Annotated in this window: 54 protein-coding genes (1 of these 54 running past the window's edge); 20 read left to right on the forward strand and 34 right to left on the reverse strand. The window is 67.6% G+C overall.

All coding sequences use genetic code 11. The features are described from left to right. From ACLBYA_RS21030 to ACLBYA_RS21040, 3 genes are all read right to left on the reverse strand, one after another. Window positions 1-327, reverse strand: partial view of a 3-hydroxybutyryl-CoA dehydrogenase gene (locus ACLBYA_RS21030; protein ID WP_447711379.1) — the beginning only. Its footprint begins 528 nt before the window's first position; 327 of the gene's 855 nt are visible here — the first part of the coding sequence; it begins with the start codon at window positions 325-327; the stop codon falls past the left edge of the window. 120 nt (window positions 328-447) lie between these two features. Next, entirely contained in the window at window positions 448-1,734 is a 1,287-nt protein-coding gene (aceA, locus tag ACLBYA_RS21035) for an isocitrate lyase (RefSeq protein ID WP_447711380.1), read from the reverse strand. Between the two features lie 238 nt (window positions 1,735-1,972). Then, a complete protein-coding gene (locus ACLBYA_RS21040; RefSeq protein ID WP_447711381.1) occupies window positions 1,973-2,770 on the reverse strand; it encodes an acyl-ACP thioesterase domain-containing protein in 798 nt (265 codons plus the stop codon). Between the two features lie 63 nt (window positions 2,771-2,833). On the opposite strand from ACLBYA_RS21040, the gene ramB reads away from it, so the two are divergent. Next, entirely contained in the window at window positions 2,834-4,252 is a 1,419-nt protein-coding gene (gene ramB, locus ACLBYA_RS21045; RefSeq protein ID WP_447711382.1) for an acetate metabolism transcriptional regulator RamB, read from the forward strand. After that, entirely contained in the window at window positions 4,249-4,794 is a 546-nt protein-coding gene (locus tag ACLBYA_RS21050) for a carboxymuconolactone decarboxylase family protein (RefSeq protein ID WP_447711383.1), read from the forward strand. The genes ramB and ACLBYA_RS21050 overlap by 4 nt, the downstream gene beginning before the upstream one ends. Before the next feature lie 68 nt (window positions 4,795-4,862). Here ACLBYA_RS21050 and ACLBYA_RS21055 read toward each other — a convergent pair whose 3' ends face one another. Continuing rightward, entirely contained in the window at window positions 4,863-5,138 is a 276-nt protein-coding gene (locus ACLBYA_RS21055) for a hypothetical protein (protein ID WP_447711384.1), read from the reverse strand. Between the two features lie 10 nt (window positions 5,139-5,148). After that, complete coding sequence (gene lpdA / locus ACLBYA_RS21060; protein ID WP_447711385.1) at window positions 5,149-6,543, reverse strand: dihydrolipoyl dehydrogenase; 1,395 nt, start codon at window positions 6,541-6,543, stop codon at window positions 5,149-5,151. A gap of 158 nt (window positions 6,544-6,701) precedes the next feature. Here lpdA and ACLBYA_RS21065 point away from each other — a divergent pair, with 158 nt between their 5' ends. The 3 genes from ACLBYA_RS21065 to ACLBYA_RS21075 are packed head-to-tail and all read left to right on the forward strand — an operon-like array spanning window position 6,702 to window position 9,334. Beyond that, entirely contained in the window at window positions 6,702-7,577 is an 876-nt protein-coding gene (locus ACLBYA_RS21065; protein ID WP_447711386.1) for a cyclopropane mycolic acid synthase family methyltransferase, read from the forward strand. 21 nt (window positions 7,578-7,598) lie between these two features. Continuing rightward, window positions 7,599-8,471: a cyclopropane mycolic acid synthase family methyltransferase gene (locus ACLBYA_RS21070; protein ID WP_447711387.1), complete on the forward strand. Its 873-nt coding sequence runs from the start codon at window positions 7,599-7,601 to the stop codon at window positions 8,469-8,471. Continuing rightward, window positions 8,468-9,334 (forward strand): cyclopropane mycolic acid synthase family methyltransferase, encoded by an 867-nt coding sequence (locus ACLBYA_RS21075; RefSeq protein WP_447711388.1) that lies wholly within the window; start codon window positions 8,468-8,470, stop codon window positions 9,332-9,334. The genes ACLBYA_RS21070 and ACLBYA_RS21075 overlap by 4 nt, the downstream gene beginning before the upstream one ends. On the opposite strand, the gene ACLBYA_RS21080 is transcribed toward ACLBYA_RS21075, so the two are convergent. The 6 genes from ACLBYA_RS21080 to ACLBYA_RS21105 form a co-directional block, all read right to left on the reverse strand. Continuing rightward, on the reverse strand, window positions 9,312-9,920 hold the full coding sequence (locus ACLBYA_RS21080; protein WP_447711389.1) for an ABC transporter ATP-binding protein: 609 nt from the start codon (window positions 9,918-9,920) through the stop codon (window positions 9,312-9,314). The two genes, ACLBYA_RS21075 and ACLBYA_RS21080, sit on opposite strands and share 23 nt — an antisense overlap. Then, complete coding sequence (locus ACLBYA_RS21085; RefSeq protein ID WP_447711390.1) at window positions 9,917-10,651, reverse strand: ATP-binding cassette domain-containing protein; 735 nt, start codon at window positions 10,649-10,651, stop codon at window positions 9,917-9,919. Before ACLBYA_RS21085 ends, ACLBYA_RS21080 begins: the two co-directional genes overlap by 4 nt. Before the next feature lie 29 nt (window positions 10,652-10,680). After that, window positions 10,681-11,475 carry an ABC transporter permease gene (locus ACLBYA_RS21090; protein ID WP_447711391.1) on the reverse strand — a complete coding sequence of 265 codons (795 nt, stop codon included), beginning with the start codon at window positions 11,473-11,475 and terminating at the stop codon, window positions 10,681-10,683. Further along, a complete protein-coding gene (locus tag ACLBYA_RS21095) occupies window positions 11,476-12,372 on the reverse strand; it encodes an ABC transporter permease (protein WP_447711520.1) in 897 nt (298 codons plus the stop codon). Window positions 12,373-12,463: 91 nt separating this feature from the next. Next, a complete protein-coding gene (locus tag ACLBYA_RS21100; RefSeq protein WP_447711392.1) occupies window positions 12,464-14,032 on the reverse strand; it encodes an ABC transporter substrate-binding protein in 1,569 nt (522 codons plus the stop codon). 31 nt (window positions 14,033-14,063) lie between these two features. Beyond that, window positions 14,064-14,531 carry a DUF779 domain-containing protein gene (locus tag ACLBYA_RS21105; protein ID WP_447711393.1) on the reverse strand — a complete coding sequence of 156 codons (468 nt, stop codon included), beginning with the start codon at window positions 14,529-14,531 and terminating at the stop codon, window positions 14,064-14,066. Window positions 14,532-14,565: 34 nt separating this feature from the next. Between ACLBYA_RS21105 and ACLBYA_RS21110 the strand changes: the two genes are divergently transcribed. Genes ACLBYA_RS21110 through ACLBYA_RS21120 form a run of 3 tightly spaced genes read left to right on the forward strand, consistent with a single transcriptional unit; the run spans window position 14,566 to window position 18,247 of the window. Continuing rightward, window positions 14,566-16,548, forward strand: a complete 1,983-nt coding sequence (locus ACLBYA_RS21110; RefSeq protein WP_447711394.1) for a prolyl oligopeptidase family serine peptidase — start codon at window positions 14,566-14,568, stop codon at window positions 16,546-16,548. A 10-nt stretch (window positions 16,549-16,558) separates the two neighbouring features. Next, window positions 16,559-16,789: a hypothetical protein gene (locus tag ACLBYA_RS21115; RefSeq protein ID WP_447711395.1), complete on the forward strand. Its 231-nt coding sequence runs from the start codon at window positions 16,559-16,561 to the stop codon at window positions 16,787-16,789. A 27-nt stretch (window positions 16,790-16,816) separates the two neighbouring features. Then, window positions 16,817-18,247, forward strand: coding sequence for a WS/DGAT/MGAT family O-acyltransferase (locus tag ACLBYA_RS21120; protein WP_447711396.1), 1,431 nt, complete (start codon window positions 16,817-16,819; stop codon window positions 18,245-18,247). Here ACLBYA_RS21120 and ACLBYA_RS21125 read toward each other — a convergent pair. The 6 genes from ACLBYA_RS21125 to ACLBYA_RS21150 all read right to left on the reverse strand — a co-directional run bounded on the left by ACLBYA_RS21125 (window position 18,212) and on the right by ACLBYA_RS21150 (window position 23,914). After that, window positions 18,212-19,045, reverse strand: coding sequence for a hypothetical protein (locus ACLBYA_RS21125; RefSeq protein WP_447711397.1), 834 nt, complete (start codon window positions 19,043-19,045; stop codon window positions 18,212-18,214). The genes ACLBYA_RS21120 and ACLBYA_RS21125 overlap by 36 nt on opposite strands. Before the next feature lie 17 nt (window positions 19,046-19,062). After that, on the reverse strand, window positions 19,063-19,920 hold the full coding sequence (gene ppk2 / locus ACLBYA_RS21130) for a polyphosphate kinase 2 (protein ID WP_447711398.1): 858 nt from the start codon (window positions 19,918-19,920) through the stop codon (window positions 19,063-19,065). Between the two features lie 60 nt (window positions 19,921-19,980). Then, a complete protein-coding gene (locus ACLBYA_RS21135) occupies window positions 19,981-21,492 on the reverse strand; it encodes an aldehyde dehydrogenase family protein (RefSeq protein ID WP_447711399.1) in 1,512 nt (503 codons plus the stop codon). A 53-nt stretch (window positions 21,493-21,545) separates the two neighbouring features. Then, complete coding sequence (locus tag ACLBYA_RS21140) at window positions 21,546-22,058, reverse strand: mycothiol transferase (protein ID WP_447711400.1); 513 nt, start codon at window positions 22,056-22,058, stop codon at window positions 21,546-21,548. A 47-nt stretch (window positions 22,059-22,105) separates the two neighbouring features. Beyond that, window positions 22,106-23,398: a hypothetical protein gene (locus tag ACLBYA_RS21145; protein WP_447711401.1), complete on the reverse strand. Its 1,293-nt coding sequence runs from the start codon at window positions 23,396-23,398 to the stop codon at window positions 22,106-22,108. 135 nt (window positions 23,399-23,533) lie between these two features. Continuing rightward, window positions 23,534-23,914, reverse strand: coding sequence for a VOC family protein (locus ACLBYA_RS21150; RefSeq protein ID WP_447711402.1), 381 nt, complete (start codon window positions 23,912-23,914; stop codon window positions 23,534-23,536). Between the two features lie 22 nt (window positions 23,915-23,936). On the opposite strand from ACLBYA_RS21150, the gene ACLBYA_RS21155 reads away from it, so the two are divergent. The 3 genes from ACLBYA_RS21155 (at window position 23,937) to ACLBYA_RS21165 (ending at window position 26,863) form a co-directional block, all read left to right on the forward strand. Next, window positions 23,937-25,658: an N-acyl-D-amino-acid deacylase family protein gene (locus tag ACLBYA_RS21155; protein ID WP_447711403.1), complete on the forward strand. Its 1,722-nt coding sequence runs from the start codon at window positions 23,937-23,939 to the stop codon at window positions 25,656-25,658. 4 nt (window positions 25,659-25,662) lie between these two features. Further along, complete coding sequence (locus ACLBYA_RS21160; protein WP_447711404.1) at window positions 25,663-26,010, forward strand: pyridoxamine 5'-phosphate oxidase family protein; 348 nt, start codon at window positions 25,663-25,665, stop codon at window positions 26,008-26,010. 61 nt (window positions 26,011-26,071) lie between these two features. Further along, a complete protein-coding gene (locus tag ACLBYA_RS21165; RefSeq protein ID WP_447711405.1) occupies window positions 26,072-26,863 on the forward strand; it encodes an endonuclease domain-containing protein in 792 nt (263 codons plus the stop codon). Window positions 26,864-26,973: 110 nt separating this feature from the next. On the opposite strand, the gene groL is transcribed toward ACLBYA_RS21165, so the two are convergent. From groL to ACLBYA_RS21190, 5 genes are all read right to left on the reverse strand, one after another. Then, window positions 26,974-28,599 carry a chaperonin GroEL gene (gene groL, locus ACLBYA_RS21170; RefSeq protein WP_447711406.1) on the reverse strand — a complete coding sequence of 542 codons (1,626 nt, stop codon included), beginning with the start codon at window positions 28,597-28,599 and terminating at the stop codon, window positions 26,974-26,976. A 169-nt stretch (window positions 28,600-28,768) separates the two neighbouring features. Continuing rightward, the gene (locus ACLBYA_RS21175) at window positions 28,769-29,743 is read right to left on the reverse strand and encodes an ABC transporter substrate-binding protein (protein WP_447711407.1); all 975 of its coding nucleotides are present in this window, start codon (window positions 29,741-29,743) and stop codon (window positions 28,769-28,771) included. Between the two features lie 11 nt (window positions 29,744-29,754). Beyond that, entirely contained in the window at window positions 29,755-30,471 is a 717-nt protein-coding gene (locus ACLBYA_RS21180) for an ABC transporter ATP-binding protein (protein WP_447711408.1), read from the reverse strand. Then, on the reverse strand, window positions 30,468-31,280 hold the full coding sequence (locus tag ACLBYA_RS21185) for an ABC transporter permease (RefSeq protein WP_447711409.1): 813 nt from the start codon (window positions 31,278-31,280) through the stop codon (window positions 30,468-30,470). The genes ACLBYA_RS21180 and ACLBYA_RS21185 overlap by 4 nt, the downstream gene beginning before the upstream one ends. A gap of 55 nt (window positions 31,281-31,335) precedes the next feature. Further along, window positions 31,336-31,881, reverse strand: a complete 546-nt coding sequence (locus tag ACLBYA_RS21190) for a TetR/AcrR family transcriptional regulator (protein ID WP_447711410.1) — start codon at window positions 31,879-31,881, stop codon at window positions 31,336-31,338. Window positions 31,882-31,953: 72 nt separating this feature from the next. Here ACLBYA_RS21190 and ACLBYA_RS21195 point away from each other — a divergent pair, with 72 nt between their 5' ends. Both ACLBYA_RS21195 and ACLBYA_RS21200 read left to right on the forward strand, forming a co-directional pair. Further along, window positions 31,954-32,847 (forward strand): SDR family NAD(P)-dependent oxidoreductase, encoded by an 894-nt coding sequence (locus ACLBYA_RS21195; protein ID WP_447711411.1) that lies wholly within the window; start codon window positions 31,954-31,956, stop codon window positions 32,845-32,847. Between the two features lie 87 nt (window positions 32,848-32,934). Beyond that, window positions 32,935-34,647, forward strand: a complete 1,713-nt coding sequence (locus ACLBYA_RS21200; RefSeq protein ID WP_447711412.1) for a DEAD/DEAH box helicase — start codon at window positions 32,935-32,937, stop codon at window positions 34,645-34,647. On the opposite strand, the gene ACLBYA_RS21205 is transcribed toward ACLBYA_RS21200, so the two are convergent. Genes ACLBYA_RS21205 through ACLBYA_RS21215 form a run of 3 tightly spaced genes read right to left on the reverse strand, consistent with a single transcriptional unit; the run spans window position 34,644 to window position 37,312 of the window. Next, a complete protein-coding gene (locus ACLBYA_RS21205) occupies window positions 34,644-35,459 on the reverse strand; it encodes an HAD-IIA family hydrolase (RefSeq protein ID WP_447711413.1) in 816 nt (271 codons plus the stop codon). The genes ACLBYA_RS21200 and ACLBYA_RS21205 overlap by 4 nt on opposite strands. 9 nt (window positions 35,460-35,468) lie before the next feature. Next, window positions 35,469-36,785, reverse strand: coding sequence for a PH domain-containing protein (locus ACLBYA_RS21210; protein WP_447711414.1), 1,317 nt, complete (start codon window positions 36,783-36,785; stop codon window positions 35,469-35,471). A gap of 50 nt (window positions 36,786-36,835) precedes the next feature. Then, window positions 36,836-37,312 (reverse strand): PH domain-containing protein, encoded by a 477-nt coding sequence (locus ACLBYA_RS21215; RefSeq protein ID WP_447711415.1) that lies wholly within the window; start codon window positions 37,310-37,312, stop codon window positions 36,836-36,838. Window positions 37,313-37,338: 26 nt separating this feature from the next. On the opposite strand from ACLBYA_RS21215, the gene ACLBYA_RS21220 reads away from it, so the two are divergent. The 7 genes from ACLBYA_RS21220 to ACLBYA_RS21250 are packed head-to-tail and all read left to right on the forward strand — an operon-like array spanning window position 37,339 to window position 45,822. After that, window positions 37,339-38,259, forward strand: coding sequence for an SDR family NAD(P)-dependent oxidoreductase (locus ACLBYA_RS21220; RefSeq protein WP_447711416.1), 921 nt, complete (start codon window positions 37,339-37,341; stop codon window positions 38,257-38,259). Continuing rightward, window positions 38,259-39,455 carry a molybdopterin molybdotransferase MoeA gene (gene moeA / locus ACLBYA_RS21225; RefSeq protein WP_447711417.1) on the forward strand — a complete coding sequence of 399 codons (1,197 nt, stop codon included), beginning with the start codon at window positions 38,259-38,261 and terminating at the stop codon, window positions 39,453-39,455. Before ACLBYA_RS21220 ends, moeA begins: the two co-directional genes overlap by 1 nt. 14 nt (window positions 39,456-39,469) lie before the next feature. Further along, window positions 39,470-40,180 (forward strand): phosphatidylserine decarboxylase, encoded by a 711-nt coding sequence (locus ACLBYA_RS21230; RefSeq protein WP_447711418.1) that lies wholly within the window; start codon window positions 39,470-39,472, stop codon window positions 40,178-40,180. Continuing rightward, window positions 40,180-41,043 (forward strand): CDP-alcohol phosphatidyltransferase family protein, encoded by an 864-nt coding sequence (locus ACLBYA_RS21235; RefSeq protein ID WP_447711419.1) that lies wholly within the window; start codon window positions 40,180-40,182, stop codon window positions 41,041-41,043. The genes ACLBYA_RS21230 and ACLBYA_RS21235 overlap by 1 nt, the downstream gene beginning before the upstream one ends. 5 nt (window positions 41,044-41,048) lie before the next feature. Then, window positions 41,049-43,220 carry an AAA family ATPase gene (locus ACLBYA_RS21240; protein WP_447711521.1) on the forward strand — a complete coding sequence of 724 codons (2,172 nt, stop codon included), beginning with the start codon at window positions 41,049-41,051 and terminating at the stop codon, window positions 43,218-43,220. 45 nt (window positions 43,221-43,265) lie between these two features. Then, window positions 43,266-44,543 carry a phthiocerol/phthiodiolone dimycocerosyl transferase family protein gene (locus ACLBYA_RS21245; RefSeq protein ID WP_447711420.1) on the forward strand — a complete coding sequence of 426 codons (1,278 nt, stop codon included), beginning with the start codon at window positions 43,266-43,268 and terminating at the stop codon, window positions 44,541-44,543. A gap of 1 nt (window position 44,544) precedes the next feature. After that, window positions 44,545-45,822 carry a cytochrome P450 gene (locus ACLBYA_RS21250; protein ID WP_447711421.1) on the forward strand — a complete coding sequence of 426 codons (1,278 nt, stop codon included), beginning with the start codon at window positions 44,545-44,547 and terminating at the stop codon, window positions 45,820-45,822. On the opposite strand, the gene ACLBYA_RS21255 is transcribed toward ACLBYA_RS21250, so the two are convergent. From ACLBYA_RS21255 to ACLBYA_RS21295, 9 genes are read right to left on the reverse strand one after another with little or no spacing between them, the layout of a single operon-like run. Then, window positions 45,819-47,102: a glycosyltransferase gene (locus tag ACLBYA_RS21255; RefSeq protein ID WP_447711422.1), complete on the reverse strand. Its 1,284-nt coding sequence runs from the start codon at window positions 47,100-47,102 to the stop codon at window positions 45,819-45,821. The two genes, ACLBYA_RS21250 and ACLBYA_RS21255, sit on opposite strands and share 4 nt — an antisense overlap. 11 nt (window positions 47,103-47,113) lie before the next feature. Continuing rightward, window positions 47,114-47,953 carry a hypothetical protein gene (locus tag ACLBYA_RS21260; RefSeq protein WP_447711423.1) on the reverse strand — a complete coding sequence of 280 codons (840 nt, stop codon included), beginning with the start codon at window positions 47,951-47,953 and terminating at the stop codon, window positions 47,114-47,116. After that, window positions 47,950-48,852 carry an AfsA-related hotdog domain-containing protein gene (locus tag ACLBYA_RS21265; protein WP_447711424.1) on the reverse strand — a complete coding sequence of 301 codons (903 nt, stop codon included), beginning with the start codon at window positions 48,850-48,852 and terminating at the stop codon, window positions 47,950-47,952. The genes ACLBYA_RS21260 and ACLBYA_RS21265 overlap by 4 nt, the downstream gene beginning before the upstream one ends. Window positions 48,853-48,860: 8 nt before the next feature. Further along, window positions 48,861-49,661 (reverse strand): nucleoside-diphosphate kinase, encoded by an 801-nt coding sequence (locus tag ACLBYA_RS21270; protein ID WP_447711425.1) that lies wholly within the window; start codon window positions 49,659-49,661, stop codon window positions 48,861-48,863. Then, window positions 49,642-50,703 (reverse strand): SDR family oxidoreductase, encoded by a 1,062-nt coding sequence (locus ACLBYA_RS21275; protein ID WP_447711426.1) that lies wholly within the window; start codon window positions 50,701-50,703, stop codon window positions 49,642-49,644. Before ACLBYA_RS21275 ends, ACLBYA_RS21270 begins: the two co-directional genes overlap by 20 nt. After that, window positions 50,700-50,939: an acyl carrier protein gene (locus ACLBYA_RS21280; protein WP_447711427.1), complete on the reverse strand. Its 240-nt coding sequence runs from the start codon at window positions 50,937-50,939 to the stop codon at window positions 50,700-50,702. The genes ACLBYA_RS21275 and ACLBYA_RS21280 overlap by 4 nt, the downstream gene beginning before the upstream one ends. After that, window positions 50,936-52,270, reverse strand: a complete 1,335-nt coding sequence (locus ACLBYA_RS21285) for a hypothetical protein (RefSeq protein WP_447711428.1) — start codon at window positions 52,268-52,270, stop codon at window positions 50,936-50,938. Before ACLBYA_RS21285 ends, ACLBYA_RS21280 begins: the two co-directional genes overlap by 4 nt. Beyond that, window positions 52,231-54,039 (reverse strand): AMP-binding protein, encoded by a 1,809-nt coding sequence (locus tag ACLBYA_RS21290; RefSeq protein ID WP_447711429.1) that lies wholly within the window; start codon window positions 54,037-54,039, stop codon window positions 52,231-52,233. The genes ACLBYA_RS21285 and ACLBYA_RS21290 overlap by 40 nt, the downstream gene beginning before the upstream one ends. Further along, window positions 54,032-56,692, reverse strand: coding sequence for a phosphoenolpyruvate synthase (locus ACLBYA_RS21295; RefSeq protein WP_447711430.1), 2,661 nt, complete (start codon window positions 56,690-56,692; stop codon window positions 54,032-54,034). Before ACLBYA_RS21295 ends, ACLBYA_RS21290 begins: the two co-directional genes overlap by 8 nt. Between the last annotated feature and the right edge of the window lie 254 nt (window positions 56,693-56,946).

A 56,946-nucleotide genomic window follows, 5' to 3' on the forward strand; every position in this document is an offset into this window, starting at 1 on the left:
GCTGACGATCTCGTCGAGCTGGGCGAAGACCTTCGTCTTGACCGTGTCGTCCTCGACGATCGCCTCGATGACCAGCTGACGGTCGGCGAGGACGGTCATATCCGTGGTGTAGGACAGCCGGGCCAGCGTCGCGTCCCGGTCGGCGGCCTCCAACTTGCCCTTGGCCACCGCACGCTCCAGCGATGCCTCGATCCGCGATTTGCCCGCGGTCAGGAACTGCTCGGCCTGCTCGTACACCACGACCTGGGCGCCGGCCTTGGCACACACCTCGGCGATACCGCCGCCCATCTGCCCGGCGCCGATGACGCCCACCCGCTCAATGCTCACAGAATCTCCCTATACATGGCGTCAGGCCCCGCCCGCGAGACGCGGACGAGGCCTGACGTTATCAATACTGTTGGACGGCCGAATTAGTGACGCAACCCGTCGGGTTTCACTTCGCTTCGCTCAGTGAAACTGGCCCTCTTCGGTGGAACCGGCCAGCGCGGTGGTCGAGCTGGTCGGGTCGACGGTGGTGGCGATCCGGTCGAAGTAGCCGGCGCCGACCTCACGCTGATGCTTGGTGGCGGTGTAACCGCGCTCCTCGGCAGCGAACTCGCGCTCCTGCAGCTCGACGTAGGCGCTCATCTGGTTACGCGCGTAGCCATGCGCCAGATCGAACATCGAGTAGTTCAGGGCGTGGAAGCCGGCCAACGTGATGAACTGGAACTTGAAGCCCATCGCGCCGAGCTCGTTCTGGAACTTGGCGATGGTCGCGTCATCCAGGTGCTGCTTCCAGTTGAACGACGGCGAGCAGTTGTAGGCCAGCATCTGGTCCGGGAAGTCGGCCTTGACGGCCTCGGCGAACTTCTTGGCCAGCTCGAGGTCCGGGGTGCCGGTCTCCATCCAGATCAGGTCGGAGTACGGGGCGTAGGCCTTGGCGCGGGCGATGCAGGGCTCGACACCGTTGCGGACATGGTAGAAGCCCTCGTTGGTGCGCTCACCGGTGATGAACGGCTGATCGCGCTCGTCGACGTCGGAGGTGATCAGGGTGGCGGCCTCGGCATCGGTGCGGGCGATGACCAGGGTCGGGACGTCGGCGACGTCGGCCGCGAGACGGGCCGAGGTCAGGGTGCGGATGTGCTGCTGGGTCGGGATCAGCACCTTGCCACCGAGGTGGCCACACTTCTTCTCCGAGGCCAGCTGGTCCTCCCAGTGCGAACCGGCGACACCGGCGGCGATCATGGCCTTCTGCAGTTCGTAGACGTTCAGCGCGCCGCCGAAGCCGGCTTCGCCGTCGGCGACGATCGGGGCCAGCCAGTTCTCCACCGAGGTGTCACCCTCGACCTTGGCGATCTGGTCGGCGCGCAGCAGCGCGTTGTTGATGCGACGGATGACCTGCGGCACCGAGTTGGCCGGGTACAGGCTCTGGTCGGGGTAGGTGTGGCCGGACAGGTTGGCGTCACCGGCGACCTGCCACCCGGACAGGTAGATGGCCTTGAGGCCGGCGCGCACCTGCTGCACGGCCTGGTTGCCGGTCAGCGCACCGAGCGAGTTGACGTAGTCCATGTTGTGCAGCTGATCCCACAGCACCTCGGCGCCGCGGCGGGCCAGCGTGCTCTCCTCGACGACATGGCCCTGCAGCGCCACAACGTCCTCGGCGGTGTAGGTGCGCTCGATGCCCTTCCAGCGCGGGTTGGTGTTCCAGTCGTGCTGGATCTGTTCCGGGCTCTTCGGCGTGCCAACGGTGGACATGGCAACTCCCTCTCATCATTATTTTTGTTAACGCTGCAGCGACCTCACTGAGCTGATGAGTCGAGGATGCCCTATCCGATATCCGCAGGTCCACTCGTTTCTTCTGCCAATTTTCTCCAACCAACGCTGCCAATTTGCAAAGCTTGCGAAGGTTTTCTGAAGCTTTACCGGTTCAGAAGCTACTGGCCGGTAGGTGGTTTCCGCTGGTCAGTACGCCCGTACTGTTAAAGCTTCGCGATCACAGCGCGAAGATACTGGCGACCGCTTTGGTCTCGGCGCCGACCGAATATGTGAGCGTCGTAACAGTCCGGTCGGTGAGCTCGGTACCGAATTTGTCGGTCGATCCGGCCGGGTGGGTGTGCCGGATGATCTCCAGCTGATCGCCGAGTGCCACAGGAAGATCGTGTTCGATGGTGACCCGCAGCGGTTCCTTCAGCAGCTCGGGTCGACTGCCGAGGTAGTCCTCGACGACGCTCCAATACACCGAGTTGTTCATGTGGTCGAAGATGTCGATATCGCTGACCCGCACCGGGTAGGCGCGGATCTCGTCGGCATCCTCGCGGGCGCCGGATTTCAGGTAGGCCTTCCACCGCAGCCGGTCCACCTCGGTGGTGCGGCGCAGTCCGGACAGGAAGTCGTCCGAGATCCGGGCGGGCCCCTGGGTCTCCCGATTGATGTTGATCCAGAAGGCCTCGGATTCCATCAGCCCCGCCCGCCGGCCTTCAATGCGTACCCGCATCTCGCACCACCGGTTGGACGTGCCCGAACACCACCGCCGCAGCCGGAGCATGTCCTTGAACTCGATCGGCTCGATCAGATCGACCATGGTGCGGCGCACAATCCACAGCGGATGGGTTTCCTCGTAACCCATCTCGCGCAGCTGATCCGATCCGATGTCCTGGATGTGCCGGGTCGCGGCGTCGAACTTCAGCCGGCCCGCACGGTCGACATCGGCTACCCGCAGCGGCCACTGCGTATCGAAGACATCGGGGTGCGGATCGGGCACGGGCATCATGGTCTTGGCCAAGCCGGTCATGGCTCCAATATGGTCTGCGAATAATGCAAAGCCAACCTTTACAGGTCTGACTAGGCTGTTCTGGTGGCCAAGACCTTCGTCGGATCGCGGGTTCGCCAGCTCCGCCGGGAGCGGGGCTTCAGTCAGGCCGCGCTGGCCCAGATGCTCGACATCTCCCCCAGCTACCTGAACCAGATCGAGCACGACGTCCGGCCGCTGACCGTGGCGGTGCTGCTGCGCATCACCGAGGTGTTCGGGGTGGACGCCGGATTCTTCGCCTCCCAGGACGACACCCGACTGGTCGCCGAGCTGCGCGAGGTCACCCTGGACCGCGACCTCGACATCGATATCGACCCCGCCGAACTCGCCGACATCGTCAGCACCCACCCCGCGATCGCCCGGGCCATGGTCGGCCTGCACCAGCGCTATCGGCTGACCACCACCCGGCTGGCCGCGGCCACCGAGGGCCGCACCAGCACCGGCGCCGGATCGATCACCATGCCGCACGAGGAGGTCCGCGACTACTTCTATCAGCGGCAGAACTACCTGCACGAACTCGATACCGCCGCCGAGGACCTGACCATCCGGATGCGGATGCACCGCGCCGAACTCACCCGCGAACTGTCCGACCGGCTGACCCGGGTGCACGGGGTGCGCATCATCCGGCGCAACGATCTCGGTGAGGGCGTGCTGCACCGCTTCGACCCCGAGACCCGGACCATGGAACTCGGGGGCCACCTGTCCAGCGGGCAGTACGTGTTCAAGCTCGCCGCCGAACTCGGGCACCTCGAGTTCGGTGACCTGATCGCCAAGCTGGTCGACGACGGACACTTCACCAGCGACGAGTCCCGCACACTGGCCCGGCTCGGGTTGGCCAACTACTTCGCCGCGGCCATCGTGCTGCCGTACCGGCAGTTCCACGATGTCGCCGGCGACTTCCGCTACGACGTCGAGCGGCTGTCGGCGTTCTACGCGGTCTCCTACGAGACGATCGCGCACCGGCTGTCCACCCTGCAACGCCCCGACATGCGCGGCGTCCCGCTGTCCTTTGTCCGCGTCGACCGCGCCGGGAACATGTCAAAACGCCAGTCCGCGACCGGTTTTCATTTCTCCTCCAGCGGGGGCACCTGCCCGCTGTGGAACGTGTACGAGACCTTCGCCAACCCGGGCAAGATCCTGGTGCAGATCGCCCAGATGCCCGATGGCCGCAATTACATGTGGGTGGCGCGCACCGTGGAACGGCGGGCGGCGCGGTACGGTCAGCCGGGTAAGACGTTCGCGATCGGCCTGGGCTGTGAACTCCGCCATGCGCACCGGCTGGTCTACTCCGAAGGGCTGGATCTGACCGGTGACCCCAATGTCTCGGCCACCCCGATCGGCGCCGGCTGCCGGGTCTGCGAACGTGACAATTGCCCGCAACGTGCGTTCCCGGCCCTGGGCAAGGCACTCGACCTCGACGAACACCGCAGCACGGTGTCCCCGTATCTGGTGAAGCAGACATGACAGATTCCGAAGTACGTATCCCACCGGGCGGCCTCCGCGAGCTCGGCCCGCTGAACTGGGCCATCGCCAAGGTCGGCGCCAACCGGATCCGGGCGCCGAAGTTCCACCTGATGAACGTGCTCGGCCAGCACCGGCTGCTGTTCCTGGCCTGGCTGCCGTTCTCCGGTTACCTGCTGTATGCGGGCAAGCTGGACCGCAAGGACGCCGAACTGGTGATCCTGCGGGTCGGGCACCTGCGCAACTGCGAGTACGAGCTGCAGCAGCATCGGCGGCTGGCCCGCAGCCGCGGGCTCGGCGCGGACGTCCAGGCCGCCATCTTCGAAGGTCCCGACGCCGAGGGACTGGCCCCACATCAGCGGGTGCTCATCACGGCCACCGACGAGTTCGTCGTCACGCGGTCCATGTCGGCCGAGACCTGGACGGCGTTGTCCAAGCTCTACAACCGCGCGCAGATCATCGAATTCTGCACGCTCGCAGGGCAATACGATGCGCTGGCGGCCACCATGGAGACGCTGCGGATCCCGCTGGACTTTCCGGATTAGACGGCTCGGCCGTCGCCCCGACCCCCACCGGCTCATTGTGACAAATGCGCTACGCGGCGTCTCGATACTTACAGGTAAGTCACGCCGAGCACGGTCAGGGTCAGCAAGACCGGCGCCACCGGCACCGACCACAGGAACGCGGTCCACACCTGATCCTTGCGGCGGTAGGCCCGCCAGCCCAGCGCCGCGACCGCGGCCGCCAGCACAACGATGACACCGGAGACGATCAGCACCCAGAACGGCACGTCACTGGTGTTGATCGCCAGCGAGATGGCGATCAACCACAGGATGTGGCCGATCACCAGTCCGCCGATGGCGGCGACGATCACTGCCCGTGACGGCACGCGGCCCCCGTCAGAAGTTGATCATGTGGCCGGCCAGGCCGTGGATGGCTTCCTGCAGCGCCTCCGACAGGGTCGGGTGGGTGTGCACGTTGCGGGTCAGCTCGTTGACGGTCAGGTCCCACTTCTGTGCCAGCGTCAGCTCGGGCAGCAACTCGGAGACGTCAGGTCCGATCAGGTGCCCGCCGAGCAGCTCACCGTACTTGGTGTCGGCGATCAGCTTGACGAAGCCGGTCGGGTCGGCCAGACCATGCGCCTTACCGTTCGCGGTGAACGGGAACTTGGCGACCTTGATGTCATGTCCCTCGGCCTTGGCCTGCTCCTCGGTGAGGCCGAAGCTGGCCACCTGCGGCTGGCAGAACGTGGCGCGCGGCATCATCCGGTAGTCACCCAGGGTCAGCGTCTCGGCACCGCCGATGGTCTCGGCCGCGACCACGCCCTGGGCCTCGGCGACATGGGCGAGCTGCAGCTTGCTGGTGACGTCGCCGATGGCGTAGATGTGCGGCACATTGGTGCGCATGTGGTCATCGATATCGATGGCCTTGCGGTCGGTCAACGCCACCCCGGTGTTCTCCAGGCCGTAGCCCTCGATGTTCGGGGCGAAACCGATGGCCTGGAGCACCTTGTCGGCCTTGAGCTCCTCGGTCTTGCCGTCCTTGCTCACCACGACGGTGACCTCGGAACCGGCGTCGGTGATGGACTCGACCTTGGTGCCGGTCAGGATCTTCACACCCAGCTTCTTGTACTGCTTCTCGATCTCCTTGGAGACCTCGGCGTCCTCGTTGGGCAGCGCACGCGGCAGGAACTCGACGATGGTGACGTCCACGCCGTAGTTCTTCAGCACATAGGCGAACTCCATGCCGATGGCACCGGCGCCGGCGATGATGATCGAGGAGGGCAGCTCCTTGGTCATGATCTGCTTCTCGTAGGTGACCACGTTCTCGCTCAGCGAGGTACCCGGCACCAGACGCACCGAGGACCCGGTCGCGATGATCGCGTTGTCGAAGGTGACCTGCTCGGTGCCGCCGTCGTTCAGGTCGACCGTCAGCGAGTTGGCATCGGTGAACTTGCCGTACCCGTGGATCTCGGTGATCTTGTTCTTCTTCATCAGGAAGTGCACCCCGGCGACCCGGCCGTCGGCGACCTTGCGGCTGCGGTCGAAGGCGGCCCCGAAATCGAAGCTGGCCTCCCCGGAGATGCCGAAGGTCTTGGCTTCCTTGGTGAAAATGTGCGCAAGTTCGGCATTGCGCAGCAGCGCCTTGGACGGGATGCACCCGACGTTCAGGCAGACGCCGCCCCAGTACTTGGGTTCGACGATCGCGGTGTTGAGGCCGAGTTGGGCAGCACGGATGGCCGCCACATATCCGCCGGGGCCTGCTCCGAGTACGACGACGTCATAGTGGGTCACGGACACCACCTTATCTCCGGTTGTGCGCGCGTCGGATGGCGACCGGGATTGGCCGCCGAGCAATCTGGGTAGCCTCAATCGAGCAAAATCCCATCCGAGTCTTCGGCTGCCCCGAATACCTTTAGATGCGTCGCGCCGCGACCAGAGAGGCGAACCCTATGCCGAAGCACCTGACTCCTCATTTCGAGGACGTCCAGGCCCATTACGACCTGTCAGACGAGTTTTTCCGGTTGTTCCTGGACCCGTCGCAGACCTACAGCTGCGCCTATTTCGAGCGGGCTGACATGACATTGGAAGAAGCCCAACTGGCCAAGATCGACCTTTCGCTCGGCAAACTGGGCCTGCAACCAGGCATGACGCTGCTCGACATCGGTTGCGGTTGGGGCGCCACAATGCGTCGCGCCGTGGAGAAATACGACGTCAACGTCGTCGGCCTGACGCTGTCGAAAAACCAGGCCGAGCACGTGCAGGCCGGCTTCGATGCCATGGACTCCAACCGTGACCGCCGGGTCCTGCTGGAGGGCTGGGAGCAGTTCAACGAACCCGTCGACCGGATCGTGTCGATCGGCGCGTTCGAGCACTTCGGGTTCGACCGGTATCGCGACTTCTTCCGGATGACCTATGAGGCGCTGCCCGACCACGGCGTCATGCTGCTGCACAGCATCTGCAACTTCAGCCGCGAGACGGTCCGGGAGTTGGGCATCCCGCTGACCATGGACAGCGTCCGCTTCGCGAAGTTCATGATCGATGAGATCTTCCCGGGCGGGCGACTGCCGTCCAGCGAGATGGTGCAGGAGCACGCGACCGAGGGCGGTTTCACCCTGACCCGTGAGCATTCGCTGCAACCCCACTACGCCACGACCCTGGACCGCTGGGCCGCGACGCTCGGTCCGCGCCGCGACGAGGCCATCGCGATCCAGTCCGAAGAGGTCTACGACCGGTACATGAAGTACCTCACCGGCTGCGCCGATCTGTTCCGCAACGGCCAGATCGACGTCGTGCAGTTCACGCTGGAGAAGACCGCCAGAGGCTGAGCCCCGGCCAGGAAGGCACTCATGCCTGAGAATCTGACCCCACATTTCGAGGACGTCCAGGCCCATTACGACCTGTCCGACGAGTTTTTCCGACTCTTCCTCGACCCGTCGCAGACCTACAGCTGCGCGTATTTCGAACGCCCCGACATGACCCTGGAAGAAGCCCAACTGGCCAAGATCGATCTGGCGCTGGACAAACTGGGCCTGCAACCAGGTATGACGCTGCTCGACATCGGCTGCGGATGGGGCGCCACCATGCGCCGCGCCGTGGAGAAATACGACGTCAACGTCATCGGCCTGACCTTGTCGAGGAACCAGGCCGAACACGTGCAGGCCAGTTTCGACGCCATGGACTCCAACCGTGACCGCCGGGTCCTGCTGCAAGGCTGGGAACAGTTCAACGAACCCGTCGACCGGATCGTGTCCATCGGGGCCTTCGAGCACTTCGGGTTCGACCGTTACCCCGACTTCTTCCGGATGACCCACCAGGCGCTACCGGACGACGGCGTGATGCTGCTGCACACCATCTGTGCCTTCAACCCGGCCAAGGCGAAGGAAGAGGGCATTCCGGTCACCTTCGAACTGGCCCGGTTCGTGAAGTTCATCATCACCGAGATCTTCCCGGGCGGGCGACTGCCGTCGATCGAGATGGTCGAGGAGGTCTCGGCGGCAGGCGGTTTCGAGCTGACGCGCGAGCAGTCGCTGCAGCCGCACTACGCCATCACACTCGACCGCTGGGCGCAGGCCCTGCAGGAGCACCGCGACGAGGCCATCACGATCCAGTCCGAAGAGGTCTACGACCGCTACATGAAGTACCTCACCGGATGCGCCGAGACATTCCGCAAACGGCAGACCGACGTTGTGCAGTTCACCTTGGAGAAGAGCACCAAATGACGGACATGCAGCCGCATTTCGAGGACATCCAGGCCCATTACGATCTGTCCGACGACTTCTTCGGGCTGTTCCAGGATCCCAGCCGCACCTACAGCTCGGCCTACTTCGAGCCCGATGACCTGAGCCTGGAACAGGCGCAGGTGGCCAAGATCGACCTCAACCTGGACAAGCTGGGCCTGCGGCCGGGAATGACGTTGCTGGACATCGGCTGTGGGTGGGGCGCCACCGCCAAGCGCGCTGTCGAGCACTACGACGTCAACGTCATCGGGCTCACGCTGTCACGCAACCAGCAGGCCTACACCCAGAATCTCCTCGACGGACTGGACAGCGGCCGCACGTGTCAGGTGCTGCTCAAGGGCTGGGAGGAGTTCGACCAGCCGGTCGACGCGATCGTATCCATCGAGGCCTTCGAACATTTCGGGTTCGAACGTTACGACGCCTTCTTCGCCCAGTGTTTCGACCTGTTGCCCGCCGGCGGCAAGATGACCATCCAGAGCAGCACCGGGTACCGCCCCGAAGATCTGCGTGCCCGCGGTAAGAAGCTGTCCTTCGAGACGGCCCGCTTCATCAAGTTCATGATCACCGAGATTTTCCCCGGCGGCCGGATTCCGACCGCCGACATGATGATCGCCCATGGCGAGAAGGCCGGTTTTGTCGTGCCGGAATGCCTGTCACTGCGCCCGCATTACATCAGGACGCTGACCATGTGGGCCGATGCACTCGCCGCGCACCGGGATGAAGCCATCACAATCCAGTCCGAAGAGGTCTACGACCGGTACATGAAGTATCTGACCGGGTGCCGCGACTACTTCGCCGACGAGATGCTCGACGTCAACCTGGTCAGCTACCACAAGCCAGTGTGATCTTCGAATCGGAAAGCGCAGCAACCAGATCCGGATCATGGCTGACCAGCACCACGGTGGCACCATCGCCGGCGACCTGACGTAACAGTCCCACCACCGAGGCCGCCGCGATCGGGTCGAGCATCGCGGTCGGTTCGTCGCAGAGCACCGTGCGCGCCTGCTGCACCAGCAGCCGGCCCAGGCAGGCCCGTTGCAGTTGACCGTCGCTGACCTGGCCGGGATAGCGTTCCAGCAGAGCGGCATCCAGTCCCACGGCTTCGGCGATGGCCGGGACGTCGGGCTGCTCGCCGACGATGACCGCCGGCTCGGCGATGACGTCACCCAGTGTCCAGCGCGGATTGCACACCAGCCGTGGATGCTGCGCCAGTAGGGCGACAGAACCCTTGGGCGGCACAGGTTCTCCGGCGTAGCTCAGCTGCCCTTCGGTAGGCTTCTGCAGGCCGGCCAATACGCGCAGCAGGGTCGTCTTACCGCTGCCCGACGGCCCGGTCACCCCGGTGACCACACCGGCCGGTGCCTGCAGGTCGACGGCGTCGAGCACCGTGGCGCCGCCGAACCGGACGGTGATACCCGTGGCGGTGATCATGCCGGCACCGTCCGCAACAGCGCACGGGTATAGGGGTCGGTACTGGCCAGCGCCTCGGCCAGCGGGAGTTGCTGTGCGATGGCGCCTTTGGTCATCACCGCGATATCGGCGCACACCTGCGCCCGCAGCAGCGACCGCATGTCGTGGGTGATGACCAGGACGGCAGCCCCGGCATCCGCGGCCTCGCCGAGCAGCCGCCAGATCAGCGCGGCGTTATCCGGGTCCAGCGCCGAGGTGGGCTCGTCGGCCAGCAGCAGTTCCGGTCGGCCGGCCAACGCCGCGGCGATCGCCGCGCGCTGGGCCATCCCGCCGGACAGCTGATGCGGATAGCGGTCCAATGTGTCCGGGGTCAATGCGACGGCCTCGCACAGTTGGGCGGGTGTACGGTCGGCGCCCAATCGGGTGCACACCTCGGCGAGCTGGGATCCCAAGGTGCGCACCGGGGTGAACGACGTCGCGGCCGATTGCGGCACCATGCCGATACGGTGACCGCGCAGGGCACGCCACGCGGTCTCGTCACCGTGGTCGATCTCGCGGTCGCCGATCGTCAGCCGTCCGGTGACCCGCGAGCCGGGCGGCAGCAACCCACACAGCGCCGCGGCGACAAGCGATTTACCGCAACCGGATTCACCGACCAGTGCGGTGACCCGGCCGCCGGTGAGGAGCAGATCCACCCCGTCGAGCACCCGGTCGACGATGTCGACGGTGAACTCCTGCAACGATGCGCTCATCTGATCCCCCCTCGCTGCGCTCGCCCCGGTCACCACACGTGCCCCACCGGTGGCCGGTGCCGTTCCCGGGTCGCGTTGCCGGCCGCCGCAAATGCGAGCGCGGTCACGATCAGCGCGGCGGCCGGGAACACCAATGTCCACCACGCGCCGGTCAGCACATCCCCGCGTGCCTGGCTGAGCAACGTGCCCAGGCTGGCCTGATCCGGGGACAGCCCCACCCCGAGGAAGGACAGCGTCGATTCGTGCCAGACCGCGTGCGGCAGCAGCATCACCATCGCGACCAGCGCCTGCCCGGTGACCGCCGGCAACAGATGCCGCCGGGCGACGAACCAGCGTGAGGCACCGGCCAACCGGGAGGTCTGCACCCAGCCGGCATCGGTGACCGCGAGTAGTTCGGCCCGCACCACGCGGGCTACCGCCGGCCAGTGGGTCAGCGCGATCGAGGCGATGATGGCCAGCGGGGCGCCCCGCCACATGGCGGCGATGACGATGCCGACCACCAGATGCGGCAGTGCGTTGAACCCGTCGACCAGCCGCATCACGATAGCGTCGAACCAACCGCCGAGCAGTGCCGCGGTCACCCCGATGACCAGCCCCAGTGCGGTGGCGACCACCGCGCAGATCGCGGCGATCAACAGCGAGACCCGCAGCCCCTCGGCTGTCCGCACCAGCAGGTCGTAACCGGAATGGTCGGTGCCCGCCCAGTGCGCGGGGCCCGGCGGGCGAAGCGCCGCGGCAAAATCGGCGACCTGCTCGCCGGCCACCGCCGGTATGCCGAGGGCGGCAATGGCAATGAGCCCCAGCACGATCCACGGAGTCCGCATCTATGCCACCATCCTGATCCGCGGGTCGATCGCGACGGCCGCCGCATCGGAGAGCGCCGACCCGGCCAGTACCGCCAGCGCGGCACCCACCGTCAGCGCCGCCAGCAACGGGAAGTCCAGGGCGGCAGCCGATTCCACCAGCACCGCGGCCATTCCCGGCCAGCCGAAGACGGTTTCGACGATGGCCGCCCCGGCGATCAGCTCGGGTAGCCGGGTGCCCAGCAGCGCCAGCGTCGGCAGCACCGACACCGGCGCGATGTGCCCGCGCAGCAGCGCCAGACCGTGCACACCGCGGGCCCGGGCGCCGCGGACCGCATCGGATTCGGCGGCGTCGATCACTGCGGTGCGGGTGGTCAGCAGCAGCCACGGGATCATCGACACGGTCAGCGCGATCCACGGCAGGATCGCATGCCGCAGCACCCCGGCCACGGTGTAGTCGTCGCCCGGGGCCGCCGCACCCGAGGCGGGCAGCCAACGCAACCCGACGGCCACCACGACCACCAACCCGAGCGACACCACAAACGGGGGCACTGCGGCGAACGTCACCGAGAATCCGGTGCACAGCCGGTCGATCCAGCCGCCGCTGCGCATGCCCGCGACAAAGCCCAACACGATCGCCAGTAGCGCGGCCGTGATCAGCGCGCTACCGGACAGCACCAGGGTGAAGGGCATCCGCTCGGTGAGAACCGTGGTCACCGCTTGCGACTGCGTCGACGAGAACCCCAGATCGCCGCGGAACACCCCGCAGACCCACTGCCACCAGGCCTGCCACCACGGCATATCGGTGCCGTAGGCCGCGCGCATCGCGGCGCGTTGCGATTCGGTGGCGAACTGATAGCGCCCGCCCAGATACGCCGCCAGCGGATCGAAGGGTGAGCGCGAGGCCAGCCAGAACATCGCCGCCGAGATCGCGACGGTCAGCGGGACCGCGACCGCCAGCCGAATCCCCAACAGCCTCAGCACATGCACGTCATCTCTTCCAGTCGGCTCATTTCTTCCAAGAAGCTAGGTTCCACCACGGCCCCCAGCCGACGCCGTGCGAATGCGGTTCCAGGATCGGCGCGGACTGCTTCCAGCCCAGATCCCGGTAACCGTAGGCGTGGTCGAGGAACACCAGGAACACGTGCGACGGCTCGGCGAGGTAAGTGCTCTGGATCTGGCGGTACAGGTCGTCCTTCTGTGCACCCGTTGGGGCGGCGGCCGCCTGCTCCAGCAGTTCGTCGAGCCCGGGTGCGGTGAAGTTGCCCGGGTTCGAGTACGGCGAGGACTCCGGCACCCGGGTGTGCAGCGTGTCGTAGACCTGCTGGTCGATGCTGTACGGGGTGGAGCCGCCGCCGAGCACCACCGCGGCGTCGCCGAACCGGGTGTCGATCTCGTCCCAGCTGGTACCGCGCGGGCGGATATCGATGCCCAGGGGTTTCATCGCGGCGGCGTAGGCGACCGCGAGGTCACGCCGCAGGGTGTCCTGGGCGTTGTAGAGCAGTTCGAAACTGGCTGTGGCACCATCCTTCTCACGGATACCACCGGCGCCCGGCCGCCAACCGGCGTCATCGAGGAGCTGTTGGGCCCGAGCGGTGTCGAAGGCGAATTCGGCGTCGGGGTTGTAGGCAGAGCCGTAGACGGCGCCCACCGGTGTACTGGCCACCCGGCCGTACCCGACCAGGACGTCGCGCACCAACGCCTCGCGGTCGACACCGAGGTTCATCGCCAGTCGCGCCGCCGGGTCGGCGGTGAAGGCGTTGCCGGCGGGTAGCGCGATACCGCGCCAGTCGGCCGATTCCACCCCGACGGTCTCGATACCGTCACGCTTGATGGACTCGACCAACCGCGGTGGCAGGTTGGTGCCGTCGGCACTGCCGGACACCATGGCCTGGGCACGGGCATTGTCGTCCGGGGTGTAGCTGTAGACGACCCGTTTGAGCTGGGCGGCGTCGCCCCAGTAGTCGTCGCGGGCCACCATCACGGCCTGGTCGGGGCGCAGACTCTCCAGCCGGTAGGGGCCGGTGCCCACCGGTTCGGTGTTCACCGCCCAGTCGGCGGCGGGTTTGGCCTCGATCCTCTCCGAGGGCAGGATCCCGAGCAGCAGGTACGGCCGCGGGTCGGCGGCGGTGTTCAGTTCCACGGTCACCGCGTCGAGGCCGTCGGCGGACAGATTGACGATCGGCGCGATGGACGTGGAGATCTCCGAGGCGACGGCCGGGTCGCGCACCGCGTCGTAGGTGGCGACGATATCGGCGGAGTCCAGGGCGCTGCCATCTGAGAAGACCACCCCGGTGCGCAGCGGGATGCGCCAGCGTTTCGGGCCGGCGGGTTCGGGCTCGGCGTCGGCGAGGGCCGGGACGAGCTCGGGGATGGTGGTGTCGGTATCGGCGGCCGGGCGGTAGAGCCCGTCGTACAGCGGGGAGACGCCGGTCTCGGCGTAACCGTTGACCGGGTTGTAGCCGCCGAGCTCGTAGCCGTCGGACAGCACGATCTGATCGCTCGCGGTGTCCTGGGTCGGCGCGCTGCCACAACCCGCGAGCAGGGCAACCGACGCTGCGAGCACCAGATATTTCATGTGTCCATCTGAACACATGAAAGAGAAAAATTCAGCGTGAGGTCGGTACCGGGCAGGCCTCGGCGGCCTCGGCGACGATCCGGGTCTCGGTATCCGCCGGTCGCGTGCCGGCCTGATAGGCGGCGCCGGTGATCGGGGCGCCCAGTTCGGCATTCTCCGCATCGGTGAACACCTTGCCCCGGCTCAGGAATCGTTTACCCTCCGGCGACTCCAGGCTGAACCCGCTGCCCCGGCCGGGCACCACATCGATGATCAACTGGGTGTGCTTCCAGACATCGAACTGCGGGCCGGAGATCCACACCGGCACGCCGTCACCCACGTCGAGCACCCCCAACAGGATGTCGCGATCACCGACGATGAAATCGCCGTCGGGGTAACACATCGGCGAGGACCCGTCACAGCATCCGCCGGACTGGTGGAACATCAAGGCGCCGTGCTGATTCTGCAGTTTGCTCAGCAGCTCGGCGGCCGCGGCGGTGATCAGGGCTCGGCTGGTCATGTCCCCAGGCTACGCGCACGGTATGAATGTTTTCATGACTTCTGACCCGTACCTGTGGCTCGAAGACGTCACCGGCGACGACGCCCTGGACTGGGTGCGCAAGCACAACGACCCCACGCTGGCCGAACTGAGCGATGACGAGTTCGAGACCATGCGGGCCGAGGCGCTGGCCGTGCTCGACACCGATGCCCGCATCCCGTATGTGCGCCGCCGCGGCGAGTACCTCTACAACTTCTGGCGCGACGAGACGAACCCGCGCGGCCTGTGGCGGCGCACCACCCTGGACAGTTACCGGACCGACCGGCCGGACTGGGATGTCGTCATCGATGTCGACGCCCTCGCCGCCGCCGATGACACCAACTGGGTGTGGGCGGGTGCCGATGTCATCGAGCCCGATCATTCGCTGGCGCTGATCAGCCTGTCCCGGGGCGGGGCGGATGCCGTGGTGGTGCGCGAATTCGACATGCGTACACGCGAATTCGTCACCGGCGGCTTCGAGCTGCCGGAGGCCAAGACCCAGGTCAGCTGGGAGGACGAGAACACCCTGCTCGTCGGCACCGATTTCGGCGAAGGGTCGATGACCGACTCCGGCTATGCGCGCCTGGTCAAGCGCTGGCAGCGCGGCACCCCGCTGGCCGAGGCCGCGCTGGTCTACGAGGGCGAGCGGGCCGATGTCCTGGTCGCGGCGTCGGTGGACCGCACCCCCGGTTTCGAGCGCACCATGGTCAGCCGGGCCGTCGACTTCTTCAACGACGAGATCTACGAGCTGCGCGGCACCGACCTGCTCCGCATCGACGCACCCACCGACGCGAGCGTCTCGGTGCACCGCGACTGGCTGCTGATCGAACTGCGCACCGACTGGGACGAGTTCGCGGCCGGGTCGTTACTGGCCGCGAACTACACCGAATTTCTCTCCGGCACAAAGAATCTGTCCGTGGTGTTCGAACCGGATGCGCGCACCAGCCTGCACCAGTATTCGTGGACCAGGGACAAGCTGGTGGTGGTGACACTGGCCGACGTCGCCAGCCGGGTACAGATCCTGACCCCAGGGGCATGGACGGCGACCGAGGTGGCGGGGGTGCCCGCCAACACCAACACCGTGATCGCTGGCACCGATTCGCACGGTGACGAAATCTTCCTGGATTCAAGCGGTTTCACCACACCCTCGACGCTGCTACACGGCACGGCCGACGGTCCGCTGCACCCGATCAAGGCGGCACCGGGCTTCTTCGGCGCCGACGGCATCGAGGTGACCCAGCACTTCGCGACCTCGGCCGACGGCACCGCGATCCCCTACTTCGTGGTCGGCCGCCCCGGGGCGAGTGGCCCGACACTGCTCGGCGGATACGGCGGTTTCGAGGTGTCGCGCACCCCCGGCTACGACGGGGTGCTGGGCCGGTTGTGGCTGGCCAGCGGCGGCACCTATGTGTTGGCCAATATCCGCGGCGGCGGCGAATACGGTCCCGGTTGGCATACCCAGGCCATGCGCGAGGGCCGTCACCTTGTCGACGAGGATTTTGCCGCCGTGGCAAGCGATCTGGTGACCCGCGGCGTGACGACCGTGGACAAACTGGGGGCGCAGGGCGGCAGCAACGGCGGACTGCTGATGGGCATCATGCTGACCCGCTACCCGGACCGCTTCGGCGCGCTGGTGTGCAGTGTGCCACTGCTGGACATGAAGCGGTTCCACCTGCTGCTGGCCGGGGCGTCCTGGGTGGCGGAGTACGGCGACCCCGACGAACCCGCCGATTGGGAGTTCATCTCGAAATACTCGCCCTACCAGAATATCTCGGCCGACAAGAAGTACCCGCCGATCCTCATCACCACCTCCACCCGCGATGACCGGGTGCATCCCGGCCACGCCCGCAAGATGACCGCCGCCCTGGAACAGGCTGGGCATCCGGTGAGCTACTACGAGAACATCGAGGGCGGGCACGGCGGGGCCGCGGACAATTCGCAGGCCGCGTTCCGGTCGGCGCTGATCTACCGGTATCTGTGGCGCACACTCGACGGTTAGGTTGACGCCGATGTCCGGGTTCACGGTGTTCAAGCGCTATCTCCTCATCCAGGGGATGACCCTGGTGTGCGGCATCGTCGGGCCGATCTTCCTGTTCGTCTACTTCGCGACGCAGCCCGACGCGACCATCAAGTGGATGTACTGGGCCGGCCTGTTCATCACGGCCGCCGATGTGCTGATCGCGCTGGGCATCACCGCCCGGATGGCCCGGATCGAGCGTTGCGGCGATTCGCACAGTTGATCCGTCACCTGCGCGTACGCTCCCTCCGTGAGCCGATTGTCGAGCGTCGATGCAGCATTCTGGTTCGCCGAGACCGGCGGATGGCACATGCACATAGGGGCATGCGCGGTGTGCGACCCCACCGATGCACCGGAATTCAGCTTCGACCGTGTCCGCGACCTGGTCGCCCGCCGGCTGCCCGAGCTGCCTCAGTTACGTTGGCGGGTGACCGGTGCCCCGCTGGGGCTGGACCGGCCGTGGTTCGTCGAGGACGAGGATCTGGATATCGACTTCCATATCCGCCGCATCGCGGTACCGGCGCCCGGCGGCCGTAAGGAGTTCGACGAACTCGCCGGCCGGTTGATGTCCTACAAGCTCGATCGATCCAAACCCCTGTGGGAACTCTGGTGGATCGAAGGCCTCAAGAACGGCCGGGTCGCCATCATCACCAAGATGCACCATGCCGTCGTCGACGGCGTCTCCGGTGCCGGGCTCACCGAGATCCTCTTCGACGTCACCCCCGAACCACGGCCGCCTGCCGCCTACGTCGACCGGTCACTGGTCGGTATCGGGCTGCCGCGACCCGAGGTGCGGATGATCAACGCATTGATCAATCTGGGCGTCAAGACGCCCTACCGGGTTGCCCGGCTGATCGAGCAGACCGTGCGCCAGCAGATCGCCGTGCGCAACATCGACAACAAGCCGCCACGCTATTTCGATTCTCCGACGGTGCGTTTCAACGCACCGATCTCGCAGCACCGCAGGGTCGCCGGGGCACGGGTGCCACTGGACCGGGTGAAGGCGGTCAAAGAGGCGTTCGGTGTCAAGCTCAACGACGTTGTTCTCGCCCTGGTCTCGGGCGCCATGCGCGAGTACCTCGCCGAGCGCAACGAACTGCCGCAGAAGTCGCTGGTCTCCCAGGTACCGGTGTCCACCCGCGCCGATGCCGACAACGCGGTCGGCAATCAGGTGTCGACCATGACGGTCGTACTGGCCAGTGATATCGAAGACCCGGCACAACGCATCAAAGCCATCTACGGCTACACCCAGGGCGCCAAGGAGATGGCGAAAGCGCTGACCGCGAACCAGATCATGGGCTACACCGAGACCACGCCGCCCGGGCTGCTCGCATTGGCGTCCCGCGCGTACGCCGCCAGCGGGATCGGCAGCTCGATCGCGCCGATGAACGTCGTGATCAGCAATGTGCCCGGCCCGAGCTTCCCGCTGTACATGGCCGGCGCACGGGTCGAGAGCCTGATGCCACTGGGTCCGCTGCTGTTCGACGTGGCACTCAACGTCACATGCTTCAGTTATTGCGATTCAGTCGATTTCGGTTTCATCACCACACCGGAAGTGGCAGCCGACATCCACAAGATGGCCGATCTCATCGAGCCCGCTCTGGCGGATCTGGAGGTGGCCGCCGGCCTCGCCGAAGCCCCAACGTCAAGCCTGCTTGGATCCGCCCAGCCCGCTGAGTAGCGCCACGATCACCCCGATGATCACCACACCACCGCTGATGATCAGGGTGAGGTTCAGCCACATGTGCATACTGTCGATCGCGTGCTCGACCATCACGTCGGCGATCGTGCGGATGTTGCCGCTGGTCCGGTTCAACGCGTCCCCGACGTAGCGCCTGCCGATCTCGATGCCCGCCCAGCCGGCGGCACCGACCAGCAGACCCGAAACGCCCAGCGCGCCAAGCATCTTGCCGCGCTTGCGTGATGCCGCCAGGGTGAGCAAGGCGAAGACCCCTGCCAGCACCGCTACCCCGATGCTGGCCCACGGACCCCACACCGCCACCGGACGCAGCTGCCCCGGCCGCAGCCCGCCCGATTCGTTCGCGGTGATCGGCACCTGCAGGCTGGTGGGTACCTCGACACCGAAACCGTTCAGTGTCTCCCGGATCGAGCTGTCGGCCAGCATCGGCGACAGGTCCACCACCCACTGGCCCTGCGCGTCGTTGGTGAACAACCACCGGTGCACCACCCGGTTGGCCGCCGCGAACTGGCCGGGGAACACCTCGTTGGAGGTATAGGCGTCGGCGGCGGCCCCGATCAGGGTGGCCTGGTTCCCGGAGGTGCCGGTGGCGGCGGTGATCTGGTCGGTCAACTCGGCTGCCATCGGCTGCTGCAGCGCGCGGTCGCGGCCCGCCGAGGTGGCCAACTCGGCGTAGCCGTCGACGCTGACGACGTTCTGCTGGGCCCACAGGGCGGGAACCGTGACGGCCAACAGCGCGGTGGTCACCAGCCAGAGCAGGGCGGCGAGCAGAGAACGCATGCCGCCCCTCTTTCGTGTCAGTCCGATAGCGCGCGACCCACGATCAACGGATCGGGCTGGCCGATCACCTCGTGGTCCTTGTTGTCGTAGTTGAACTTACTCAGGACGTGGCGCATCGCGTTGATCCGGGCGCGTTTCTTGTCGTTGCTTTTCACGACGGTCCACGGCGCGATCTCGGTATCGGTCCAGCCGAACATGTCCTCTTTGGCGGCGGTGTAGTCGTCCCACTTGTCCAGCGACGCCAGGTCGGTGGGTGAGAGCTTCCACTGCCGGACCGGGTCGACCTGCCGGATGGTGAACCGGGTGCGCTGCTCGTTCTGGGTCACCGAGAACCACAGCTTGGTCAGGCTGATGCCGTCATTGACCAGCATCTGCTCGAACAGCGGGGCCTGCCGGATGAACTCGGCGTGCTGCTTGGGGCTGCAGTAGCCCATCACCCGCTCCACCCCGGCGCGGTTGTACCAGGACCGGTCGAACAGCACGATCTCACCGGAGGCGGGCAGGTGCTGGACGTAGCGCTGGAAGTACCACTGGGTACGTTCCTTCTCGGTGGGCTTCTCCAGCGCCACCACCCGGGCCCCGCGTGGGTTGAGGTGCTCCATGAACCGCTTGATGGTTCCGCCCTTGCCCGCGGCGTCGCGGCCCTCGAACACGATGACGTGCCGCAGCCCGTTGGCCTGGCTCCACTTCTGCAGCTTGAGCAGTTCGATCTGCAGCAGCCGTTTCTGCTCCTCGTATTCGGTGCGCTTCATGCGCTCGTCGTACGGATAACCCTCGCGCCAGGTATCGACGACCTCGCCACCGGGCATCAGCAACAGTTCGGGATCGTCGTCGTCATCGTCACGCACGGCGTAGCCGGAAACATCCAAAGTCACCGGCAGAAGCTATCCACCCGGACGTACGAGACGGTGACGCCCGGGTGAACAGCAGGGGTGCTACTTGGCTTCGCGCTTGGGCCTGGCCAGGGCCATCTTCGTCATGGCCTTGTTCATCCGGGCCAGCGCCTTGAGCGAGTTGTTGTAGTAGTTGCCGCCGGCCCCGACAGACAGGCGAGGCACCACCACCGTCTCCTGCCTGCAGAACTTGCGCACACCGTCGACACCGCCGAAGCGCGCCCCGATGCCCGAGGTCTTCCACCCACCCATCGGGGCGGTGGTGCACATCAGGTTGGAGATCACGTCGTTGACGTTGACTGCACCGCAGTCCAGTTGCAGCGCGATGTCCTTGGCGCGTTCGACGTCCTTGGAGAACACCGCCGCGCTCAGCCCGTACGGGCTGTCGTTGGCGAGCCGGACGGCCTCGCCGACCGAGGACACCCTCATGATGGGCAGGGTCGGGCCGAAGGTCTCCTCGGTCATACACGCCATCGAGTGGTCGACGTCGACGAGCACGGTCGGCGGGTAGAAGCTGCCCGCACCCTCGGGCCGCTTACCGCCGGTGAGTGCCTTGGCACCCTTGGCCAGCGCGTCATCGACATGCTTGGCCGTCACCGCCACCTGGGATTCGTCGATCAGGGCGCCGAAGTCGTAGCCCTCGCCGGCGCCGACCTTGAGATTCTCGACGGCGGCCACCACGGCATTGACGAACTGGTCGTAAACCGGTTCCAGGACGTAGACCCGCTCGACCGAGACGCAGGTCTGGCCGGCGTTGAACATCGCACCCCACACCGCGGCATTGGCGGCCAGCGGGATATCGGCGTCCTCGCACACGATCATCGGGTCCTTGCCGCCGAGTTCCAGGCTGACCGGGGTGAGCCGGCGCGCGGCGCGTTCCATCACCTTGACGCCGGTGGCGCTGGAGCCGGTGAACTGGATGTAGTCGGAATTGTCGATGACGGCCTCGGACACCTCGCGGGCGCCCTGGGCCAGGGCCAGCACCTCGGGGGCACCGGAGTCGAGCCAGCCGCGCAGCAGCACCTCGGCGGTCAGCGGGGTGCGCTCGGACGGTTTGAGCAGCACCGCGGCACCGGCAGACAGCGCGCCGATGGCGTCCATCATGGCGTTGGCGACCGGGTAGTTCCACGGCGCGATGATGCCGACGACCGCGCGCGGCCGGTAGTGCACGGCGATCTTCTTGATGGACAGGAACGGCAGCGGGGCCGGCCGACTGTCCGGCGCCATGGCCTTCTCGACGGTCTTGATGTAGTACGACAGGATCATGATCAGCAGCGGCACCTCTTGGGCCGCATCGGTCGCCGATTTGCCGGTCTCGGCGATCAGCAGCTTCTCGATCTCGTCGCGGTGGTCGCCGAGCCACACGGCGTAGCGGGCGAGCACCTTGGCACGGCCCTTGGCGCCGCGCGCCTCCCACTCCTTCTGCGCTTCGCGCAGGCCGGCGGCGATCTGGGGGACGTCGGCGGCGCTGGTCCACCGCACCTCACCGGCGACGGCGCCGGTTGCCGGATTCAGGATGGTCGACACGTCGGAACGGTCTGCAGTGGCAGTCATAGACCCATGCTAAACCCGACCTGTGACGCATTTCTCACTGGGGTTGACACCTGTCAACTCTGCAGCAGCGTTCCCCTGATGTACTTCGCCTGGCCGAGGTGCTGCGCGCAGTCGTCGATGATGCTGACCAGCCGCGCACTCGCGGTCACCGGCGGATCCCAGCTGTCGTCCACGATGCGCTGCAGTTCGGCGTCGTCGACGGACGCGATGTACTCCAAGGAGACCTTGTGCACCGCCTTGTAGTACCCCGCCAGCAGGTCGGCCGGGGCGCGCACCTTGGCAACCTCCTCAGGTGTGTGCCCGTAGCCCATATCGTTGCCCGGCAGGTCGAGCCCGAATCGCTCTTCCCAGCCGTCCCGGGTCCACACCTGTTCGGTACCCGCGATATCGCACAGCTGTAGATCCTGGCCGCGGGCGCTGTGCCAGACCAGCCACGCGATGCTGTTGGCACCCGCGACCGGCTGCCACGCCCCGAGGTCCTCGGACAGCCCGTCGGTCACCTCCCCGACGTGCTCGATGAGCCGGGTGAACGAATCCCGCAGCAGTTCCCGCGCAGCATCAGCCATGCCCGGAAGGTACCCGCGGGGCCCGACACCTACGCCAGTTATGCCAGTTATGCCGCGGCGGAGCTGTCGCCCTTGGCGCTGTCTGTCTTTTCCGCCTTGTCTGTCTTTTCCGCCTTGTCTGCCTTGTCTGTCTTGTCCTTGTCGTCGTCGGCCTTGTCGTCGTCGGCCTTGTCGTCGTCGGCCTTGTCGCTGTCGGAGTCTTCGGAGTCGCTCTTGTCAGCGTCGTCGTCGGAGCCGGCGTCGGCGTCCTCGGTCGACTCATCCTCGGCCGCCGGCTCCGCAACCTCCGCCTCGTCCTCCTCGGCAGCCTCCTTTTCCTCCGAATCCTCCGACATCACCAGCGGCACAACATCATCGACCACCGGACCCGGATCCGCGGCCGGCACGTCCAGCGTCACCGTCGTGGCGACGGCGGCAGGTACGGTCGAAACCACCTCGGTCGCGGGAACGCTCACGTCCACTGTCGCTGTCCTCGCCGCAGGTACGTTCGGCGTTATCGGCGTCGGCAAAACGTTGTGCAGGAAATCGGACACGGCATCAACGACCGCCACATAAACCGATGCCGCCCAGCCCGGGTCGCCGTCGCGATGGTTCCCGACCGGCGCGGGCAACAGCGTCAGGGGACGCACCAGATCTGCCAGCACCACACCGAGCAGGCCGTGGGCCGGATCGATCAACCCCAGCGCCAAGTTGCTGATCAGACCGGGGATGTCGGCGGGCGTCCGGACGGCCGCCTCCAGCGTCTCCACCAGCTGGGCCGGGAGGTAACCCAGGTAGGTGACGGCTTGGGCGATGATCATCACCGGCGCGACCATCACCGACCGGATCGCCCAGAGGCTGCGCCCCAGTTCCGTCTCGGCGATGCGGGCCATCGCCTCTCCCCCGGCGGCCGGATCCCACAGCCGATCGAAGGCCGAGCCGATACCCGCCGAGACGCCGTCGATCCCGTCGCGCAGCCACCCGTTCACCGGACTTGGCGCCAATGAGGCCAGGTGGTCCAGGTAGACGCGTTCCCGCGCGGCATATCCGCCGTAGGTGAAAACGGGGTTCAGGTACGACTGGGACAGATAGCTGGCCACACTGCCGATCAGTTCGGGATCGCGCAGGGACGCCAGCACCGCATACGCCGCATCGAAGCGCAATGACGTTGCGGCGATGAGCGGGTTGCTGATCGCGCGCGTCAGATTCTGCACCCCGACGCCCACGTTCTCCAGCAGATCGGTGATCGCCGACGCCGGTAGCACCGCGGCACTGCTCACCACCGGCGCGGCTTGCTGAACCGGCGGTACCCAGGCCGGTGCGGCCGCCGTGACCAGTCCGGCCGCCAGCACTGCGGACATGAATTTGGTGTGCGGGCGCACCGCGATACTCGACATTGTTCTCCCCAGCGTCGGACCCGCACAGTTGCGGTGCCGTCAGCCTAGAGAGAAATTTACGTTCGCAACAATTTTTAGCGGAAAGACTTTGCTCCGCAGTCACGCCGCCCCGTGGAACACCGCCTCGACGTTGTTGCCGTCCGGGTCGCGGACAAATGCCCCGAAGTAGCCGGGGTGATACTCCGGCCACAACCGCGGTGCGTGCAGCGACTCGGCACCGAGTTCCAGCGCGGCGTCGTAGAACGCCTGCACCGCCGCGGTGTCCGCGGCGTGGAACGCGAAATGCGTTTCGCGGTTCGGCCCCGTGGCCTCGCCGGCACTCATATCGGCGATCCAGAAGTCCGGTTTGCCCTCGACGCCGTAGCCGATGGCGACCTGGTAATCCATCTGCCGGGTGTAACCCAGCACGCCGAGGACCTCGTCGTAGAAGGCCTTCGACCGCTCCCAATCAGCACAGTTGATTCCGAAGTGATCCAGCACACCGTCACCGTACATTCGGGGTATGACATACGACCTCGTCATCCGCGGCGGGACCGTCGTCGACGGGCTCGGCGGCGAACCCTTTGTCGGCGATATCGCGATCCGCGACGCGGTGATCGCCGAGATCGGCACCGTCGCCGGCACGGGCGCCCGCGAGATCGACGCCGCCGGCCTGCTGGTCACTCCGGGGTTCGTCGACCTACACACCCACTATGACGGGCAGGCGATCTGGAGTGACCGGATGACACCGTCCTCGGCGCACGGTGTCACCACCGCGGTGATGGGCAACTGCGGTGTGGGCTTCGCACCGTGCCGCCCGGAGGACCACGACACCCTGGTGGACGTGATGGCCGGCGTGGAGGACATCCCCGGCGTGGTCATGGTCGACGGCCTGCCCTGGACCTGGGAAACGTTCCCGGAGTTCCTCGACGCCCTGGAGTCGCGGCGCCGCGATATCGATGTGGCGGCCTTCCTGCCGCACTCGCCACTGCGGGTCTATGTGATGGGTCAGCGCGGGGTGGATCGCGAGCCGCCGACCCCAGACGATCTGGCGATGATGCGCAAGCTCGCCGAGGAGGCCATCCGCGCGGGCGCCGTCGGGTTCGCCTCCTCCCGGCTGACCCTGCACAAAACATCGGGCGGACAACCGATTCCGAGCTATGACGCGCAGTACGACGAGATCGAGGCCATCGCCCGCGGCGTCGACGATGCCGGTGGCGGGCTGCTGCAGTTCGTTCCGGATCTGATGGCCGGCGACTACGAGGGCGCGCTGGCAGCAGTGTTCGACGTCGCCGCCGAGGTCGGATTGCCGGTCACGTTCACGCTCGCGATCGGCAATGCCGGACCGCCACTGCACCTCGATGCGCTGCGGATGGTCGAGAAGGCCAACGCCGATGGCGGGGATGTCACCGGCCAGATCTTCCCGCGCCCGATCGGGCTGGTGCTCGGCCTGGAACTGTCGGGCAACCCGTTCGTCATGTATCCGGCGTACCGGGAGATCGCCGACCTGCCGCTCGCCGAGCGTGTCGCCGAGATGCGCAAACCGGAAGTGCGCAAACGTATCCTGACCGACCTGCCGGCCGGTGACGGCCATCCGCTGATGTTCGCCGCCCAGGCCTGGGACTACATGTATCCGCTCGGTGACCCACCGAACTACGAACCGGCACGTGAGGATTCGATCGGCGCCCGGGCGCGGGAGCGTGACGTGAGCCCACTCGAGGAGGCCTATGACCGGCTCCTCGACGACGACGGTCACGCGATGCTGCTGGTCACGCTGGCCAACTTCCGCGACCACTCACTGGATACGGTGGCGGACTTGATCGCGCGCGATGATGTCGTGCTGGGCCTGGGCGACGGCGGCGCGCACTACGGGATGATCTGCGATGCAAGCTTTCCCACCTACATGCTGACGCACTGGGTTCGAGATCGGCGTTCCGGACGGCTGCCGCTGCCGCGGGTGATCAAGGAGCTCACCTCGGTGCCGGCCCGGATCGCCGGGATGGCCGATCGCGGCCGGCTCGCGGTCGGGTACAAGGCCGACCTCAACATCCTGGACACCGACGCCGTACGGCTACACCGCCCGACCGTGCGGGCCGACCTGCCGGCCGGCGGGCGACGACTCGACCAGGCCGCCGACGGTTATGTCGCAACCATCGTGTCCGGCGAGGTCATCGCGGAGAACGGGGTGCCGACCGACGCGCGGCCCGGGCGCCTGGTCCGGGGACGCCAACCCGCGCCACAATGAACCCATGAGCGTCAAAGTTGATCTGGACAAGCTCGCCGACACCCTGGCCGATTTCCCGTTCGGCTATCTGATCACCGTCGGGGACGATCACCGCGCCCACACGGTGGCCGTCGTCCCGGAGTTCACCGACGGCGTCTTCACCATCGCGCCCCTCGGCAACACCACCCGCCGCAACGCCGGAGCCCATGACGCCGTGACCGTGCTGTGGCCGCCCCGCGAACCGACCGGATACTCGCTGATCGTCGACGGCACCGCCGAGGTGGCCGACGACGGTGTACGCCTGACCCCGAGCCGGGCGGTGCTGCACCGCAGCCCCGACGGTGTGCACGACTGCGTCTCGCTCAAGAGCTGAGTTATCCACAGATCCACGATCGGGCCTGTTGCCGATACCCGTGATGGGCTGCAATTGAACGGTGCTGGACCACATCCTCGCGGCAAACGGCGGAGTGGTGTCGTCTGCACAACTGCGTGCCGCCGGCGCCGCACCTCGAGGTTTCAGCCGAGTCCGGCACGGCTGGTACGCCAACCAGTCCGCTGATCCACAGGTGTTCCGCGCGGTGTCGGCCGGCGGTGTCCTGGCGTGCGCCTCCGTACTGCGTCGCCATCAGGTGTGGGTTCTCGATTCTGTTCTGCACGTGCGCTATTCGAAACGCGCCCGCCGACCGGGTGTACGGTCCTGCCACCCGTACCGCCTGGATCCACCCGTCGTCGGAGCCGTCGATCCGGTGGATATCGCGGTGGCGTCTGCGGCGAACTGCCTGGGCGCCGAAGGTCTCGTGGTCGTCTTGGATTCGATGCTGAACAAGCAGATGATCCAACCGGCCGATGCCAGATCGATCGTGGCGGCCTCTCCGCTGGCCCACCTGGATCTCGCCGCACGTTGCGACCCGAAGAGTGAATCCGGTACCGAGACCATCATTCGATTGCGGTTGCGGGCCTTGGGTATCGAGCTCCGATCCCAGGTGGACATCCCGGGAGTGGGCCGGGTCGACTTCCTGGTCGGTGATCGGTTGATCATCGAAGCCGACAGCAAGGAGCACCACCTACCGAAGTATCAGTCCGACCGGACGCGGGACCGGGTTGCGATCGGATTGGGGTATCTGGTGATTCGGCTGACCTATGAGGATGTTGTGTACCACTGGGACACGGTCGTCGTGGACATTCTCACCGTCGTCCGCCGACGCAAGCACCGGGGCCGATCGTAATGTTCCGCTGACAGCGTCGCCGCGGAAACTATGGCACGGCAACGCTGTCAGGCGAACATTGGGAAAGGCCCGGCCCCGCAAGCGGGACCGGGCCTTCCTGAAACCAGGACTTAGAAGTCCATACCGCCCATGCCACCGGTCGGGTCGCCCGCAGGTGCGGCGGCCTTCTCCGGCTTGTCGGCGACGACGGCCTCGGTGGTGAGGAACAGCGCCGCGATGGACGCCGCGTTCTGCAGCGCCGAGCGGGTGACCTTGACGGGGTCGGCAACGCCGGCGGCCAGCAGGTCCTCGTACACGTTGGTCGCGGCGTTCAGGCCGTGACCGTCTTCCAGGTTCGACACCTTCTCGGCGACGACACCAGGCTCCAGACCACCGTTGAAGGCGATCTGCTTCAGCGGAGCCGACAGCGCGACACGCACGATGTTGGCACCGGTCGCCTCGTCACCGGTGAGCTTCAGCTCGTCCAGAGCCGGAGCCGACTGCAGCAGGGCCACGCCACCACCGGCGACGATGCCCTCTTCGACGGCGGCCTTCGCGTTGCGAACGGCATCCTCGATGCGGTGCTTGCGCTCCTTGAGCTCCACCTCGGTGGCAGCGCCGGCCTTGATGACGGCAACGCCACCGGCCAGCTTGGCCAGGCGCTCCTGCAGCTTCTCGCGGTCGTAATCGGAGTCGCTGTTCTCGATCTCGGCACGGATCTGGGCCACGCGACCGGCGATGGCATCGCTGTCACCAGCGCCCTCGACGACGGTGGTCTCGTCCTTGGTGACGACGATCTTGCGGGCCTGGCCCAGCAGGGCGAGGTCAGCGGTCTCCAGCGAGAGGCCGACCTCTTCGCTGATGACCTGGCCACCGGTGAGGATGGCGATGTCCTGCAGGATGGCCTTGCGGCGGTCACCGAAGCCCGGGGCCTTGACGGCCACCGACTTGAAGGTGCCACGGATCTTGTTGACCACCAGGGTCGACAGGGCTTCGCCCTCGACGTCCTCGGCGATGATCAGCAGCGGCTTGCCGGACTGGATGACCTTCTCCAGCAGCGGCAGCAGGTCCTTGACGGTCGAGACCTTGGAGCTGACCAGCAGGATGTAGGGATCCTCCAGGACGGCTTCCTGGCGCTCGGCGTCGGTCACGAAGTAACCCGAGATGTAGCCCTTGTCGAAGCGCATGCCCTCGGTGAGCTCCAGCTGCAGGCCGAAGGTGTTGGACTCCTCGACGGTGATGACACCCTCGTTGCCCACCTTGTCCAGCGCCTCGGCGATCAGGTCGCCGATCGACTGGTCGCCCGCGGAGATACCGGCGGTCGCAGCGATCTGCTCCTTGGTCTCGACCTCCTTGGCGGTGGCCAGCAGACGCTGGGTCACGGCCTCGACGGCCTTCTCGATGCCGCGCTTCAGGCCGAGCGGGTTGGCGCCGGCAGCGACGTTGCGCAGACCTTCGCGAACCAGGGCCTGGGCCAGCACGGTGGCGGTGGTGGTGCCGTCGCCCGCGACGTCATCGGTCTTCTTGGCGACCTCTTTGACCAGCTCGGCGCCGATCTTCTCGTACGGGTCCTCCAGCTCGATCTCCTTGGCGATGGACACACCATCGTTGGTGATCGTGGGGGCGCCCCACTTCTTCTCCAGGACGACGTTGCGACCCTTGGGGCCGAGCGTCACCTTTACGGCGTCGGCGAGGCTGTTCAAGCCACGCTCGAGGCCGCGACGGGCCTCTTCGTCATACGCAATTGTCTTAGCCATTGCGAGGTGATTCCTCCGGTTGGGAATTGCACGTCTATTGGTCGGGTTCAGTGCCCGCGACGGACGACCGGTGGCTGTGCGGCCTGGTCTCACCGTCCCGACCTGGCACTCACAGATCGAGAGTGCCAGATTCATTTTTAGCACTCGCCATGGGCGAGTGCAAGGTCGACTAGCTGCCCTCGCCCTGGAAGCGATCGTCGACGAAATCGGCGAACTCGACGCTGCCCGGGAACTCCTTGGCCTCGGTGAACGCATCGGCGATCTCCTGCTCGGAGGCAATGATGTCCTCGCTCAGCGGAACCGGGTTCTTCAGCGACCGCGTCCAGGTGGTCCGGGAGGCCTCCGGGCTGATCTCGGTCAGCTCCGCATACTTGGCCGACCAGGTGTCCAGATTGTCCGCCGACCATTTCGTCGCGACGGCGTAGCGGTCCAGGAAGTCCGCGATCGCCTCGGACACGGCCGGATCCTCCAACCCCGCACCGGAGGCGACCCAGAAGTTGTAGCCGTTGCCCGCGGTGTCAGCCGCGGCGATGATCCGCGCGCCGACCTCCTGCTCGGCGATCGCGGTGTAGGGATCCCACACCGCCCACGCATCAACCTCGCCGCGGGTCAGCGCCGCGTAACCGTCGGCCGGCGAGACGTACACAGGCTCGATATCGGAGAGCCCCAGCCCGGCCTTCTTCAGGTGCAGCAGCAGATTGGCGTTGGCCGAACTGCCCTTGGTGACAGCGACCTTGCGGCCCTTCAGATCCGCCACCCCGGTGACCGGGGAATCCTTGCCGACCAGGATCGCGTCACCCTTGCCGGTGGCCTCCAGCGCGCCAACCACCTTGATGTTCGCGCCGGCCGCGGCCCCGAACACGGCCGGGGTGTTGCCGACCTGGGCCAGGTGGATACCGCCCGCGCTGGCTGCCTCGACCAGCGGCGGGCCTGCGGTGAAGGTGGAGAACTCGACCTTGTACGGTGCGTCGGCGAGCTGACCGGAGGCCTGCATCAGCACCTCGATCGAAATGGCCCGCTGATCGCCGACCTTCAACGTCACCGTCGACAGGTCCACCGGACCCTCGGGCGCGGCGGTCTCCGAGCCACCACCGCAGGCCGTCAGCAGCAGTGCCGCCGCGACGAGTAGAGATGCAATCTTCACTTCTTCGTTCCTCAGGTTTGTCGTTGCAGGTCGTCGATGCCGAGCAGTTCGAGCAGCCGGCCGGAGTAGACGGCGGCGTCCGGGGAGGCGTGGCTGCGTGGCCGCGGCAGGTCGATGTCCACCGACGCCGCGATCCGGCCCTCGTCGAGCACCAAGACCCGGTCGGCCAATGTCACCGCCTCGGCGACATCGTGGGTCACCAGCAGCACCCCGAAACCGTGCTCGGCGAACAGCCGCAGCAGCAGGTCGTGCATGGCCAGCCGGGTCAGCGCGTCCAGCGCGCCGAACGGCTCGTCGAGCAGCAGCAGGGTCGGCTCGGCGACCAGCGCCCGTGCCAGGGCCGCGCGCTGGGCCTCACCCCCGGACAGCGTCAACGGCCAGGCCTCGACCCGGTGCGACAGGCCAACCTCCCCCAGCACGCGCCGCGCCTTCTCCTCGGCGGCGCGCCGGCGGCGGCGCTGCGGATCGCCAAGGGCCACATTGCGGGTGACGGTCAGCCACGGCACCAGCCGCGGCTCCTGGAACACCACTGTCGGGGTGCCCTCGACACTGACCTCGCCGGTGTGCTCGTCCGACAGCCCGGCCAACACCCGCAGCAGAGTCGACTTGCCGGACCCGCTGCGGCCGACCAGCGCGACGATCTCGCCGCGGCCGACGCTCAGGTCGATCCCATCGAGCACCACATGCCCGTCGAAGCTCTTGGTCAGACCCCGTACCACGGCACTCATCGCACAGACACCCCCGGCTGCCAGCGCAGCGCCCATTTCTCGAACCACCGCACGATCGAATCGGTCACCAGCCCCAACACCCCGTAGACGAGCAGGCCGAAGATGACGATGTCGGTGCGCAGGAATTCCCGCGCGTTGTTGACGATGTAGCCCAGCCCGGCGCTGGCGTTGATCTGTTCGGCCACGATCAGCGACAGCCACGCGATGCCCAGGCTCTGCCGCATGCCGACCAGGATCTGGGGCAACGCGCCCGGGATGATCAGGTAGCGCATCCGCTCACCGCGGGTCAGCCGCAGCACGTCACCGAGCTCGATGAGCTTGGGGTCCAGGTGGCGGATGGCGGCAAAGGTGTTGAGGTACAGCGGGAACGCCACCCCGAGCGCGATCAGGTAGACCTTCGGTTCCTCGCCGATGCCGAACCAGATGATGAACAACGGGATGAGCCCGAACAGCGGGATGGTGCGCAGCATCTGCAGCGGCGGATCGACGGTGTATTCGCCGACCTTGCTCAGCCCGGCCACCACCCCGAAACCGATTCCGACGACGGCGCCCAATACGAAGCCGATCAGCGCGCGCTGCCCCGACACCAGCAGGGCGTCGCCGAGTTGGCCGGACTGAAACACCGAGAGCCCGGCCTCGAACACCACCGACGGGGCGGGCAGGATGCGCGCCGACAGCAGACCCGTCTGACTGGCGAACTGCCAGCCGACCAGCAGCACGATGGGTGCTATCGACCGCAGGAAGCCAGGCCGCCGGAACCACGGCACCGGTTTCCGGGCATGCGGAAGCGCCGCGACCTGGGTGACCATCGCCGCCGATGATGCCGTCGGCGTCGCACCGCCTCCAGGGTTCTGCTCGTCGTGACTAGAAATGCGGCCGTAACCCGTCGAGTGCCACCTCGATGACGTGGTCGGACACCGACGGGTTGTAGGCCTGGATAGCCTGGCAGCCGACCAGCAGCGCCTTGACCTCGGCGACGGTCACATCGGTGCGTACCGCACCCACCCGCTGGGCCGCCACCAACAGCTGGCCGAACATCCCGAGGAAGTCGGCGGCGTCGATCTCGATACCCTCCCCGGCGAGCGCGTCCACCACACCGCGATCGGCGGTGCCCCACTGCACCATCGACCGCAGGAAGTCGAACAGTGCGGTGCTCGGATCCGCGGCCGCCACCAGCTCACGCCCGTGGTCGACGATCCCGCGAATCCGTTCGGCGATGACGGCCCGGTAGAGGTCCTCCTTGGCCGGGAAGTGGCGGTAGACGGTGCCGGCGCCGACACCGGCGCGGCGGGCGATCTCGTCGATGGGGACCGCGAGCCCCTCGGCCGCGAAGGTCTGGTAGGCGACCTCCAAGATGCGGGCGCGGTTACGCGCCGCGTCGGCCCGCAACGGCCGTTCCGTTTCACTCACAGCGCACCTCCTCGCCGACTAAACGGGGCGAGCGTTCCGTATCGTCGGTCGAAACAGTTTAGAGGAGCTGACATGACCAACTGGACCACCGCGCACATCCCCGACCAGACCGGTCGCACCGCCGTCGTGACCGGCGCGAACACCGGCCTCGGATTCGAGACCGCCAAGGCGCTGGCCGGCGGGGGCGCCACCGTGGTGCTCGCTGTCCGCGACGCCGACAAGGGCAAGCGGGCCGCCGCGCAGATCGGCGGCGATGTCTCGGTGACCGAGCTGGACCTCGGCGCGCTGGACTCGGTCCGATCCGCCGCCGAAACCCTGCGCGGCCTCGACCGCATCGACCTGCTGATCAACAACGCCGGTGTCATGACGCCGCCGCGCAGCACCACCGCCGACGGATTCGAGCTGCAGTTCGGCACCAACCACCTCGGTCATTTCGCGCTCACCGGCCTGCTGCTGGACAAGCTGCTCGACGTGCCCGGGTCGCGGATCGTCACCGTCAGCAGCAACGGGCACAAGATGGGCGGCGCCATCCACTTCGACGATCTGCAGTGGGAGCGCTCCTACAGCCGGCTCGGCGCGTACGCGCAGTCCAAGCTGGCCAACCTGTTGTTCACCTATGAACTGCAACGCCGGCTGGCCACGCGCGGTAAGACCGTCGCCGTGGCCGCCCACCCCGGCACCTCGAGCACCGAACTGGCCCGCCACCTACCGTCGGCCGCCCAGCCCGCCTGGTCGGTGATCGGTCGGTTCGCCGCCCAGCCCGCCGCCGACGGTGCGCTGCCCACGCTGCGGGCGGCCACCGATCCCGCTGTGCTGGGCGGGCAGTACTACGGGCCGTCCAGCATCGCCCAGTGGCGGGGCGCACCGGTCGTCGTCGCCTCCAGCGACCAGTCCTACGACCAGGACATCCAGCGCCGACTGTGGGCTGTGTCCGAGGAGCTCACCGGTGTGACGTTCCCGGTCTGACACGCGGCCGGCGGACACGCCGGGTGCGAGATGCGCCGACGGAAGTTGTTTCAGTAGGCTGCTTTCCGTTCTAGGAAGGAGTCTCGGGTGCGGGCAGTTGAAGCGCCCAGCACCCAGGCGTTGCGGGGCTGGCAGCGGCGAGCGCTGGTCAAGTACCTGGCCGCCAAACCGAAGGATTTCCTGGCGGTCGCCACCCCCGGCGCCGGTAAGACGACCTTCGCGCTGCGCATCGCGGCGGAGTTGCTGGCCGACGGCACGGTGGCGCAGGTGACCGTGGTGGTGCCCACCGAGCACCTCAAGACCCAGTGGGCCCAGGCCGCCTCTCGGTTCGGGATGGCGCTGGACCCCAAGTTCAGCAACTCGGCCGCGCACACCTCCAGCGACTATCACGGCATCGTCGTCACCTACGCCCAGGTCGCCAGCCACCCGACCCGGCACCGGGTGCGCACCGAGAACCACAAGACGCTGGTCATCTTCGACGAGATCCACCACGGCGGGGACGCCAAATCCTGGGGTGACGCCATCCGGGAGGCCTATGACGATGCCGCGCGCCGGCTCGCGCTGACCGGGACCCCGTTCCGCAGCGATGACAGCCCCATCCCGTTCGTCACCTATGAGACCGACGGCGCAGGCTACCAGCGTTCCAAGGCCGACCACGTGTACGGCTACTCCGACGCACTGGCCGACGGGGTGGTGCGTCCGGTGGTGTTCATGGCCTACTCCGGTGAGGCCCGCTGGCGCGACAGCGCCGGTGAGGAACACGCCGCCCGGCTCGGTGAGCCGCTGAGCGCCGAGCAGACCGCCCGGGCCTGGCGCACCGCACTGAACCCGGAGGGCCAGTGGATGCCCGCCGTGATCGCCGCCGCGCACAAACGGCTGATGCAGAAGCGTGCCCACGTCCCCGACGCCGGCGGCATGATCATCGCCACCGACCAGACGACGGCCCGGGCTTACGCCAAGCTGTTGACCACCCTGACCGGGGAAGCACCGACCGTGGTGCTCTCCGACGACCCGACGGCATCGAGTCGCATCTCGCAGTTCTCCGACGGTACGACGGCCTGGATGGTCGCGGTGCGCATGGTGTCCGAAGGTGTCGACGTGCCCCGACTGTCCGTCGGGGTGTACGCCACCAGCGCCTCGACCCCGCTGTTCTTCGCCCAGGCGATCGGCCGGTTCGTGCGCAGCCGCCGCAAGGGCGAAACGGCCAGCGTCTTCCTGCCCTCGGTACCCAACCTGCTGCAGCTGGCCAGCGAGTTGGAGGAACAGCGCAACCACGTGCTGGGCAAACCGCACCGCGAATCCGACGGCCTCGACGACGAGCTGATCGCCGACGCCAACAAGACCAAGGACGAGAACACCGACGCCGACCGCGGTTACGAGTCCCTGGGTGCCGATGCCGAACTGGACCAGGTCATCTTCGACGGGTCGTCATTCGGCACCGCCGCCGCCGCGGGCAGCGATGAGGAGGCCGACTACCTGGGTATCCCCGGCCTGCTCGACGCCACCCAGATGCGTGACCTGCTGAGCCGCCGCCAGGACGAGCAGTTGCAGAAGCGCACCGCCGCGGCCGCCGCCGGTGGGCCGCCCGCACCACGCACCACCCACGGTCAGTTGCAGGAGCTGCGCCGCGAGCTGAACGCACTGGTGGCGATCGCGCATCACCGCACCGGAAAGACGCACGGGCAGATCCACAACGAGCTGCGCCAGCTGTGCGGTGGCCCGCCGCTGGCGGCAGCCAGCGGCGATCAGATCAAGGCCCGAATCGACGCGGTGCGGGGCCTGGGCTCGACGCAGCGCTAAAGGCCCAGCAGCTCCGGTAGATCGGCCACCGAGTCGATGACATGGCTGGGCTGCATCGCGAATTCGTCTGCGGCCCAACGATCCAACGTGTGCTGCCGGAACTTGCCGGTGCGCACCAGCACGCCGGTCATGCCGACCACCTGCCCGGCCAGCACGTCATTGTTGAGATCGTCACCGACGATGTACATCTCGTCGGGTTCCACACCCAGGCGCGCGGCCGAGGCCAGGAAACCCTCCGGTGCCGGTTTACCGACCGCAGTGGCCTTGCGACCGCAGGACTCCTCCATACCGTGCAGGTACATGCCGGTGTCGATGCGCAGTCCCTCGGTGGTGGTCCAGGACATGCTGCGGTGCATGGCGACCACCGGAACCCCTTGTGCCATCCAGTCGTACACCCAGGACAGCGTCACATGGTCATACTCGCGACCGGCACCGCCGAGCAGCACCACATCCGGTGTGTCGGGCATCGGGCCGCCGTGGGTGTCCACCGAGGCGACCAGATCGATACCGGGCATATCGCTGCTGATATCACCGCTGTTGACCAGGAAGCAGCGGGCGTCGGGATACCGGTCACGGACGAAATCGGCGGTCAGCACCGCCGCGGTGATCACCTCGTCGGGTGTGACGTCCATCCCGGCCTCGGTGAGCAGATCGGCGATCTGGACGCGGGTGCGGGTGGTGGTGTTGGTCAGGTAGGAACGCGCGATCTGGTTGGCCGCCAAGGCCTGTAGCGTCTCACGCGCACCCGGGATCGGTTTCCACGAGGTGACCAGCACACCATCGATGTCGAAGAGCACTCCGCCGGTAGCCATGCAGCGAGACTAGAGGTACCACTGACTGTCGGCCACCCACGGGGATGCCGTCGCCGCCACACTCCAGGCCGTCTCGGCCGGTACATCGATCAGCACATAACGTTTGGTGCCGGCCGCCGTCGCCGCCACCAGCGTCGCGACACCGGCGCGGCGCTGGAACCAGGTCTGGCGCACCGTCCATCCGATGATGCCGTCGGTCTGCACACAGTCACGACGGCGGTCGATGCTGCCGGCGCGGGTCACCAGCCACTGCGCGTCGACCCGATGCCCCAGGGCGCGCACCCGGTCGATCGACAGGAAGATGCTGAAGCCGACCAGCAGCGCCCACAGCGCCCACGCCCAGCCCGGTGCACCCGTGACCGCCAGCACCGCACCCACCAGGATCGGCACCACCGCGGCCCGCACGCGTCGGCGCCGCGCCGCGGACGGGCCGTGCGACACCAGCGCGCCGTCGACCACATCGGCCCGCCCCACCAGCTCGGTCAGTACCCCGCGGGCCGTGTCTGCCGGGCATGACGGCAACAGCAGCGCGGACTCCCCGGTGCCGGACACCCCGGTCATCACCGCGTCCAGGCGCGCCCCACCCAACAGCCGCACCAGTAGCGGTTCGCTCAGCGTGCCGCCGCGCAGCCGGCGCAGGTCATAGGTGTATTCGCGGACCCGGACCAGGCCGTGCACCAGACCCACGGTGTCCGCACCCCGGGTCAACACCAGGTTTCCGTAGGTCAGCAGCGAACGCCCGACCATCAACGGCACCGACGCGGCCAGTGCGACCACCACCCAGTCGGACACCAGATCGCCGTAGCCCGCCTGATGGGCCATCCCGACCCCAGCACCGACGGCCAGCAGCCCGGACAGACTCAACGGGCTGTAGCGCAGCCAGGACGGCCGCCAGCGGGCCAGCTCGTCGGCGGGCTGCGGCGCCGCCGTCTCCCCCAACAACGTCGCCCGCAGCTGCGCCACCTGCTCCGAGCGCACCGCGTCCAGGCGGAACTCGTTGTCGCCCTTGGCTTCCTGACCGGTGCTGACACGCAGCACGGTCAACCCCAGCAGCCGGTGCAGCAACCGGGCCTCGGTGTGCACCGAGCGGATACGACTGCGCGGCACCGACAGCACCGTGCGCCGCAGCACACCACTGCGCAGCACCACCTCCTGCGCGTCGAACCGGTAACTCGTGGTGAACCAGCGGGCCACCCCGAGCGCCACGATCAGACCCACACCCAGCAGCGACCACAACGGGTTCTGCGTGGTGGACCCCAGCACGATCGCGCCGATCAGCAGCGGCAGTTGGTTGAGCACCTCGTGCACCGGATGGACCAGCAGCATGCGCGGTGAAAGCCGCCGCCACGGTGAAAGATCTTGCGAATCGGCCTGGTTCATGTGGCGTCGTGCCCGCCCAGGGCGGCGATATCGGTCAGCTGGGCCACCACCTGATCGGCCACCGCCATATCGAGCGCCACGATGCGCACCGCCCCGGCCGAGGACGCCGTCGTCACGGTCACATTGGCCAGGCCGAACAACCGGTCCACCGGTCCGCGGTCGGTGTCGACGGTCTGCACCCGCGATATCGGCGCGATCCGGCGCTGCTGCACCAACCATCCGGTGCGGGTGTACACCGCCCGCGCGCCGATCTCCCAGCGGTGCACCCGGTATCGCCAGATCGGCACGACGACGACCGACAGCAGCACCCCGACCGCCGTCACCGCGGCCGCCGCCAGGTGTATCAGCAGCATCCGAGAATCGGCCACGAACCAGATGACCTGCGCCACCACCAGGAACAACCACGGAATCGACGCGGCCAGCGCCCAGGCCAACGGTGCACTGCGGCTGGGCGGATGCACGGGGTCAGCCATCGGCACACGACCAGTATGTTCTAGTCATGAGCCAGAAATGGAACGAATCGAACGTCCCCGACCAGTCCGGACGCACCGCGATCGTGACGGGCTCCAACACCGGACTCGGCTACGAAACCGCCCGCGTACTGGCCGAACGCGGCGCCCAGGTGGTCATCGCGGTCCGCGATACCGCCAAGGGTGACGCCGCGGCCGCCAAGATCCGCGCCGCCACCGCGGCGGCCAAGGTGGAGGTCCTGGCCCTGGATCTCGGCTCGCTGGCCGCGGTGCGCACCGCGGCCGAACAGATCAAGACCGCGTATCCACGCATCGATCTGCTGATCAACAACGCCGGCGTGATGTACCCGCCAAAACAGACCACCGCCGACGGGTTCGAGCTGCAGTTCGGCACCAACCACCTCGGGCATTTCGCGCTCACCGGACTGTTGTTGGAAAACGTTCTGGCCGTGCAGAATTCCCGGGTGGTGACGGTCGCCAGCATCGCCCACCGCAACCAGGCCAAGATCCATTTCGACGATCTGCAGTGGGACCGCAGCTACAACCGGGTGGCCGCCTACGGCCAGTCCAAGCTGGCCAACCTGATGTTCGCCTACGAGTTGGACCGCCGGCTGACCGGCAAACCCACCATGTCGGTGGCCGCGCACCCGGGTGTCTCCAACACCGAACTGATGCGGCACACCCCCGGCAACACCCTGCCGGGGTTCAACGCGGTGGCCAACCTGGTGACCAACTCACCGTTGGTGGGTGCGCTGGCCACCCTTCGGGCGGCGACCGATCCGGCGGTGCGCGGCGGGCAGTACTACGGTCCGGCGTTCCCCACCCGTGGGATGGGTGTCGTCGGTCACCCACACCTGGTGAGTTCCAGCGCCCAGTCCCACGACCGGGACATCGCTCGCCGGCTGTGGACGGTGTCCGAGGAACTGACCGGCGTCACCTTCGCCCTCTGATGCGCTCGGTCACCGAACACCAGCGGGTCATCGCCGACCTGATCACCGCACGCGCCCCCGTTGCGGAGTCCCCGTCCGAGGCCCTCGGCCTGGTGCTGGCCGCCGATGTGACGGCGACGTTGGCGCTGCCCGGGTTCGACAACTCGGCCATGGACGGTTTCGCGGTGCTGGCCGCCGACATCGCCGCGGCGACCGCAGAGCACCCGGTGACCCTGCCGGTGTCCGATGACATCCCGGCCGGCCGCACCGATATCGCACCCCTGCAACCGGGTACCGCGCAGCGCATCATGACCGGCGCCCCACTGCCGCCCGGCGCCACCGCCGTCGTGCCGGTCGAGGCGACCGACGCCGACTTCTCGACAACCGCGGCACACGTCGCGATCCGGACGACTGCCCGCGAGGGACAACACATCCGGCGTGCCGGCGAGGATGTCGCGGCGGGCACCACGGTGTTGCGCACCGGGCAGCGACTGACCCCGGCGGCACTCGGGCTGGTGGCCGCGCTCGGTCTGGCGCAGGTCAGTGTGCTGCCACCGCTGCGGGTGCTGGTGCTGTCCACCGGGTCGGAGCTGGTGGCACCCGGGGTGCCGCTGTTGCCCGGCCAGATCTACGAATCCAATGCAGTCATGTTGGCCGCCGCGGTCCGCGACGCCGGTGCCACCGCCGTCACCGCCCCGATGGTCAGCGACGACCCGGCCGCGTTTCGCGCGGTGCTGGACGCCCACGCCGCCGACGTCGACCTGATCATCACCACCGGCGGCGTCAGCGCCGGTGCGTACGAGGTGGTCAAGGAATCCCTGGGCGGAACCGTCGAGTTCACCAAGGTGGCCATGCAACCCGGGATGCCCCAGGGAGCGGGCCGCGTCGGGGGCACCCCGATCGTCACGCTGCCCGGCAACCCGGTGAGCTCGCTGGTGTCCTTCGAGGTGTTCCTGCGCGGCCCGCTGCGCGCCGCCATGGGCCTGCGCCCCGAACGCCCCCGGATCACCGCCACGCTCACCGAGGATCTGAGCTCACCGCGCGGTAAGCGGCAGTTCCGCCGCGGTGTGCTCACCGGCGCGACGGTGACCAGTTACGGACCGCCGGCCTCGCATCACCTGCGCTGGCTGGCCTCGGCGAACTGCCTGCTCGACATCCCCGCCGACGTCGAGCAGGTGGCCGCCGGGTCCCAGCTCGAGGTCTGGGATCTGTCGTAGAATCGGGAGCCAACATGGCCAGACCTGCGCGTTCACCAGATGACCAGAGCTCTGAGGCGCAACGCTTCGTCGAACTCGTCCGCTCCACCGTCCCGCCGCTGCACCCGGCCGGCCTGCCGTTCATCGCGGGCAGCCTGGGTATCGCGGCACTCGGCCGCAACCGCCGCTGGCTGCGTAACACAGGCCTGGGCGCGGCCGGTTTCTCCGCGTTGTTCTTCCGGCACCCGCCGCGTGTCCCACCGACCCGGCCCGGGGTCGTAGTGGCTCCGGCCGACGGCCGGGTGACGCTACTCGACACCGCGGTGCCGCCCGCCGAACTCGGTATCGGGGACACCCCGATGACCCGCATCAGCATCTTCCTGTCGGTGTTCGACGCGCATGTGCAGCGGGCACCGGTGGCCGGTCAGGTGATGGGTGTGGTGCACAAGCCGGGTGAGTTCCAGTCCGCGGACAAGGACACCGCCAGCGAGGCCAACGAACGCAACAGCCTGTGGTTGCGCACCGATGCCGGGGTAGACATCGTCGCGGTGCAGATCGCCGGGCTGGTGGCGCGGCGCATCGTCTGCGAGGCACGTACCGGTGACAAGCTCGACCTCGGCGCTACCTACGGGCTGATCCGGTTCGGGTCGCGGCTGGACACATACTTCCCGACCGACGCCCGGGTGCTCGTCGAGGCCGGTCAGCGCGCCATCGGCGGCGAGACGATCCTGGCCGAGTTGCCCTGATGCAGCCCAGGGACCGTCCCCGCTCACGCCCGTCGGCGATGCGCATCCTGCCGAGCGCCACGACGGTGCTGGCGATCTGCGCCGGGCTGACCTCCATCAAGTTCGCGCTCGACGGTCAGCCGCATATCGCGCTGGCGCTCATCGGTGCCGCCGCGGTGCTCGACGGGATCGACGGCGGTATCGCGCGCGCCCTGGATGCGCAGTCGCGGATGGGTGCGGAGATCGATTCGCTGGCCGACGCGGTGAACTTCGGGGTGGCCCCCGCGCTGGTGGTTTATGTGACCCTGCTGCCGACCTCCCCGGTCGGCTGGATCTTCGCCCTGCTGTACGCGGTCTGCATCGTGCTGCGGCTGGCCCGGTTCAACGCGCTCCTCGACGATGACACCAAACCCGCCTACACCCGGCAGTACTTCACCGGTATGCCGGCGCCGTGCGGGGCGGTCGGCGTGATCGGGCCGCTGGCGGCGATGCTGCAGTTCGGCCAGGGCTGGTGGACGTCGCAGTGGTTCGTCTGCCTGTGGTTCGCCGCCAATGCCGCGCTGTTGGTCAGCCGGGTGCCGACGCTGGCACTGAAGTCGGTGTCGATGCCGCCGAACGCGGCGCCGATCCTGCTGATCGCGATCGCCGCGGCGGCGGCCGCACTGCTGCTGTTCCCCTACGTGCTGGTGCTGCTGATCATCGCCGGCTATCTGCTGATCATCCCGTTCACCATCCGCAGCCAGCGCTGGGTCGCGGCCCGACCCGAGACCTGGAACGACAAACCCGGCCAGCGGCGCCAGGCGCGCCGCGAGATCCGCCGTGCCCAGCCGAACCGGCGCTCGATGTCCCGGCTGGGCCTGCGGAAGCCGCCGGGCCGCCGATGAGCGAGATGGAATACACCGACGAGACACCACTGAACCATCTGCGGCTGACGGCCCGGCTCAACACGTCGGCGATGGACAGCCGCCGCGGGGTGGTGCGGTTGCACCCTGAGGTGATCGCCGCCCTGGGCATCCGCGAGTGGGATGCGGTGTCCCTGCTGGGCTCGCGCACCACGGCCGCGGTGGTCGGGCTGGCGCCCGGCGGGACACCGGCGGGCACCGCGCTGCTCGACGATGTCACGCTGTCCAATGCCGGGCTGCGGGAGAACTCCACCGTCGTGGTGGCGCCGGTGGCGGTCAACGGCGCCCGCACGGTGACGCTCACCGGGTCCCGGCTGGCCACCCAGTCGGTATCGCCGGCGACGCTGCGGATGGCGCTGCTGGGCAAGGTGATGACGGTCGGTGACACCGTCTCGCTGCTACCCCGCGATCTGGGCCCGGGTACCTCGACATCGGCGGCGACCACCGCGTTGACGACCTCGGTCGGCATCACCTGGACCTCGGAGCTGCTCACCGTCACCAGTGTCGACCCCGCCGGAACCGTGAGTGTGCAACCTAATTCGAATGTCACCTGGGGAGACGGCAGCACCACCGCCATACCGGTGCCCCCGAGCCACGAGCCGGTCGCCGCCGCGGTGCCACTGGACGATCTCAAGGGCGCGCACACCCAGGCCGGCAAGCTCGCCGAGTGGCTCAAACTCGCCCTCGATGAACCGGAGTTGCTCGAAACCCTGGGCGCGGGCACCAATCTCGGTGTGCTGGTGTCCGGCCCGGCCGGGGTCGGCAAGGCGACGCTGGTGCGGGCCGTCTGCGCCGACCGCACCCTGATCGAACTGGACGGACCCGAGGTCGGCGCGCTGCGTGACGAGGACCGCCTCGCCGGTGTCGCCTCCGCGGTCGCCGCGGTGAAAGCCGGTGGCGTGCTGCTCATCACCGATATCGACGCGCTGCTGCCGGTGACCGCCGCCCCGGTGGCCACCTTGATCCTGGCCGAGCTGCGCACCGCCGTCGCCACCAAGGGGGTGGCCTTCATCGCCACCTCCGCGATCCCGGACAACGTGGACCCGCGGCTGCGGGCCCCGGAGCTGTGCGACCGCGAACTGGGACTGAGCCTGCCCGACGGCGCCACCCGCAAATCGCTGCTGGAGGTGCTGCTGCGCGGTGTGCCCGCCGCCGAGCTCGACCTGGACAAGATCGCCGAGCGCACCCCGGGTTTCGTGGTCGCCGATCTGGCCGCGCTGGTGCGCGAGGCGGCGTTGCGGGCGGCCGCCCGGGCCAGTACCGACGGCGCGGCTCCGGCATTGACTCAGGAGGATTTCACCGGCGCCCTGTCGGTGATCCGGCCGCTGTCCCGCTCGGCCACCGAGGAGGTGGCCGTCGGTTCGGTCACCCTGGAGGACGTCGGGGACATGGTGGCCACCAAACAGGCCCTCACCGAGGCCGTGCTGTGGCCGCTGCAGCATCCGGACACCTTTGCCCGGCTGGGTGTGCAACCGCCACGCGGTGTGCTGCTCTACGGCCCGCCGGGCTGCGGTAAGACGTTCGTGGTGCGGGCGCTGGCCAGTTCGGGCCGGTTGAGCGTGCATGCGGTCAAGGGTGCCGAGCTGATGGACAAGTGGGTCGGCTCATCGGAGAAGGCGGTGCGCGAATTGTTCCGCCGTGCACGTGATTCGGCACCGTCACTGGTGTTCCTGGACGAGATCGATGCACTGGCCCCGCGCCGCGGGCAGAGCCACGACTCCGGGGTCACCGACCGCGTGGTGGCCGCCCTGCTGACCGAGTTGGACGGTATCGAACCGCTACGTGACGTGGTGGTGCTCGGTGCCACCAACCGTCCCGACCTGATCGACCCGGCGCTGTTGCGGCCGGGCCGCCTGGAGCGACTGGTGTTCGTCGAGCCACCCGATGCCGACGCCCGCCGCGACATCCTGCGCACCGCGGGCAAGTCGATCCCGCTGTCGGACGAGGTCGACCTGGACACGCTCGCCGACGAGTTGGACGGCTACAGCGCGGCCGATTGTGTTGCCCTGCTGCGGGAGGCCGCATTGGCGGCCATGCGCCGGTCCATCGACGCCGCGGATGTCACCGCGGCCGATGTCGCCACGGCCCGGGAGAACGTGCGCCCATCGCTGGATCCCGCACAGGTCGCCTCGCTGCGGGATTTCGCCGAGAACCGATAACCATATCCATCGACGAAACCGTCAATATCGGGATACATTGGGGCGGTGAGCCGATCATGCCGGCCGCTGTCCCCCTTCGAACTGGTGCATGCCGTGGTCTGCGAGACCACGGTGCTCACCCTGCGGATCAGCGGCCCGCTCGACGCCCAGGCGCTCCAGACCGCCTGGCGGTACGTCGTGGCGGCGAATCCGGTGCTGTGCGGACGAATCGAATTCGGCACCGCAGGACTGGAACTGGTGACCGACGGGACACCTGCGGAACCGGTCAGTATCGGCCGGGTCGATCCCGTCGAGCACAGCACCACCCCGGTCGCCTTCGGCCAGCCGGTCGCGGGCCTGGACCTCACCTCTGACGGCGAGGGCGGACACTGGGTCAGCCTGTTCAATCACCATGCGATCGCCGATGGCACGCTGACGTATTTCTGGTACCGGTCGCTGTGGCAGCACTACCGCGAGATAATTGCGGGTGCAACGACTTTCGACGAGGAGGTGCACCCGGTTCCGGAATCACCCGAGGCGGTGTTGGCCGGCCGCGGAGTCGGCAAACTCGACCGCAGCGGCGCCGAACGACTCGATGGTGTGGTGGTCCATCCGTTCCGCGACCCGGTGGGCCGCACCCCCGGCACCGACCCGTTCGCGCTGCACCGGGTCGTCACGGTGTTCAGCGCCGAGGAGACCGCGGCGCTGCGCGCGGCGGCCAAATCGAGGAACGCGACATTGCACGGATTCATCTGCGCGGCAATTCTCTTCGCCGAGCGCGAACTGCTGGAACCCGATGGCGCCCTGGCCATCGGGTTGATCTCCCCGGTGGACATCCGAAAATGGCTCACCCCGCCGGTCGGCGAGACCGAGGGCACCAACATCCAGGGGCATTCGTTCGCCGAGGTGACCATCGATCTTCTTGATGACCCGAGGTCGGTCGGCGTGGAGATCCTGCGGCAGTTGCACACCGATCTCGACGAGGGGGTGGTGCTGCAGACCTGTCTGCACATCCAGGAGACCGTGCAACGGTGGGCCGCCAACGACAGCCTCGAACCGATCTCGGTGTCGAACATGGGCGAGTTCACGAAACTGCCACTGCCCGAGGACCTCACGGTGCAGGAGTTCCACGTTCGGGGCAGCGCCCATTACGGTGTGCTGGCCGGTGGCGGGCCACCGGAGAACCTGCCGCTGTCCACCGGCCGGCACCATTCGGTGTTCAGCTACGACGGCCGGTTGAACGTGCAGACGAATTATCCGGCGGCGGTGCTGAGCGCCGAACGCACCCAGCACTTCGCGAATCGGGTCCGGACGCACCTGCTGGCGATGCTGCAGGCCCCCTGACGTGATCCCCACCGCCCCCGGTCGACTGCCACTGTTGGGGCATGCCCATCTGGTCGCCGGCGATCCCCGCCGATTCCTGTTGTCGATCGCCGACCTCGGGCCCGTTGTGCGGGTATACCTGGGCGGGCAGCCGTCCTACGCGCTGACCACGGCCGAACTCATCCGTGATGTCAGCCTGGGCCGGGCCGGCGAATTCCATCGGGATGCCCTGCGCGATGCCATCAGCGATCTCGTGACCGGGGCGACCAACGTGCTCAGCGGCGCCGAGCACGATCTGCGTCGCCGGATGATCGCCCCGGTGTTCCGGCAGGGCCGGTTGACCGAATATGCGGGCACGGTGGCCGATATCGCCGACGGTTGGGGCGCATCGCTACCCGCGGGTGAGCACGGCGATCTGCGGCCGTCGGTACACGATCTGGTCATGCGCACCATGTTCGCGACGCTGTTCCGCTCGGACGCCGACGGCGCCCAGTTGACCTACATCCGGCAGCGGGTGCCGTGGTTGCTCAGTGAGGTGATCGTCCGCGGTGCCCTGCCGGCACCCGCCCGCCGGCTGCGGTTCTGGGCCGACCGACGGTTCGTCGCGCAGTCCCGCGAGGTCCGGGCGGCGATGACCGGCCTGATCGACGCCCGCCGCGACGACCCGGATCGCGGTGACATGTTGTCGGCCCTGCTGGGATATGTCGATTCCGAAACCGGTGCGCGATTGTCCGATGACGATCTGGTCGACGAGGTGTTGTTGGCGCTCGCGGCGGGCATCGGTTCGCAGTCCTCGATATTTTCCTGGCTGATCTACGAAGTGGCGCGCTCCCCCGTCATCACCGAAAGGCTGTACGCCGAGCTCGATTCGGTGGGCAGCTCCGGCCCGTTCCTGCGCAATGTGCTCACCGAGACCCTGCGGGTGTGGGCACCGTGGATCACGTTGCTCACCGCACGCGGTCCGGTGCACCTCGACGGTGTCGACCTACCGGATGGCACCAACATCCTGTTCAGCGCCTATCAGGTGCATCATCAGGACCGATACTTTCCGAATGCCGCGGTCTTCGACCCGGACCGCTGGGACGACGAGCCTGACGATCGGGGCGCCATGATGCCGTTCGGTCTCGGGAAGAGACACTGCCCCGGCAATCATTTTGCGCTGCTGTCACTCACCCGGCAGGCCGCCGCGCTGTTCACCCGGTGGCGGGTGGAACTGCCGCCCGATTTCGAGATCAAAGTCCGCGGGAGGGATTTTGTGCTGGCGCCGGCCCGGCTGCCGGTCCGGCTGACACCGCGCTAACCGATCGCGGTCTTCTCGACGATATCGCACACCCGGGGCACACCGTCCCCGGTCGCCCGCAGCTCACGACCGAAAGCTTCGGCGCGCGAACGTGTCTCGGGCAACAGCAGGGTGTCGATCGCCGCGCTGAGGTTGTCCGCGTCGAGCTTCGGGAACGGGATGTGTGCACCGACACCCAGTCGTCGAACCTGGTTGCCCCACAGCGGCTGATCGAAGGACACCGAGCACACCAGTGTCGGCAGTCCGGCGCGCAGGCTCTCGAAGAGAGTGCCGATGCCGCCGTGATGGATCGCCGCCCGGCAGTGCGGGAAGATCAGGTCGTGCGCCAAGGCGTCGGTGATCTTCACGTCGGTTCCGGTGCTCAGCGCCCGGCTTCCGATATCGGCACCGCCTATGCTGATCAACGCGCGTTGCCCGGTGCGGTCGCAGATCTGCTGGATCAGGCCGATCACCGATCCGAAATCCTGGATCGGCAGGCTTCCGAACCCGAAGAACAACGGAGGCTCACCGTCCTTCGCCCACTGCACCACGTCGTCGTGCTGGTCGGCCAACTCGCCTATCGCCTCCCGCGCCGACCGTGGCAGCCACAGGAAACCCACGAAAGGCTTTGTGGCTCCCCACTCCTGCGCCAGTCCGGGGACCAGCGCCGAATCGTACATCTGCAGTTCGGGCACCTGCCGGGCCGCCAGCTGCGATTCGGTGCTGGCCCGGGACTTCGGCAGGTTCACCTTCACCCGCAGGTTGTTGAGGTACTTACCGAACACGGCGGTACGCAGCCGCTCCAGGGCGAACCAGGCGCCGCGGTTGACCGCCCCGGGTATCGGCCAGCCGTGCGGCAAAGCACCGGGCGGGGCGTAGACACTGTTGCGTCGGCTCGGATAGGTGTGCAGGGTGACCATGGGGATGTCCCGGGCCTGGGCCAGGATCACCGACCGGTCCTCGCTGAAGGTGGTGCACACGATCATCTCCGCGTCGGTGGCGATGTCGATCAGCTCATCGTCCATCCGGTCGGCGTACTCGGCCATCTGGCCGGACACCATCTGCATCAGCTTGAACGAGTTGCCCGCCGCGAGTGCGCGCTGCCCCTCTGCAGATGTGTAAAGGGCGTGGACGTCCGGCCCGAACTGGCGCACCGTCAGGCCTGTCCTGCCGACGAAGTCGAGGAAGTTGGGCGGGGCACCGATGACCACGCTGTGACCACGGCGTTCCAGTTCCAGCCCGAGTGCGATTCCGGGTTGCACGTCGCCGCGGCTGCCGACGAGTGGGATCAGTATGCGCACGGTGGGCCTTTCTAGGGACGGAGACCGTCGACGGTCAGGGCGAGGTAGAACAGCACGACAAAGGCGGTGGACAGGCCGGTCGGATGGGCAACGGGCCGGTGCCGCAGAAAGATCCATGTCGAGGCGAGCGGCAGTGCGAGCAGAGGCACGGCCAACGGGCATCGCGCCAGCACGACCGCGAGCACTGCGAAGGCCAGGGCCACCCACGCGCTCGGGGTCGCACCGAGCAACCGCGCGTAGGAATGCGGATCGTCGCCCGCCACTCGACTGGTCTTGCGGGCGAACTCAAGGTGCAGGAACGCCGCGGTGAAGATCACCGGCACCGCGAGCCGGTGCCACCACGGCATATTGGCGACACCGGGCTCACCGAGCATGATGAACGCGGTGACCAGGAACTGCGCCGGGATCACCGCGGTCAGATTGAGCAGCGGATTGTCCCGTAGCCGTGGCACATTCGACTCGGCCCACCACAGCAGCAGCCCGTAACCCAGTGCCGCGGCCAGCACCAGGGCGGCCGGCACCGATACCAGCGCGGCGAAGCCCAGAGCGCCCACCGCGCACGGCAGCATCGCCCGGCGCAGTTGTCCGACCGTCACGCTGCCGGTGACCAGCGGTCGGTCCGGATTGTGCACGGTGTCGTAGTCGAGATCCTTCTGATCGTCGACCATCCGAAGGAAGGCCCCCGCCGCGATGAGCGCCAGGATCGTTGCCGCGGTGTGCCAGTCGGGTCGCCACCGGCCCGCCGCGGTCACGCACTCGACCGCCACCACCCACAGCGTCAGATAGATCGGGTAGACCGACAGGTACCGCTGCACCAGAAAGCTGCGGACGTTGCCCTGGGTGAGGGTCATGTCGGGCCAGCGGTGAAGGTCATGTCGACGGTCGCGCGCAGCTGCCCGGATTGGGTGATCTCGCCGTGCATCCCGAGCGGTACGTTGTCGGCGGGAGCCACCGCCACGGTCGCCACCGCATCGAGTTCGGCAAACGAGTGGAAATCGCAGCGCACCCAGGCCGGGCCGATCAGTTCGGTGCCCTCGGGTCCGAGCACCGCCGTCGACAGCTGACGGCAGGCCTCGATGATCAGCCCACCGGGCAGATGGTCGTGCGGGTGATCGAAGATGATCGGATGGCCGATGTCGACCACCAGCGGCGCCCGCAGGCCGCCGTTGATGCCGGCGTCCGGTTCGCCGATCACCACATTGGCGCCGCGGTGCCGCCCGACGAGTGCCGGTGCGGCGGCAACCGGCTGCGGGCCGGGATCCCAACTGGCACCGGCACGGAACCCCGCCCACTTGGCGGCCGACATCCAGCCGTAGGCGCCGGCGAGTTCCATCACTTTCGTCTCCTGGTGGGTGGCGACGGCGGTCACCTCCAGCCCGCTGCGGTACTCGTTGCGGACGGTGACGGTGAACTCCAGGTCCAGCGGCCGGTCCCGGTGGCGCAGCGCCGCGAGATCCAGGATCGTCAGCTCGTAGAACCGCACGGTGTAATGCGAGTCCAGCGGCACGTCGTAGGCCAGGTGGCCGGCGGCGATGCACGCCTGTCGGAAGGCCTCCATGACCAGCAGCGGATCGTGGTAGGCCTGCTGGGCGCCGCGGGCGTCGCCATGGAAGCTGTGCTCGCGCGGCAACTGTGCATGGCACGTCCAGCTTCCCTGCCGGGTGTGCATGGCGGTGATCAGCACCTCGGCGACGCTGCGTTTGTGCACGAGTTCACGTGCGATGGTGTGCGAGTAGTTGCCGGTGTCCATCGTTGACCTCACTGCAGGCGATGCATGGGGAGATAGGCCGATTCGAGCACCATGCGAAACCATGGGTCGATCGGGATGTGCCGTTCGTCGGCTGTGCGCACAGCCGACAGCCAGTCCCCTGCGGTACGGGGCTCGACCGTGGCACCACCGGCCCGCAGGTGTTGCCACACCGTGTCGCGGGCGACTTCGAGATCCCCGCTGCGGCGGGGCACACCGGATTCGACCTGCTGGGCCAGTTCCATGGCCTGACCGGCGATATCGGTGCCGTCGGCAACCGCCCCGAGCACCCCGGCGAGTTCGGATTCCGGGAAATAGATGCTCATCTCGCGCAGCACATCGTCGGGGTCGTCGGGCGTATGCACCTGGTTGAGCAGGTAGGTACCCGCCGCCAGCGCATGCCGAAGCTGCCCGGGTTCGCGCAGCGCCGGATCCGCCGGGCCCTTGTCCGCGGTGACCCGCACCGATACCGGCTGATCGGTGTCGGGGTGGGTGACCAGCAGCACGATCGACGGTGTCATCGCCGCCAGCTGGTCGGCGAGCCTGCGGCGCTCCGGAGTTGCCTTGTGCCAGTTGAAATACCACAGGGCACGCAGGTGCAGCGGTCCCAGGTTCACCGCGCGGGCCGCGACCACCCGGTACCCGTGCCGGGTCAGCCAGCAGATCGACCGGCTCATCCCGCCGGTCACCGCCGCATCCGGTTTGAGCAGTAACACCCCGGTCCGGCGGGCGAACTCGTCTGGGTCGATCCCGATCCGCACCAACGCATCCCGGGTCTCCAGGTAGTAGGTGTCACATGCGTACCGGCTCACCGACGGTGCCCCCTTCCCGTCGTAATGCGGCCAGCACCTCGGCGACCGAACGCTCGGCACGGCCGAGGAATCCGACGCGCAAACAGGAGTCGAGGATGCGGCGCAGATAGCCGGCACCGGTGACCGGTGGGTTCAGACCGAGTCGGTCCATGGTGTTCGTGCTGCTGAATTCGGGGCGTCTGGTCAGATAGCTCGTGTACAGACTGCCGACCTTGCGGTAATAGCCGGCCTCGATCGTGTCGAGATCGTCGACGCTGAACGCACTCGGCGGCACGAAGTCCGCGATCGCGAAGGACGGATACTCGGCGAGCACATCCGATATCACCTGCAGGGAAACCGATCTGGAACCGACCGCATGATAGGTCATACCCACCGCGCCGGCCTCGGCCGCCGTGGTGATGACATCGGCGACGTACCCGATGGGGGCGAGCGCGAGTGTCGCACCGTAATCCCCGGGCAGGGTGCGCAGCTTTCCTTCGACGATGAGTTTGAGCATCTGGTAGATGTGTTTGTGGTCGCGGCTGTGCCCGGTGCGGTGCTCCCCGGAGACGATGCCGGGCCGCACGATCGTGGTACGCAGACCGGAACTGCGCACCAGCTGCTCGGCGCGGAACTTGCTGTTTTCGTAGTCATTTCCGAACTGTTGGCCGATATCGAGCTGGTCCTCGGCGAATACTCCGCTGTGCTCGCCGCACACATAGGCGGTGCTGACGTGCACGTAGTCAGAATCCCAGCGCCGGGCCAGTGCCAGCGCGTTGACGGTGCCCCCGATGTTCAACCCGGTGTAATTCTGCTCGGGCAGCCCGAAGTCGGTGACGGCGGCACAGTGCACGATGACGTCGCAGGCATCGATGTCCACGCCCAGGTCGGGCGCACGGACATCCCCGCGCAGCACCCGCAGGCCCCCTACCGGTCGCCCGTTGTTGCCCACGACTGCGGGGCTGCTGTGCACCAGTGCGGTGACGTCGTGTCCGCGGCGGACCAGCCGGGCGGCAACCTCGGCACCGACGTGTCCGGCGGCTCCGGTCAGCAGTACCTTCACGGTTCACCCCGTTGCGCCCGAACGAGTTCCACCAGATCGGCGACCGTCCGGACGCCCAGCATCGCCTCAGGGCGCAGCGGTGGCAGCGCGAAGGCCTGTTCGACGGCGATCGACAGTTCGAGCAGGCGCAGCGAGCTGTACCCGAGATCGGCGATGAGCGCACTGTCCAGCCCGGGCTGCCTACCGAGGTCGGGAGCCATCGCGCCGACGAGGGCCAGCACATCATCGGCGGTCATGACGGCACCGCCGCCTTGACCGCGGGTTGGGTACCGCCGCTGGCCAACAGATCCCGGGCCTCGTCGAGTTCCAGGTAGGCATCCAGGTAGCCGCCGAGCCGCAACCACTGGTAGCCGTAGCGCAGGGTCTCCTGCCACTGCGCCCGGGAGGTGAACGATGCCGGGAACAGCTGCCCGCCGGTGGCTTCCTGTACCGCACCGACGAACTCGTCGAGACGGTCCTGTATCCGCAACGCGTCGTCGTGATCGGCGACGGCGAGGGCGGACAGTTCACGCGCCCGGTGGGCCAGCCGGGGGTGTTCGGGAACCAGCGTCTCCAGTCCGTGCAGCAGCACCGGGTCCCCGGGCAGTGGGGTGACACCCCAGGCGCTGGCCAGGATGCGCACCGCCATCAGTACGATCCGGCGACCGCACTGGGTGCTCACCTGCCACTGCTCGTCCTTGACCGATCCGTCGTAGTCCTCCCGCGCGTTCTCCAACACCATGTTGGCCAGGATCAAGGCGCTCGCGGCCTCGGCGAAAGCCTTGGCGGGCAACGGTGACCGCGCGATCGGACCGTCGGTCGGCGCACCGTCGATGGTGATCATCGGCCGTCGGGTCGACGGCGGCGGGGTCAGCGGTCCGCTCGGGTCACACATCGCGGCGACCGGCCGAATGGCGCCGGCACCGCGCCAGGTCAGCCTGATCAGGCCGTGCCGGGCGAACAGTCGCAGATGCTCGGCCGCCGCGGTGGACTCGGCCAGGCTCTGCCCGAACACGACCCGCCGCCAGGACTGCGCGCACTGCGGTGACAGCACGAACAGATCGCAGCGCCCGCGCACCACGTGGGTGGTCTCCCGAATGGGCCAGGTCGTGACACCGGGCACACGGGTGATGGTCACCTGCCCCGGGTCGACGTCGATCCGGGTACCGCCGAGCCGCTGCGACAGCGCCAGCACGGTGTCGACCTGCGGATCACGCTGCACGGCCTCGTATTCGGTCGGTATCGGGTGCACCTGGGCGAGCCGGGCGATCTGCAGCGGCAGCCATTTGACCTCGACGTACCCTTCGCCGTTGCGGGCCAGGAACGCCTTTGTGCTCTGGCACAGACCTTCGCGAGCCCAGCTCACCGCCTCGCCGTCGGCCCCCAGCTCCTGCAACGCGACGGCCTGACGCAGACACTGGTCGGCGCGGCGCTGCCACCAGCGGGCCAGCAGATCGGTCAGCTCCGGATACGACACCACCGAACGCAGTTCGGCATAGTCCGGGCCGATGCGCAGCACCTTGCCCCGCAGGAAGCGCTGAACCCGGTTCAGGGTGTCCTCCTTCGCGGTGCCCTTGCCGTCCAGCACCTCCCGGATACGGTGCAGGCGTTTGCGGATCTGGTCGCGTGCGACTGCGCCCGGATCTCCACCCGGCGACCGTCGATGAACAGCACCGTCGGCATGATTGCCTGCGCGCCGGCACCGGGGATCAGCAACAGCAGGTCGATATCGGAGCCGTCGTTGCCGAAGCCCTCGGCCAGAGAACCCTCGAAGTGCACGGTGGCATCGTCGGGAATGACGGCCAGCTCGCGGGCCCTGTCGAACAGGGCGCGCACCTTGGCCAGCACCGGCAACTGCGACTCGGACAACAGCTCCGCACCGACGAGTCGTCCGGTCCGCCACTGCTGCCACATGTGCGAGCGGCGCGGCTTCCCGCTGGAGGTGCGGGCCAGCCCGCCGCGGGGCACCTCGACGACCCAGTGCGGTACCTCCTCGCCGAGCACCGCCGTCAGCGTCACACTGAGTTCGGCAAGTGATTCGCTGCAACCCTTTTCGACAAACACGGCCACACCCGGGCGACCGCCGTCGGGTACCGCGACCGTCATCACCCGGTTCGGGGTGGTCCGCAGTGCCGTCGCCGCGGTGGCATCGAGATCCTCCACGAACACCATCCGCCCGCGGCATTTCAGGCTCGTGCCAATCCGGCCGAGCACATACAGCTGCCCGTCGAGCAGGAACCCGGCGTCGCCGGTGTGCAGTTCGCCGCCGAGCAGGCGGGTCGCCTCACCGGCCTCGCCGCGGTACCCCGCGAACACCGATTCGCCACCGAACACGATCTCGCCCAGCACCCTCTCCCGGTCGGTACCGGCGATCCGGACCCGGTGACCGTCGATCGGCACCCCGGCCGATACCAGCGCATCGGGCCCGTCCCCCGCCAGGACCCGCACCGGTTCACCGGGTGCCAGCATGGCGGTGTCGACGCGGACCGCGCGCCGGGCATCACCCGCGGTGGCGATCAACGTCGCCTCGGCCATGCCGTAGCAGGGCAGGAAGGCGGAAGGCGAGAATCCCTGGGCGGCAGTCAGTTCAGTGAATGCATGCAGGTGTCCGGTGGTGATCGGTTCGGCCCCGATGACCACCGTGCGTACTCCGGACAGGTCGATTTCGGCAATATCGGCCGGTCGCAGCCGGCGGCTGGTGTAGGCCAGCCCGAACGGTGGCGCGACGGTGTGCCCGGTCACGGCGACCGAACGCAGCCAACGCGCGGGATCACGCACGAACTGGTCGGGTCGCATCAGGTAGAGGTTGCGCTGCCGGGTGACGGCCTGGAACACCACCCCGACCAGCCCCATATCGTGGTACAGCGGCAGCCACGATGTGGTGGCATCATCCGCGCCGAGTCGGCACACCGTGTCGATCGCGGCGAGGTTGACGGCCAGGCTGCGCCAGCCGATCCGTACCCCGCGGGGGCGGCTGGTCGATCCGGATGTCAACTGCAACAACACATCCGGTCCCGGTTCGACCAGCTCCGCCAAGGGTGGCACATCGGGGATGTCATCGATCGTCAGCGCCCCGGCGGTCCCCGGTGGCACCGGTGTCAGGGTGGCCCCGACCGCGAGGACGGCGAACATCGCCGCCAGACTCGGATACGAGGTCGCCATGGCCACCTCGACGGTGTCCGCCCGGCTCGTCCCCGACCGGCGCAGCGCGGTCGCGACCCGGCGCACATCGTCGGCGAGGTCACGATAGGACCGGAAGTCCCAGCCGTCGCGATCGTCGGCGAGGAACACCCCGGTCCCCTCGTATGGGGCGTCCAGCCAGCCGCGGATGGCGGCAATATCGTCGGTATCAGGCATCAACGGCCACCTCCTCGAGCAACACGACCCGGCCCGCAGCCCCGTCGACGCTGACCGTCATCCCGGTACGCACAGTGTCGGTGAGGCCGTCGATCTGCACGACGGTCGGCACCCCGAGTTCACGGGCGATGATCGCGACATGGGTCAGCGGTGAGGCCCGCTCGATGAGCAATGCGGAGGCGAAGGGCAGCGCGGCAACCCATCCCGGGTCGGTGCGGTAGGCAACCAGGATGCCGCCGGTGAAGTCCTCGGGCCGTTCGACGACGACAGCCTGCCCGGTCACCTGACCCGGACTCGACGGTGTCCCGGTGAGCACCGTGCCCGCAGGCATCGGGCCGGCCTGGCCGGCAGTCCGCCACCCCGCCCGCGCCAGATCCTCTGGTGCATAGTCCGATCCGGTGGTAGTGAACCTGGCCGGCGCCTTGCACGTGCGGTACCCGGCGTCCAGCGTGCGGCGCCGGGTGATGGCCGCCCGTGCGGTCGCCGCGGTGACCGATCCTTCGTACAGCCCGAACAGCTCGTCGCGGCGCAGCAGGAACACATCGGTGCGGGCGTTGATGATGCCGCGCTCGGCCAGGTCGGCGGCCATCACCGTGATCAACGATTTGAGGATCCCGAAACCTTGTGTGCGGCAGAAGCGCAGGTGTTCGCGGTGGGTGGCGGCGCGCTGGACCTTGGCGCGCAGCGCGTCGAAGAGCTTGCGGCGCAACCCATGCAGGTGTGTGTCCAGGTACTCCTGGGCGGCGTCGGCCGGCCGCTCCCCGGCCAGGTCGGCCCGCAGCAGGACGAAGATGCCCGACGGGTCCTCACGTAGATCGGGGGTTTCCAGCTTGAGTTCGTCGACACATCGGAAGCCGAACCGGTCGATATAGGTGTCGATACGGCGCTGCAGTTCCGGCCATTGGGCCAGCCGGTCGTACGCGACGGCGGGATCGACGGTCTCGACGAATGACCGCAGTTCGGGGTCGGCGCGCACGAATCCGGCGATATCGGCCAGCATCCGGGCCGGTTCGATGGACACCACGTCGGCCCCGGGATTGACGACGGCGAAGCCGAACCATTCCGGAGCGTTCGGCAGGAAGAGTTTTGTCATCGTTGCGAGCAGCCCGACCGATGTCAGCAGGATCGCGTCCAGGACCATCATCGGTCCCCAGATATCGGCGACCTCGTCGTGGATGGTGCAGAACTTACGATGCGCGGTCGCCCCGTCCATCCCGGACACATCGGCCAGCCCGTGCCGGTCGATGAAGCCGTGGAAGTTGACGTCGAATTCGGCGACCAGCCGGTCGATATCGCGAAAACTGCGCAGATACGTCAGCTGCGTGCGGCACCGGCTGCGCAGCCGGGTGAGCGGGTTGGCGAAGCTGAACGGCCGTAACGTGCGTGCCGTCGCGGGGTCCAACGGCTCGCCGACCCCGAGGGCAATCTCCAGGACCCGGCGGTTCAGCGGGTAGCCCGGTGCGATACCCACCATCCGGTACCAATGCAGCAGGTTGTAGTAGACGTGCCCGTTGAACTGCCCGAGCATCACCGGCAGCCACTGCTCCATCTGGTCCAGCTGGGCCTGCCCCACCCGCATGCTGCGGGCGTAGGAGCGGTAGACGTCGGCGTACAGGGTGCGCGCAGTGGTAAAGGTCAGCGGAGAGGTGACGCCGGCGAAGCTCTCGATGATGTTCGAGTTGTCCCAGATGCGCCGGGTTCCCGGCACCACCGGTTCACCGAGATGTTCGGCGTCACCGGCGATGGTGGTGATGGGACGGGACTGCAGCACCCAGACGGTGTCGTCGACGACGGACCATTCGACATCCTGCGGTCCACCGAAGTGCTGTTCCAGCCGCTGCCCCAGTCGGGTGAGCTCGGCGGTGTCGACGCAGCACCGGCTCCGGTCGGGCTCGGGGACCGCGACGCTGCGCACACCACCGGCGTCCGCCGCGGCGACCATCTGCTGTTTGTCGGCAATGGTCACCTCGACGGCACATCCGGTGCGTTTGTCGACGATCACGGTGTCGGCGTCGACCGAGCCGGAGACCAGCCCCTCTCCGAGTCCGAGCACACCGCTGATGACCATGCGCAGTGTCGACCCGGTGACCGGATCCGCGGTGAACAGCACGCCGCTGCTGCTCGGCCGGATGAACCGTTGGACGATCACGGCGAGCGCCACATCGGTGGGGTCGAGTCCACGCGCATACCGATACTGCGTTGCGCGCGGCGAGAATGCCGACGCCCAACACCGGCGAACGGCATCCTCGACGGAATCCATTCCCCGGACATTCAGAATGGTGTCGAACAGCCCGGCGAATGAATTCATCGCACCGTCTTCGGTATCCGCGGAGGAGCGCACCGCGACCGCCCCATTTCCCGCGTACTCGACGGCGGAATTGATGGCCGCACGAATGGCCGCAGGAATGGCGACCGTGCGCAGTGTGGATTCGGCCGCGGCCGCCTCAGTCAGTCGTTCGGCCAAGCTCAGCGGCGCGCGGCTCAGCTGGACACCGGATGCGGCCAGCACCTCCTGAAATGCGTTGCTGACCAGTACCGACCACGTCGGCACCGGAAACCCGGCGGCGGTCAGCGCGAACAGATTGCGCGCCTTGCCGCCCGCCGCAGCGCACAACGGATCGCCGGTTGTTCGGTCGTGGATGAGAATTGTCATTGGACTCCTGGCAAGCCGAATGAAATTGGGAAATCAATACCACGTGCGAAACAAATTGTCGGCGGGCCGTTTTCGAACGCAACTTCCACCGGTGATGGTCTTTTTGCGTACCGAAACCTGCCGGTCACAGGTGTCGAATTAGCTCACCCGGTCACGGCGCTGCACCGCCGCGCAACACCGTTTGCGGGCGCTGCCGCGGCGCGTCACACACTCGGCACATCGGACCAACAGGCGGCCTCGGCGGATCCGTCATA

Source organism: Mycobacterium sp. C31M (assembly GCF_053345865.1).

Excerpts from the sequence above, each read along its gene's own strand:
- aceA (WP_447711380.1), bottom strand. The coding sequence starts at position 1,734 with ATGTCCACCGTTGGCACGCCGAAGAGCCCGGAACAGATCCAGCACGAC.
- ACLBYA_RS21040 (WP_447711381.1), bottom strand. The coding sequence starts at position 2,770 with ATGACCGGCTTGGCCAAGACCATGATGCCCGTGCCCGATCCGCACCCC.
- ACLBYA_RS21050 (WP_447711383.1), top strand. The coding sequence starts at position 4,249 with ATGACAGATTCCGAAGTACGTATCCCACCGGGCGGCCTCCGCGAGCTC.
- ACLBYA_RS21065 (WP_447711386.1), top strand. The coding sequence starts at position 6,702 with ATGCCGAAGCACCTGACTCCTCATTTCGAGGACGTCCAGGCCCATTAC.
- ACLBYA_RS21070 (WP_447711387.1), top strand. The coding sequence starts at position 7,599 with ATGCCTGAGAATCTGACCCCACATTTCGAGGACGTCCAGGCCCATTAC.
- ACLBYA_RS21075 (WP_447711388.1), top strand. The coding sequence starts at position 8,468 with ATGACGGACATGCAGCCGCATTTCGAGGACATCCAGGCCCATTACGAT.
- ACLBYA_RS21080 (WP_447711389.1), bottom strand. The coding sequence starts at position 9,920 with ATGATCACCGCCACGGGTATCACCGTCCGGTTCGGCGGCGCCACGGTG.
- ACLBYA_RS21085 (WP_447711390.1), bottom strand. The coding sequence starts at position 10,651 with ATGAGCGCATCGTTGCAGGAGTTCACCGTCGACATCGTCGACCGGGTG.
- ACLBYA_RS21090 (WP_447711391.1), bottom strand. The coding sequence starts at position 11,475 with ATGCGGACTCCGTGGATCGTGCTGGGGCTCATTGCCATTGCCGCCCTC.
- ACLBYA_RS21095 (WP_447711520.1), bottom strand. The coding sequence starts at position 12,372 with ATGTTCTGGCTGGCCTCGCGCTCACCCTTCGATCCGCTGGCGGCGTAT.
- ACLBYA_RS21100 (WP_447711392.1), bottom strand. The coding sequence starts at position 14,032 with ATGAAATATCTGGTGCTCGCAGCGTCGGTTGCCCTGCTCGCGGGTTGT.
- ACLBYA_RS21105 (WP_447711393.1), bottom strand. The coding sequence starts at position 14,531 with ATGACCAGCCGAGCCCTGATCACCGCCGCGGCCGCCGAGCTGCTGAGC.
- ACLBYA_RS21110 (WP_447711394.1), top strand. The coding sequence starts at position 14,566 with ATGACTTCTGACCCGTACCTGTGGCTCGAAGACGTCACCGGCGACGAC.
- ACLBYA_RS21115 (WP_447711395.1), top strand. The coding sequence starts at position 16,559 with ATGTCCGGGTTCACGGTGTTCAAGCGCTATCTCCTCATCCAGGGGATG.
- ACLBYA_RS21125 (WP_447711397.1), bottom strand. The coding sequence starts at position 19,045 with ATGCGTTCTCTGCTCGCCGCCCTGCTCTGGCTGGTGACCACCGCGCTG.
- ACLBYA_RS21135 (WP_447711399.1), bottom strand. The coding sequence starts at position 21,492 with ATGACTGCCACTGCAGACCGTTCCGACGTGTCGACCATCCTGAATCCG.
- ACLBYA_RS21140 (WP_447711400.1), bottom strand. The coding sequence starts at position 22,058 with ATGGCTGATGCTGCGCGGGAACTGCTGCGGGATTCGTTCACCCGGCTC.
- ACLBYA_RS21145 (WP_447711401.1), bottom strand. The coding sequence starts at position 23,398 with ATGTCCGCAGTGCTGGCGGCCGGACTGGTCACGGCGGCCGCACCGGCC.
- ACLBYA_RS21155 (WP_447711403.1), top strand. The coding sequence starts at position 23,937 with ATGACATACGACCTCGTCATCCGCGGCGGGACCGTCGTCGACGGGCTC.
- ACLBYA_RS21160 (WP_447711404.1), top strand. The coding sequence starts at position 25,663 with ATGAGCGTCAAAGTTGATCTGGACAAGCTCGCCGACACCCTGGCCGAT.
- groL (WP_447711406.1), bottom strand. The coding sequence starts at position 28,599 with ATGGCTAAGACAATTGCGTATGACGAAGAGGCCCGTCGCGGCCTCGAG.
- ACLBYA_RS21180 (WP_447711408.1), bottom strand. The coding sequence starts at position 30,471 with ATGAGTGCCGTGGTACGGGGTCTGACCAAGAGCTTCGACGGGCATGTG.
- ACLBYA_RS21185 (WP_447711409.1), bottom strand. The coding sequence starts at position 31,280 with ATGGTCACCCAGGTCGCGGCGCTTCCGCATGCCCGGAAACCGGTGCCG.
- ACLBYA_RS21195 (WP_447711411.1), top strand. The coding sequence starts at position 31,954 with ATGACCAACTGGACCACCGCGCACATCCCCGACCAGACCGGTCGCACC.
- ACLBYA_RS21205 (WP_447711413.1), bottom strand. The coding sequence starts at position 35,459 with ATGGCTACCGGCGGAGTGCTCTTCGACATCGATGGTGTGCTGGTCACC.
- ACLBYA_RS21210 (WP_447711414.1), bottom strand. The coding sequence starts at position 36,785 with ATGCTGCTGGTCCATCCGGTGCACGAGGTGCTCAACCAACTGCCGCTG.
- ACLBYA_RS21215 (WP_447711415.1), bottom strand. The coding sequence starts at position 37,312 with ATGGCTGACCCCGTGCATCCGCCCAGCCGCAGTGCACCGTTGGCCTGG.
- ACLBYA_RS21220 (WP_447711416.1), top strand. The coding sequence starts at position 37,339 with ATGAGCCAGAAATGGAACGAATCGAACGTCCCCGACCAGTCCGGACGC.
- moeA (WP_447711417.1), top strand. The coding sequence starts at position 38,259 with ATGCGCTCGGTCACCGAACACCAGCGGGTCATCGCCGACCTGATCACC.
- ACLBYA_RS21230 (WP_447711418.1), top strand. The coding sequence starts at position 39,470 with ATGGCCAGACCTGCGCGTTCACCAGATGACCAGAGCTCTGAGGCGCAA.
- ACLBYA_RS21235 (WP_447711419.1), top strand. The coding sequence starts at position 40,180 with ATGCAGCCCAGGGACCGTCCCCGCTCACGCCCGTCGGCGATGCGCATC.
- ACLBYA_RS21240 (WP_447711521.1), top strand. The coding sequence starts at position 41,049 with ATGGAATACACCGACGAGACACCACTGAACCATCTGCGGCTGACGGCC.
- ACLBYA_RS21260 (WP_447711423.1), bottom strand. The coding sequence starts at position 47,953 with ATGACCCTCACCCAGGGCAACGTCCGCAGCTTTCTGGTGCAGCGGTAC.
- ACLBYA_RS21265 (WP_447711424.1), bottom strand. The coding sequence starts at position 48,852 with ATGGACACCGGCAACTACTCGCACACCATCGCACGTGAACTCGTGCAC.
- ACLBYA_RS21280 (WP_447711427.1), bottom strand. The coding sequence starts at position 50,939 with ATGACCGCCGATGATGTGCTGGCCCTCGTCGGCGCGATGGCTCCCGAC.
- ACLBYA_RS21290 (WP_447711429.1), bottom strand. The coding sequence starts at position 54,039 with ATGCCTGATACCGACGATATTGCCGCCATCCGCGGCTGGCTGGACGCC.
- ACLBYA_RS21295 (WP_447711430.1), bottom strand. The coding sequence starts at position 56,692 with ATGACAATTCTCATCCACGACCGAACAACCGGCGATCCGTTGTGCGCT.